35 protein-coding genes (1 of these 35 cut by a window edge) are annotated in these 40,785 nt (G+C 62.4%); 21 read left to right on the forward strand and 14 right to left on the reverse strand.

Annotated elements, in window-relative coordinates:
• The 3 genes from X771_RS138700 to X771_RS138690 form a co-directional block, all read left to right on the forward strand.
• Positions 1–493 carry the 3' portion of an alpha/beta hydrolase gene (locus X771_RS138700; protein WP_023683957.1) on the forward strand. It extends 140 nt beyond the left edge of the window, so the window shows 493 of its 633 coding nt (coding positions 141–633); its start codon lies off the left edge, out of view; it ends in the stop codon at positions 491–493.
• Complete coding sequence (locus X771_RS138695; protein ID WP_023683956.1) at positions 486–785, forward strand: GNAT family N-acetyltransferase; 300 nt, start codon at positions 486–488, stop codon at positions 783–785. The genes X771_RS138700 and X771_RS138695 overlap by 8 nt, the downstream gene beginning before the upstream one ends.
• A 250-nt stretch (positions 786–1,035) precedes the next feature.
• Complete coding sequence (locus tag X771_RS138690) at positions 1,036–2,094, forward strand: dipeptidase (RefSeq protein ID WP_023690114.1); 1,059 nt, start codon at positions 1,036–1,038, stop codon at positions 2,092–2,094.
• Positions 2,095–2,097: 3 nt separating this feature from the next.
• On the opposite strand, the gene X771_RS138685 is transcribed toward X771_RS138690, so the two are convergent.
• The 4 genes from X771_RS138685 to X771_RS138670 all read right to left on the reverse strand — a co-directional run bounded on the left by X771_RS138685 (position 2,098) and on the right by X771_RS138670 (position 6,750).
• Complete coding sequence (locus tag X771_RS138685; protein WP_023690115.1) at positions 2,098–2,343, reverse strand: hypothetical protein; 246 nt, start codon at positions 2,341–2,343, stop codon at positions 2,098–2,100.
• Between the two features lie 2 nt (positions 2,344–2,345).
• Positions 2,346–3,572, reverse strand: coding sequence for an aminomethyltransferase family protein (locus X771_RS138680; protein ID WP_023690116.1), 1,227 nt, complete (start codon positions 3,570–3,572; stop codon positions 2,346–2,348).
• 51 nt (positions 3,573–3,623) lie between these two features.
• The gene (locus X771_RS138675; RefSeq protein WP_023690117.1) at positions 3,624–5,144 is read right to left on the reverse strand and encodes an NAD(P)/FAD-dependent oxidoreductase; all 1,521 of its coding nucleotides are present in this window, start codon (positions 5,142–5,144) and stop codon (positions 3,624–3,626) included.
• Positions 5,131–6,750 (reverse strand): NAD(P)/FAD-dependent oxidoreductase, encoded by a 1,620-nt coding sequence (locus X771_RS138670; protein WP_023690118.1) that lies wholly within the window; start codon positions 6,748–6,750, stop codon positions 5,131–5,133. Before X771_RS138670 ends, X771_RS138675 begins: the two co-directional genes overlap by 14 nt.
• Before the next feature lie 202 nt (positions 6,751–6,952).
• Between X771_RS138670 and X771_RS138665 the strand changes: the two genes are divergently transcribed.
• The 5 genes from X771_RS138665 (at position 6,953) to X771_RS138645 (ending at position 12,086) form a co-directional block, all read left to right on the forward strand.
• Positions 6,953–7,753, forward strand: a complete 801-nt coding sequence (locus X771_RS138665) for a class I SAM-dependent methyltransferase (protein ID WP_023690119.1) — start codon at positions 6,953–6,955, stop codon at positions 7,751–7,753.
• Between the two features lie 27 nt (positions 7,754–7,780).
• A complete protein-coding gene (betI, locus tag X771_RS138660; RefSeq protein WP_023690120.1) occupies positions 7,781–8,461 on the forward strand; it encodes a transcriptional regulator BetI in 681 nt (226 codons plus the stop codon).
• Positions 8,462–8,519: 58 nt separating this feature from the next.
• Positions 8,520–9,602, forward strand: a complete 1,083-nt coding sequence (locus X771_RS138655; protein ID WP_023690121.1) for an ABC transporter substrate-binding protein — start codon at positions 8,520–8,522, stop codon at positions 9,600–9,602.
• Positions 9,603–9,717: 115 nt separating this feature from the next.
• On the forward strand, positions 9,718–10,794 hold the full coding sequence (locus X771_RS138650; RefSeq protein WP_023690122.1) for an extracellular solute-binding protein: 1,077 nt from the start codon (positions 9,718–9,720) through the stop codon (positions 10,792–10,794).
• Positions 10,791–12,086: a flavin monoamine oxidase family protein gene (locus X771_RS138645; RefSeq protein ID WP_023690123.1), complete on the forward strand. Its 1,296-nt coding sequence runs from the start codon at positions 10,791–10,793 to the stop codon at positions 12,084–12,086. The genes X771_RS138650 and X771_RS138645 overlap by 4 nt, the downstream gene beginning before the upstream one ends.
• Positions 12,087–12,126: 40 nt before the next feature.
• On the opposite strand, the gene X771_RS138640 is transcribed toward X771_RS138645, so the two are convergent.
• The 3 genes from X771_RS138640 to X771_RS138630 all read right to left on the reverse strand — a co-directional run bounded on the left by X771_RS138640 (position 12,127) and on the right by X771_RS138630 (position 15,030).
• A complete protein-coding gene (locus X771_RS138640; RefSeq protein WP_023690124.1) occupies positions 12,127–13,200 on the reverse strand; it encodes an ABC transporter ATP-binding protein in 1,074 nt (357 codons plus the stop codon).
• Between the two features lie 91 nt (positions 13,201–13,291).
• Positions 13,292–14,116 carry an ABC transporter permease gene (locus X771_RS138635; RefSeq protein WP_023690125.1) on the reverse strand — a complete coding sequence of 275 codons (825 nt, stop codon included), beginning with the start codon at positions 14,114–14,116 and terminating at the stop codon, positions 13,292–13,294.
• Positions 14,113–15,030 carry an ABC transporter permease gene (locus tag X771_RS138630; protein ID WP_023690126.1) on the reverse strand — a complete coding sequence of 306 codons (918 nt, stop codon included), beginning with the start codon at positions 15,028–15,030 and terminating at the stop codon, positions 14,113–14,115. The genes X771_RS138635 and X771_RS138630 overlap by 4 nt, the downstream gene beginning before the upstream one ends.
• A 284-nt stretch (positions 15,031–15,314) precedes the next feature.
• Between X771_RS138630 and X771_RS138625 the strand changes: the two genes are divergently transcribed.
• A complete protein-coding gene (locus tag X771_RS138625; RefSeq protein ID WP_023690127.1) occupies positions 15,315–16,727 on the forward strand; it encodes an aminotransferase in 1,413 nt (470 codons plus the stop codon).
• A gap of 15 nt (positions 16,728–16,742) precedes the next feature.
• Here the strand turns inward: X771_RS138625 and X771_RS138620 are convergent, their stop codons facing one another.
• Positions 16,743–17,945: an aromatic ring-hydroxylating dioxygenase subunit alpha gene (locus X771_RS138620; RefSeq protein ID WP_023690128.1), complete on the reverse strand. Its 1,203-nt coding sequence runs from the start codon at positions 17,943–17,945 to the stop codon at positions 16,743–16,745.
• A 500-nt stretch (positions 17,946–18,445) separates the two neighbouring features.
• Here X771_RS138620 and X771_RS138615 point away from each other — a divergent pair, with 500 nt between their 5' ends.
• Complete coding sequence (locus tag X771_RS138615) at positions 18,446–18,826, forward strand: hypothetical protein (protein ID WP_023690129.1); 381 nt, start codon at positions 18,446–18,448, stop codon at positions 18,824–18,826.
• A gap of 234 nt (positions 18,827–19,060) precedes the next feature.
• Here X771_RS138615 and X771_RS138610 read toward each other — a convergent pair whose 3' ends face one another.
• Together X771_RS138610 and X771_RS138605 are read right to left on the reverse strand one after the other, a co-directional pair.
• Positions 19,061–21,151, reverse strand: a complete 2,091-nt coding sequence (locus X771_RS138610) for a hybrid sensor histidine kinase/response regulator (RefSeq protein WP_023670065.1) — start codon at positions 21,149–21,151, stop codon at positions 19,061–19,063.
• A 221-nt stretch (positions 21,152–21,372) separates the two neighbouring features.
• A complete protein-coding gene (locus X771_RS138605) occupies positions 21,373–22,101 on the reverse strand; it encodes a response regulator transcription factor (RefSeq protein ID WP_023690130.1) in 729 nt (242 codons plus the stop codon).
• Between the two features lie 94 nt (positions 22,102–22,195).
• Between X771_RS138605 and X771_RS138600 the strand changes: the two genes are divergently transcribed.
• The gene (locus tag X771_RS138600; protein WP_023670063.1) at positions 22,196–22,900 is read left to right on the forward strand and encodes a response regulator transcription factor; all 705 of its coding nucleotides are present in this window, start codon (positions 22,196–22,198) and stop codon (positions 22,898–22,900) included.
• Between the two features lie 71 nt (positions 22,901–22,971).
• Here X771_RS138600 and X771_RS1000000167450 read toward each other — a convergent pair whose 3' ends face one another.
• Together X771_RS1000000167450 and X771_RS1000000167455 are read right to left on the reverse strand one after the other, a co-directional pair.
• Positions 22,972–23,142 carry a hypothetical protein gene (locus X771_RS1000000167450; RefSeq protein ID WP_023670062.1) on the reverse strand — a complete coding sequence of 57 codons (171 nt, stop codon included), beginning with the start codon at positions 23,140–23,142 and terminating at the stop codon, positions 22,972–22,974.
• Between the two features lie 33 nt (positions 23,143–23,175).
• On the reverse strand, positions 23,176–23,508 hold the full coding sequence (locus tag X771_RS1000000167455; protein WP_023713277.1) for a hypothetical protein: 333 nt from the start codon (positions 23,506–23,508) through the stop codon (positions 23,176–23,178).
• Between the two features lie 333 nt (positions 23,509–23,841).
• On the opposite strand from X771_RS1000000167455, the gene X771_RS138590 reads away from it, so the two are divergent.
• Positions 23,842–24,303, forward strand: a complete 462-nt coding sequence (locus tag X771_RS138590) for a L,D-transpeptidase (protein ID WP_023690132.1) — start codon at positions 23,842–23,844, stop codon at positions 24,301–24,303.
• Positions 24,304–24,467: 164 nt separating this feature from the next.
• Here the strand turns inward: X771_RS138590 and X771_RS138585 are convergent, their stop codons facing one another.
• Positions 24,468–27,551: an efflux RND transporter permease subunit gene (locus X771_RS138585; RefSeq protein ID WP_023690133.1), complete on the reverse strand. Its 3,084-nt coding sequence runs from the start codon at positions 27,549–27,551 to the stop codon at positions 24,468–24,470.
• Entirely contained in the window at positions 27,548–28,852 is a 1,305-nt protein-coding gene (locus tag X771_RS138580) for an efflux RND transporter periplasmic adaptor subunit (RefSeq protein ID WP_023670058.1), read from the reverse strand. The genes X771_RS138585 and X771_RS138580 overlap by 4 nt, the downstream gene beginning before the upstream one ends.
• 148 nt (positions 28,853–29,000) lie before the next feature.
• Here X771_RS138580 and X771_RS138575 point away from each other — a divergent pair, with 148 nt between their 5' ends.
• The 9 genes from X771_RS138575 to X771_RS0135070 form a co-directional block, all read left to right on the forward strand.
• Entirely contained in the window at positions 29,001–29,537 is a 537-nt protein-coding gene (locus X771_RS138575) for a TetR/AcrR family transcriptional regulator (protein WP_023670057.1), read from the forward strand.
• A gap of 348 nt (positions 29,538–29,885) precedes the next feature.
• Positions 29,886–30,674, forward strand: coding sequence for a 3-hydroxybutyrate dehydrogenase (locus X771_RS138570; RefSeq protein WP_023670056.1), 789 nt, complete (start codon positions 29,886–29,888; stop codon positions 30,672–30,674).
• Between the two features lie 140 nt (positions 30,675–30,814).
• Positions 30,815–31,633: a sulfurtransferase/chromate resistance protein gene (locus X771_RS138565; protein WP_023670055.1), complete on the forward strand. Its 819-nt coding sequence runs from the start codon at positions 30,815–30,817 to the stop codon at positions 31,631–31,633.
• Positions 31,630–33,021 carry a chromate efflux transporter gene (gene chrA / locus X771_RS138560; protein WP_023690134.1) on the forward strand — a complete coding sequence of 464 codons (1,392 nt, stop codon included), beginning with the start codon at positions 31,630–31,632 and terminating at the stop codon, positions 33,019–33,021. Before X771_RS138565 ends, chrA begins: the two co-directional genes overlap by 4 nt.
• A 951-nt stretch (positions 33,022–33,972) precedes the next feature.
• Positions 33,973–35,046 carry a trypsin-like peptidase domain-containing protein gene (locus X771_RS138555; RefSeq protein ID WP_023690135.1) on the forward strand — a complete coding sequence of 358 codons (1,074 nt, stop codon included), beginning with the start codon at positions 33,973–33,975 and terminating at the stop codon, positions 35,044–35,046.
• Between the two features lie 15 nt (positions 35,047–35,061).
• Positions 35,062–36,153: a hypothetical protein gene (locus X771_RS138550; RefSeq protein WP_023690136.1), complete on the forward strand. Its 1,092-nt coding sequence runs from the start codon at positions 35,062–35,064 to the stop codon at positions 36,151–36,153.
• Positions 36,150–39,017 (forward strand): ATP-binding protein, encoded by a 2,868-nt coding sequence (locus tag X771_RS138545; protein ID WP_023690137.1) that lies wholly within the window; start codon positions 36,150–36,152, stop codon positions 39,015–39,017. The genes X771_RS138550 and X771_RS138545 overlap by 4 nt, the downstream gene beginning before the upstream one ends.
• 171 nt (positions 39,018–39,188) lie before the next feature.
• Positions 39,189–40,175, forward strand: coding sequence for a methyltransferase (locus tag X771_RS138540; protein WP_023690138.1), 987 nt, complete (start codon positions 39,189–39,191; stop codon positions 40,173–40,175).
• A gap of 342 nt (positions 40,176–40,517) precedes the next feature.
• A partial coding sequence (locus tag X771_RS0135070) for a pilus assembly protein TadG-related protein (RefSeq protein ID WP_245262762.1) occupies positions 40,518–40,785 on the forward strand: 268 nt, incomplete at its 3' end.

Genomic DNA, 40,785 nt, shown 5'->3' on the forward strand with positions numbered 1-40,785 from the left:
ATCGCCGCGCGGCGATGTTTCCGAGCATGGTGCGGCGCGTTTCTTCCGCCGCACCGGCGAGGGCGTCTACGACATGGACGACCTCGCGCGGGCGACCGCCAAGATGGCCGGTTTCATCAAGGCGCAGGTGGCAGCGGCAAGGCCATCTTCGGTCTTGGGTCTCGGCTATTCCAACGGCGCCAACATCCTGGCGTCCGTAATGTTCGCCGCGCCCGAGCTGTTCGATGCGGCGGTGCTGATGCACCCGCTGATCCCGTTCGAACCGCAGGTGCAGGGCAGCCTTGCCGGACGCCGCATCCTGGTCACCGCCGGCAAGCGCGACCCGATCTGCCCGCCCAACCTGACATCCCGGCTGGAGGCCTATTTGCGCGCCAATGGCGCCGATGTCACAGTGGAGTGGCACGATGGCGGCCACGAAATTCGACCAAACGAGATCGAAGCGGCGAGGCGGCTTTTTGCCGATGCGCCGGTTGAAGGAGCAAGCGATGCCTGACGAATTGCCTGAGATCGAACTCGAGGACCGCGGCTCGAAGGGACGTTATGTGCTGCGCGGACCCGGCGGCGCCGAGGCGGAAATGACCTTCACCAAGGTCGGCGAGCACCAGATCATCATCGATCACACCGAAGTGCCGGACGTGTTTCGCGGCCAGGGCGCCGGCCTTCGGCTTGTCACACGCGCCGTCGAGGACGCGCGGGCAGTGGGCAAGAAGATCATCCCGCTCTGCCCCTTCGCCAACGCCCAGTTCCGCCGCCATCCGGAATGGGCGGATGTGCTGAAGCAATAGACCTTTTTCCCTTCTCCCCTTGTGGGGTGAGCAGCCGGTTCGCCGCAGGCGAATTCATCGTGCCAGTGGCATGATGAAAGGCCGGCGAACGCCGGGACGCTGCGAAGCAGCGGGGACCCGGCAGGTGGTCGGAGTCGCTCAGCCACAAGAGCGAACGCCTCTCTGGCATTTGCGCAGTTCGGCCTTCTTGCCTAAGTACACAGTTCGCCGCGGTTCGTCCGCTCCTGCCAATTGACCGAATGGCTTCCTAATGACCGAACCCGATCTCGTCCCCGTCTTCGACGGCCACAACGACACGCTGCTGCGACTGTACCAGTCGAAAGACACAGACGTCGAAAAGCTGTTCATCGAGGGGACGCAGGGCGGTCATATAGACCTGCCGCGCGCCAAGAAGGGCGGCTTTGCCGGCGGCATGTTCGCGATCTTTCCACCGCCGGTCGAGAAGAGCAAACGTGCTGCGGTGCCGCCGGCGCCGAGCGACAATGAGCCATTGCCGCCGGAACTGCCGCGCGCTGATGCGCTCAATTCCACCATCGGCATGGCCTCGATCCTGTTTCGGCTGGAGCGCGCGGGCGCGCTGACAGTCTGCCGCAGTGCCGGTGACATTCGCGAGGCGATGGCGAAAGGTTCGATCGCGGCGGTGTTTCATATTGAAGGCGTCGAGGCGATCGATCCCGAACTTACCTTGCTCGACGTGCTCTACGAAGCCGGCCTGCGCTCGCTCGGCATTGTCTGGAGCCGCCCCAACGCCTTCGGCCATGGCGTCCCGTTCCGCTTCCCGTCGTCGCCCGATACCGGACCGGGGCTGACCGATGCCGGCAAGGCGCTGGTCAAGGCCTGCAATCAGCTCAAGATCATGATCGACCTGTCGCATCTCAACGAAAAGGGCTTTCGCGATGTCGCCGCACTCAGCGATGCGCCGCTGGTCGCCACTCATTCCAACGTGCATGCGCTGTGCACCCATTCGCGCAACCTGACGGACTGGCAGCTCGGCGCTATCCGCGAGACCGGCGGCATGGTCGGGCTCAACTTCGCCACCGGCTTCCTGCGTGAAGACGGACGGATGAATTCGGACACTAGCCTCGACATCATGGTGCGCCATGTCGACTCGCTGCTGCAGGCGCTGGGCGAGGACGGCGTCGGTCTCGGCTCCGATTTCGACGGGGCGATGATTCCGGCCGTCATCGGCGACGTTGCCGGTCTGCCGAAGCTGATAGATGCGCTGGCCGCGCGCGGTTTCGGACGCGCGTTGATCGAGAAGATAGCCTATCGCAACTGGCTGAGCGTTCTCGAAAGAACCATAGGCTGAGGCTTAAGCGCCCATGCGCTTCAGCCAATCCTGGCCGCCGCGATCCCTGATCATCGGCAGCGGGTTCTCCCAGTCCAGCCGCGCGCAGATGCGGTAGACTTCCAGCGTCTCGGCGCTCATTTCGCCGCGCTTGTAGAAGTACATGGCGGCGGCATAGCGGGTACGACCCGACCATTTTTCGCCGAGCGGCGTGTTGACCAGCTGCCACTGTTCGGCGGCTTCCGTCTCATCATCCGGTTCGTCGGCCATGATCAGAAATCCGCCGGCGGATTGGCGGTGCGGCGGTCGAGCTTGATGAAAGGACGGGCCACCACCTTGGCCCGCTTCATCAGCTTCTGGTACTGCAACTCGCGCATGGCGTAGATCTCGACCCAGAGGTCTTCCACCATCGTATCACCATAGGGACGCGTCAGCGAGGCGATGGCAATGTTGCGCTTGGCCATCGGCGACCACATGGCGGCGCTGACCAGGCCGACCTCCTGATGCTTCTTGTGATAGACGATGGCGTGTTCGGCCGGGATGTTGCCTTCGATCTCCAACCCGACCAGCACGTAAAGCAGCTTGCGTTTGGCACGGGCTTCGAGGATGGCGCGGCGGCCATTGAAATGGCCTTTTCCCAGGGCGACCATAAAGCCGAGACCGATCTCGTCCGGCATGCGCAGACGGTCGGCGCGAATGGCATGGTCTGCGGTGGTGAAGTCGGCATTGGCGACGATGAGGCCGGCTTCCAGCCGGGCGCGGTTGAGGGCGGCGTAGCCGATGGCGCGGATGCCGCGCAGTTCGCCTGCCGTCATCAGGCGGTCCCAGAGGCTGAGCGCTTTTTCGGCCGGCACGAACAGTTCGTAGCCGAGATCGCCGGTGAAGCCGGTGCGCGAGATGGTGATAGTGCCGCCATCGTGCGGGAACTCGGCGAGATCGAACACTTTGAGTTTTTCAACGCCGGCAAAGCCGGCCTCGCGCAGCACGGCGAAGGAGGTTGGGCCTTGCAGAGCGAGACCAGCGACGCTTTCAGTCTCTTCTTCGACGGTCACTTCGAAACCGATGGCGCTGTCGAGCAGCCAGGGCAGGTGCCGCTCCTGCGAACACAGGCGGAAGCGGGTCGGCGACAGCCGGAACAGCGTGCCGTCATCGAGGACAAAACCTTCGTCGTCGCACCATGCGGTGTAGTGGACGCGGCCGGGTTTCAGCTTGGTGACATCGCGCAGCGTGACGCGATCGAGGAAGGCTTCGGCATCCGGCCCCTCGATGCGGTATTTGGTCATCGGCGAGATGTCGAACAAAGCCGCCTGGCTGCGGATGGCGAAATATTCGAGTTCCTCGTCCCACAGCGAATGCGGCGCGCGATAGCCGGCCCAATTGTACCAGTCCTGAGTTTTGGCCACCGCATCGATGCGCGGCTGGAACGGCGTGCCGAGACGCAAGGTGCGGAAATGGCCCTGCGCTGTGGTGCGGGCGGCGTTGTTGATCGGACTCGTCATGACGACATTCCTTCGCCGTAGAGTGCGGCGTTGACTGGCTGAAACATCCGGTCATCCCTTCGTCGCTATGATGCGCCGCGCCGCATTAAAACCGGGAGCACCCGAAACGCCGCCGCCTGGATGCGAACCGGCGCCGGCCAGGAACAGCCCCTCGATCGGCGTGTCGTAGCCCGACCAGCCGGAGACCGGCCGCGACATCAACATCTGGTCGGCCTGCAATTCGCCGTGGTGCCAATGGCCGCCCGGCATGCGGTAGTTGGCTTCGATATCGGCTGGCGTCAAAAGCTCGGCATGCAGCACGGACTTGCTGATACCGGGGGCGTAGGCTTCGAGCTGCGCCATGACAGCGCTGAGGAATTTCGGCTTGCCAGCGTCCCAGCCCTCTTTCAGCGCATAAGGCGCGTATTGCACGATCGCCGACAGCACGCAGGCGCCGCTTGGCGCGAGCGACGGGTCGGAGAGCGAGGGCAGTGTGATCTCCATCACCGGTTCGGCTGAGAACTCGCCATATTTTGACGGGTTGAAGGCGCGCTCGACATGGTCGGGCGAGGGCGCGATGACCAGACGGCCCTTGTGATTATCGGCGCCGACGCCGGAAAATTGCGGTTGCCGTTCGAGCGCCAGATGGAGCTTCGCCGCGTCGCCCCTCATGCGGATGTTCTTTACCTTGCGCACGAAACCCGTGTCGAGCTCGCGCGGGCCGACGAGATCGAGCATGGTCGTCGCCGGGTTGATGGCGGAGACGATCGTTCTGGCGTGCAGCACCTCGCCGCCGTCGAGGGTCACGCCGAGGGCGCGCCCTTTCTCGACGACTATTCTGGCCACGGGCGCTGCCGTGCGGATGGTGACGCCGGCTTTCTCCGCCGCCGCGCGAATGGCGGCAACGACCGCACCCATACCACCTTTCGGCAGCATCTGTGCCCCGGCCGCACCGTCAGTCTCGCCGGCCAGCCGGTAATAGAGGCCAAGCAGCGAGGTCGGCGAACGCGGGCCGAGGTGGCTGCCAAGCGTGGCGTCGAAGGCAAGCAGGCCCTTCAGCCTGAGATCGGCAAGCTGTTCGTCGAGCAGGTCGGCGACGTTCAACAGGAGCACCCGCAGGAAATCGCGCATGTCTTCCTTGCCGAGCTTTTTCAGCGCCACGGCCGTCTGGCCGAGCGCTGCGGTTTCAAGCAGGGACATGCCACCGAGATCGGGCGGGCGCCGCGACAGGAACGGTTTCAGGATGCCGGCATAGCGCATGAGTTGCGCGCGCAATTCCTTCCAGGCGGACNGCAGGACAAGCGGCGGGCCGTCCCTCGCCAAGGCGACCGACGGAATGAAGTCTGCGCGGGTGACCTGCAGCCCGTGTTTCTCCAGCTCCAATATCTTCACCACGTCGGGGTGCAGGCGGTTCAGCACATGCGCGATCGAGGAGACCCGAAAACCTGGCGCAAACTCTTCGGTGCGCGCCGCGCCGCCGACATCGCCGGCCGCTTCCAGCACCAGCACCTTGCGGCCGGCTTTCGCCAGAGTGGCGGCAGCGACAAGGCCGTTATGGCCGCCGCCTATGATGATGGCATCAAATGACGTCATGGGCCGGGCTCATATGGGAGGTCGATTTGGCGAGGTCGCGCAGGATCTCGGCTGCCGCATTGCGGCCGGGTGCGCCCATGACGCCGCCGCCGGGATGTGTCGAGGAGCCGCACATATAGAGCCCGCCGACCGGCGAGCGGTATTGTGCGTAGCCCGGCACCGGGCGGTTGAACAGCAGCTGGTCGAAGGTCAGCTCGCCCTGGAAAATGTTGCCTTCGGTGAGGCCGACCTCGGCTTCGATCTCGCGCGGCGTGCGCACCTCCATATGGACGATGCGGTCGCGGAAGCCTGGCGAGTATTCGGCGATCTGCGCAACTACGCTTTCGGCGAAACCGTCGCGGTCGGCATCGGTCCAGTCCTGGCCCTTGACCTTGGGCGGTGCGTACTGCACGAAGCAGCTCATGAAATGCTTGCCCGGCGGCGCCATGGTCGGGTCGAGCGTCGTTGGGATGACCATGTCGAGGAATGGGTCGGCCGACCAGCGACCGGCCTTCCAGTCGTCATAGGCGCGCTCCATGCGCTCCATGGAATCGGTGAAATGCATGTCGCCGCGATAAACGGGTGAATCCTTCGGCAGTGCCGGGAATTCCGGCAGAGAATCCAGCGCGATGTTGACCTTGCCGGAGGAGCCGCGGATCTTGAAGTTCCTGACCCGCCGCAGGAAAATGTCGGGCAGTTCCTTCTCCTCGACCAGTTTCAGGAATGTGCGTTTGACGTCGGCGTTGGAGACGACGAGCTTGCCGTAGACCTCCTCGCCGCCGGCCAGCACCACGCCCTTGGCCTTGCCTCGGCTCACCAGCACATGGTCGACCTCGGCGCCGGTGCGGATAGCGCCGCCGGACGCCTTGAATGAAGCGGCGAGCGCCTTGGTGACGGCGCCCATGCCGCCGCGCGCATAGCCCCAGGCGCCGACCGAGCCGTCGACCTCACCCATATAATGGTGCAGCAGCACGTAGGCTGTGCCGGGCGACATCGGCCCGAGCGCGGTACCGATAATGCCGGACAAAGCGAAGTTCGCCTTGATGACATCGGTCTCAAAATATTCGTCGAGGAATTCCGAGATCGACATGGTCCAGAAGCGCAGCGTCAGCGCCATTTCTTCTGATGACAGGCCGACGAATTTCTTGCCGAGATAGAGAAGCTCTCCGAGGTCGCGCGGCTTGAGACTGGCCGGGTCCGGTGCGGTGCGCATCAGCAGCGGCTGGATGAAACGGCACTGCCGCGTCACGTCGCGCGAATAGCGGTCATAGGCCTCCGCGTCGCGCCTGGAGAAGCGGGCGAATTCGCGCCGGTGCGCATCGTGGTCACGGTAGTTGGCGAGGTAGTCGCCGTCGCGGGTGAACACGGCGCCGCCTTCATAGGAAATAACCTGCAAGCCGAAACGCGGCAGTTCGAGGTCGCGCATGATCTCGGGGCGAAACAGCGAGCAGACATAGGAGCAGTTGGAGTAGAGGAAGCCCGGCGTCAGCTCGCGGCTGGTGGCGGCGCCGCCGACCCAGTCGTTCTTTTCCACCACCAGCACGTCGAGCCCGGCGCGTTGCAAATAGCTGGCGTTGACCAGGCCGTTGTGTCCGCCGCCGATGACGATCGCATCCCAAGCTTTCATTCGCGCCCAGCCTTCATGGTGCTCGACCCTTCATTTTTCGCGTGATTTGTCGCCGAATGCGCGGAATTTGGCACGGCAGCGGCTATTCTGTCCAGCCGTTCTGAATGAATGTTCAACAAATGATATTGCGTTTTCCTGTTAATACGCTACGCTTTGCCGGCATTCGAACCTGCGCAATTCGGATGACGGGACTTAAGGTCTGATGATCGAAACGGCAGATGGCGAGCCGGAATATGACGACGCCGCGATCCGCTTCCTCGAGGCGCTGTGGGGCGAGGGCTATCTGTCGCCGGGCGGACCAGACGAGGTCGACCGGGTGGTCGAAGGGCTGTCGCTCAGGGGCAAGACGATCCTCGACATCGGCTGCGGCTCCGGCGGCATCGCGCTGCATCTGGTGGAGCGCCACGGTGCTGCTCATGCCACCGGCTTCGACATCGAGCGGCCGGTGATCGAGGCGGCCAGAAAGCATGCCGCTGCACGAGGGCTTTCAGACCGCGCCAGCTTCGTCCAGGCGCCGCCGGGGCCGCTGCCTTTTGCCGACGCTTCGTTCGATGTCGTCTTCTCCAAGGATGCGCTGGTGCACGTGTCCGACAAGGACGCGCTGTTTGCGGAAATCTTCCGCGTGCTGAAGCCGGGCGGCGTCCTTGCCGCCTCCGACTGGCTGATCGGCCATGACGGCGAGCCGTCATCTGAGATGAAGGCCTATGTCGCGGCCGAAGGCCTGTCCTTCGCCATGGCCTCGCCGGCACGCTATGCGCAAGCGATGCGCAGCGCCGGCTTTGCCGATGTCACTGTGAAGGACCGCAATTCTTGGTACCGCGAGGTCGCACGCGGCGAGCTGGAAAGGCTGAAAGGCCCGCTCTACGAGACGGCGGCAGTCGCGGTCGGAGCGGCCTATGTCGACAAGAACATCAAGACCTGGGAAGCCATGCAGAAGGTGCTTGACAGTGGCGAGCACCGTCCCACTCATCTTCGCGGGTGGAAGCCGGCTGTGGTGGGATAGCCGGCAATGTGGAGCATGACGGCACCGATGAAAGCTGCAGCGCGCGAAGAGCGATCCTCCGACACGTCTGGAAAAACCGAGCCGGAAAAACGCGGCCGCAAGGCGTCGAAGGAGGTCAGGCAACAGCAGCTGATCGAAGCGACCATCGATTCGCTGGCCAAGCGCGGTTATTCGGAAACGACGATGGCCGATGTCGCTGACGGCGCCGGCCTGTCGCGCGGCATCGTCAACTTCCATTTCGAGAGCAAGGAGAAGCTGCTCGTCGCCACGCTGGCCTATATGGCCGACGAATATGCGGCGCATTGGCGCGTCGCGCTGACCAAGGCCGGCGAGGATCCAGCCCGGCAGCTGCGGGCGCTGGTCGCCGCCGATTTCGACCGTTCGATCTGCAACAAGCGCAAGCTCGCGGCGTGGTGCGCGTTCTGGGGCGAGGCCAAGTCGCGGCCGACCTACCAGGCGCTGTGCGGCGCGCGCGACGCGGCCTACCAGAAGATCTTCATCGACCTCTGTGCCACGCTCAAGCAGGGCGGTGGTTATGGCTATGAGCCGCAGGTCATGGCGCTGGCGCTCAGCGCCATGCTGGAGGGCTTGTGGCTGCGGCTGATGATGGGGACCGAGGACGTCACCCGTGAGAGCGCGCTACAGGCGGCAAACGAATTCCTGTCGGCCGCCTTTCCGAAGCACTACCCGCCGGACAGCGGACGTTGACAACAACCGGCGGATCCAAGCCGGAGCGAACAATCAGAAACAAAGAGGATGGAACAGCATGAAAAGAATAGCCCGACGCCTGACACTGACATTGGCGCTGACGGCGACGCTGGCTGGTTCGGCCGCGGCGATTGCGGTCCCCGCCGACAAGGACCTGATCGTGTTCGACTGGTCCGGCTATGAGGACCCGAGCTTCCACCCCAAATATGTCGAGAAGAACGGCGACTCGCCGACCTTCGCCTTCTTCGGCGACGAGGACGAAGCCTTCGAAAAAGTGCGCTCCGGCTTCAAGGCCGATCTTGGTCATCCCTGCTCGCAGAGCGTGACAAAGTGGCGCGAGGCGGGGCTGCTGCAGCCGCTCGACACCTCGAAGATCACCGGCTGGAAGGATCTCAATCCCGGCATCATGGCGATGAAGGATCTGGCCACCACTTCGGACGGCAAGGCCTGGTTCATGCCGTGGGACTGGGGCAACACCCAGCTCACCTACAACTCCGACAAGATCGACGCGAAGGATGTGCAGTCGCTGAAGGCCTTCGCCGATCCCAAGTTCAAGGGGCGGGTCTCGATCGGCGACAATGTCGACGACGCCTATGCGCTGGCCAGCCTTGCCATGGGGCTCAAGGACTGGACCAAGATGACGGACGACCAGTTCAAGCAGGCGTCCGACTTCCTGCGCCAGGTGCACAAGAATGTCCGCTCCTACTGGACCGATACCACGGACGTCGTCCAGTTGCTGAGCGGCGGCGAGGTCGATCTCGCCTGGGCATGGAACGATGCCACGGTACAATCCGTCGCTGCCGGTGTGCCGATCAAGTCCAAGAAGGATACGGACGAAGGCATCTCGACCTGGGTCTGCGGCTACGTGCTGTTCAAGGACGCACCCGGCAATGTCGACAAGGCCTATGACTACCTCAACGCGATCAACGATCCCGAGACCGCCAAGGTGCTGGTCAAGGACTGGGGTTATGGCCAGGCCAACGCCAAGGGCATGGCCGGCGTCGACCCGGCGATCCTGAAAGAAAAGGGCTATGACGATGTGCAGAGATTCGTCGACAAGACCCTGTTCCAATCGCCCGTGCCGTCGTCGCTCAAGCTCAAGATGATCGCCGAATTCGAGAAGATCAAGGCGGGGTACTAAGCTCTGTCCGGCTTCCTCCGTCTGCCTGTCAGTGCGCCGGGCAGACGGTCTCGCCAAGGCCGCTGAAATTCCGTAACGTCGCCCGGCCGCTTTTCGCGATGAGGAGTTTCGCGCCATGAATTCCATGCTTCGCCGCCTTGCTCTTGCTGCCGCCCTTACGGTCGGCGCAGGCGCCGTGCTTGCTTATGCCGAAGGCGGCGGAGACCTCGTCGTGTTCGACTGGTCGGGTTATGAAGATCCGTTGCTGCACCCCGACTACACCGCCAAATACGGCGCCGAGCCGACCTTTGCTTTCTTCGGCGACGAGGAGGAAGCGTTCCAGAAGATGCGCGCCGGCTTCAAGGCCGACATCGCCCACCCCTGCTCGCAAAGCGTGACCAAGTGGCGCGCGGCCGGCATTCTGCAGCCGCTCGACACCTCCCGGATCGCCGGCTGGCAGGATCTCAATCCCGGCATCATGGCGATGAAGGATCTCGCCGTCACCGCCGACGGCAAGGCCTGGTTCATGCCGTTCGACTGGGGCAACACTTCGCTGCTCTACCGCACCGACAAGGTCACGGCGGAGGAAGCGCAGTCGCTGAAGATTTTCGCCGATCCCAAATTCAAGGGCCGCGTCACCATCGGCGACAATGTCGATGACGCCTATGCGCTGGCCAGCCTGGTCATCGGCCTCAAGGACTGGACCAAGATGACCGACGCGCAGTTCCAGGAGGCGTCCGCCTTCCTGCGTGACGTCCACAAGAACGTCCGCTTTTACTGGACCGACGACACCGACCTCAACCAGGCCTTTACCGGCAATGAGGTCGACCTCGTCTGGGGCTGGAATGAGACCTTCGTGACGCTCAAGGGCCAAGGCATGCCGATCGCCATGAACCGCGACACGAGGGAAGGCATATCCACCTGGGTGTGCGGCTATGTGCTGATGAAGGATGCGCCGGGCAAGCTCGATCAGGCCTATGATTTCCTCAGTGCGGTCAACGCGCATGCCGTGTCCGATTACTTGGTCAAGACCTTCGGCTACGGCCACGGCAACAGCGCCGGGATGGCCGCGATCGACCATCAGGTGCTGAGCGACCGTGGCTTCGACAATCTCGACAAGTTCTTGGACAAGACGCTGTTCCAGCAGCCGGTGCCGCCTGAGCTCAAGCAGCGCATGGTCACGGAATTCGAGAAGATCAAGGCCGGCTATTGAGCGACAGGACTGAAAGAACCGATGTCGTCATCGTCGGCGCCGGTTTCACGGGCCTGTCGGCTGCGCTTGAGCTGAGAAAGGCCGGCATCGATGTCGTGCTGCTCGAAGCACGCGACCGCGTCGGCGGCAGGGTCGAGGCTATTCGCAACGGGCTTGGCGAGCGCATCGACAGCGGCGGCCAGTTTTTCTGCGAAGACATGCCGGAGGTGACGGCGCTGGCCGCGTCCCGTGGCAAGGCCTTCGTCGAAACCTATGTGAATGGCGATTTCATCACCCATCCATCGCTGTCGGTCGAAGAGGCCGAACGGACCTATCATGGCGCGATGGCAATCCGCGAGCGGATGAATGCGATCGAGCCGGACGATCCCTCGATCGCCGGCATGAGCGCTGCCGCCTGGCTCGAACGCCAGCATGATCCCACTGACGCCAAGACGGCTTTCCGCTCGATGACCGAAGGCCTGTGGTGCCTGGCGATGGACAAGGTGCCGCTGTGGTACCTCATCGACAATGACCGCCGCATCACCAACGAGGTGCCTGAGCTGCAATATTCGCTGCTCGAAACCATGCAGTCGCTGGCCGAGGATATGGCCGGAGATCTCGGCGACAGGGTTTGGCTGAACGAGCCGGTTACGCGCATCGAGCACGGCCCGCAAGGGGTTCGTGCCGTCTCGGCAGGCAGCTCCATCGAAGCGCGAAAAGTGCTGGTCGCGCTGCCGCCGGCGACGGCCGCGAAGCTGGATTTCGCGCCCGCTCTGCCGCCGGCTCTCGCAAAGGCGCTCGGCGTCTGGGAAAGCGGTGCGGTGATCAAGATCCTGGTGCGCTATCCCACGCCGTTCTGGCGCGAGCGCAACCTGTGCGGCATGGTGATGTGGCGCGACCTGCCGGGCCTGTTCGCCTGTGACGCCAGCAAGGATGCGCAACATGCCGCGCTGGTCGTCTTCGTCGGCGGACCACTGGCGTTGCGTTGGCGTCCGCTCGCGGACGCGGCGCTGCGTGCGGAGGTCACGGCAAGGCTCGTTGATGCCCTTGGCCCGGAGGCGGCCGGCATTATCGATTTCAGCCAGCGCGACTGGATCGATGACCGCTGGAGCGGCGGCGCCTACAGCGACCTAATTGTCGATGTGACGGCACGGGATGCCGAGCGCACGATCCGTGCCGGCGCTGCCCCGGTTCATTTAGCATCGTCGGAACTGTCGCCGTCATTCCCGGGCTATGTCGAAGGCGCCATCGTGATGGGGCGGATCGCAGCCAAACAGATCGCGACGGAACTTAAAATTCTTAGTGGAGCATGATCTTATTCCGAAAATCGGTTCCCACTTTTCGGGATCATGCTCAGTCCGCCATCGCCACCAGGGCCTCGGGATCGTAGCCGAGGCGGACCGACGTGCCGACGGGGATATCGTCGGCGCCGAAGTCGTTGGTCTCGGTGACCGACAGTGGCTTTTCCAATCCGGGTATCTCGACGATCAGGTGGGTGATCTCGCCAAAATAGTGGCGTTCGACCACCTTGCCGGCCACTTCGAATTTCGCCGTCGCATTGTCCCACAGCACGCGCAATCGCTCCGGCCTGATGCCCAGAGTGGCGCCGCCGCCATTGCGCATGAAGGCCTTCGGCTTGTCGGTCCTGACGCGGCCGAAGCCCAGCGTGTCGACGACCAGCGAGGCGGCATTCTCCTCTATGATCTGCGCTTTTACGAAATTCATGCCGCCGAGGAAATCGGCGACCTGGCGGTTGACCGGCCGCTGGTAGATTTCCTTGGGCGAGGCGACCTGGGCGATCTTGCCGCCGAACATTACGGCGATGCGGTCGGACATAGCGAGCGCTTCATACTGGTCATGGGTGACCAGCACGAAGGTGATGCCGACCGCCTGCTGCAGGCGGCGCAGTTCGACCTGCATCTGCTCGCGCAATTTCTTGTCGAGAGCCGACAGCGGCTCGTCGAGCAGCAGCACCTTGGGCCGCATCACCAAGGCGCGGGCGAGCGCCACGCGCTGGCGCTGGCCGCCGGAAAGCTCGGTGGCGAGGCGTTTGCCGAGGCCGGTGAGCGACACCTGCGCCAGCGCTTCCTCGACGCGGCGCTTTTCTTCCGTTCCTCCCAGCCTGAGCCGTTTCAGCCCATAGGCGACATTCTGCTCGACATTGAGATGCGGGAAGATGGCATAACTCTGGAATACCATGTTGGTCGGCCGGCGGTTGGCGGGGATGCCTTCCATCGACTGGCCGCCGACCGAGATCGAGCCGCTGGTCGGGTTGTCGAAACCGGCAATCATGCGCAGCAGCGTGGTCTTGCCGCAGCCGGAAGGGCCGAGCAGCGAAAAGAACTCGCCCTCCTTGATGGTCAGCGAGGCGTCGTCGAGCGCCTTGAACGCCCCATAGCTGCGGGTAACGCTGCGGATTTCGATCATTGCTCGGTCGGTTTGGGGTCGATCAGATTGGGCCCGCTCGGACTTATCTTGCTTGGATGGCTCATCCTGAGGCCGTTCGGCCCGGGACTGCTCAGGCATAGAGGCCTCCCTCGCTCTGGGTGCGTCTGGCCGCATGGCGGCGCAGGATCTCGGCAACAGTCATCAAAACGAAAGAGGCAACCAGCAGCAGCGTGCCCAGCGCCAACACACCCGGCAGCTTGGCGGCAAAGCGCAACTGGCCCCAGATATAGATCGGCAGCGTCGTCTCGGTGCCGGTCAGGAAGAAAGCGATGACGAACTCGTCGAGCGAGATGGTGAAGCAGACCAGGAGGCTGGAAATGATCGCCGGCGCCACCATCGGCAGCGTCACCCGCCGGAAGGTGCCGAAGGCACTCTCGCCGAGATCGGCGGAGGCTTCTTCGAGGCTGCGGTCGAAGCCCTCGAAACCGGCGGTCAGCACCGTCATCGAATAGGGAATGCAGATCAGGACATGGCCGAGCACGACGGTGAACAGCGACAGGCTCAGGCCTAACTGCAGCATGACCAGCAGCATGGAGATGGCGAGGATGATTTCCGGCAGCACCAGCGGCGCCATGATCAGGCCATTGATTGTGCGGCGGCCGGGATAGCGGTAGCGGGTGATCGAGCGGGCGGCGAGGATGCCGAGCAGCGTCGACAGCACCGATGCCGAGATACCGACGATCAGGCTGTTCCAGGCGGCGTCAAGCAGCGCCGGCGTCTTCGGCAGGTCTTGGTACCATTTCAGCGTATAGCCGGTGAGTGGAAATTTTGGCGTCGGCGCGGTGTTGATCGAGAAGATCGGCAGGAAGATCACCGGCAGATAGAGAAAGACGACGTAGAGGAGGGCGTAGGCGGACAGCCAGCCGCCGGGGAAAAGGCGCCGCCTCGCCGTCATCGCGCCAGCCTCTGCAGCGCGCGGATGATGAGCATGGTGGCACCCGCCATCAGCGTCACGACCAGCATGGTGGTCACGGACAGTGCCGCGCCGAGTGGCCAGTTGGAGGCCTTGTGAAACTGCGACTCGATGGCATTGGCGATCATCACGCCATCCTTGCCGCCGACCAGCCTTGGGGTGACGTAGTCGCCGACGGTGGGGATCATGACGATGAGAGCGGCCGAGATGACGCCCGGCGCCGACAGCGGCAGCGTCACGCGCAGGAAGGAGCGCAGCGGGCCGTCGCCAAGATCGGTGGCAGCCTCGACCAAGGTGCGGTCGACCTTCTCGAGCGAAACGAAGATCGGCAGGATGGCGAAGGCCGCCCAGGCGTGTGTGAGCGTGATGATGACGGCGCTGGAATTGTAGAGTAGCGCGGTCGATGGTTCGTCGATGATGCCGAGGCCCATCAGGCCGGAATTCAGCACGCCATTATAGCCGAGGATGACTTTCCATGACATCACGCGCAAGAGATAGCTGGTCCAGAACGGGATGGTAATCAGGAACAGCCACAGGCTCTTGTGGCGACCGCCATGGAACGAGATGAAATAGGCGATCGGATAGGCGAGGATGACGGTTAAAAAGCTCACCGTCAGCGAAATGTAGAGCGAGCGCCAGAGCAGATCGCGGTAGATCGGCTCGGTCAGCGCGATGCGATAATTCTCCAGCGTGAATGTATGGTCGATGGTGAGGTAGTTCTGCGTCCAGAAGGAGTGGGCGAAGACCACCAGGATCGGCACCAGCAGCAGGATCAAAGCGTAGACCAAGGTCGGGCTGATCAGGGCAAGGCCCTGGACGGACTCGGACTGCAGAAGGGCGTTTCGCCTTGCTCGCGTCATGCGCCGCGTGGGCACCCCTTCGGCAGCTACCGTCATTGCAGCGACCCGGGCGTGATCTCGGTTGCTGGCTCGAACTGTTCCGCCATGATGCTCCCTTCGACCGGGCCGGCTGCCTGTTCCCAATTTTTGCGGAGCGCGCTTTGCTGGCCGAGCTCCAAGCTTGCCGGCTTTCTTTCATCATGAGCGCATCCGTGCATTGAAATCAAGCGCTATTTCTGTAATATTGATTGAACGGACATTCAAAATGGAGTGAAGAAAGCCGCCCTTGGCGCTTCATGTTCTGTCCGGTGAAAATTACGCTCAGACGATGCGAGGCAATGATGGCGGCTGCAAGAGACCTAAGAGCGATGGAAATGGCTGACGGTGACGATGCGGTCGAGCTGGCCAAGCGTCATCTCGTTCAGCCCTGGCCTTATGCCGGCTCGGTCGGCAATGAAGCGCGTGCGCTGATCGGCGAGGGCGATGGCATCTACATCACCGATGTAACAGGCAAGCGACTGATCGACGGGCCGGCCGGCATGTGGTGCATCAATGTCGGCCACCGCCGCGAGGAGCTGGCCAGGGTGATGTACGACCAGGCGATGATGCTGTCCTACAACACGCCCTGGTATACGATGAATGCGCCGTCGGCCGAGCTCGCCAAGCGCCTCGCCGATCATGCGCCGGGCGGTCTCAGCCATACCTTCTTCACCACCGGCGGATCGTCGGCTGTCGAGACGGCGCTGCGCTTCATGCAGTTCTACAACAATGTGCGCGGGCGGCCGGAAAAGAAGCTGATCCTCAGCCGCGGTGGCGCCTATCACGGCTCGACCTATCTGTCGGCCTCGCTCAACGGCCGGCCGCGCGACCGCGACTGGATGGACGGCGCCGACGATCTGGTCATCAAACTGTCCTCGCCAGACCCGTTCCGGCGGCCGAAAGGCATTGACATCGCCGCCTTCTGCGATTTCCTGGTCGATCAGTTTCGCGTTACGGTCGCTCGCGTCGGCGCAGAGAAGATCGGTGCTTTCGTTGGCGAACCGGTGCAGGCGTCAGGCGGCGTCGTCGTGCCGCCGGATGGCTATCTCAAGCGCATTCGCGAAATCTGCAGGGACAACGACATCCTCTATATCTCCGATGAGGTGGTGACCGGCTTCGGGCGGCTCGGCCATGTCTTTGCCTCTGGCGATGGCTTCGGCATCGACCCCGACATGATCACCTTCGCCAAGGGCGTCACATCAGGCTATTTCCCGCTTGGCGGCGTCATCATCTCGGAGCGGCTGCTTCAGGAAATGCGCCGTTCCAACCATCCCGACGCTATGTTCGGCCATGGCCTGACCTATACCAGTCATCCCATCGGCTGCGCGGTGGCGCTGAAGAACCTCGATATCCTGGAAGACAGCGTGCTGGCCCACACGCGCGATGTCGCGCCCTATTTCCAGGCGCAGTTGAAGACGCTGGAGGAACTGCCGCTGGTTGGCGAAGTCCGCGGCATAGGCCTGATGGGCTGCGTCGAGTGCGTAGCCGACCGCGAAAGCAAGGATCCGCTTCAGCTCGACAAGGATGTCGGCAAGCGCATCGACGCGCATTGCCACGAACTCGGCCTCCTGGTTCGGCCGCTGATCAACATGTGCGTGATGTCGCCGCCGCTGATCATCACGCGAGAGCAGATCGACGACATGGTGGCGATCCTGCGCGAAGGCATTTCGCGGACCATGGATGATCTGCGCAAAGAGGGCGTGTGGCAGGGGTGACTGGCAGTTCCGCCCCTACACCTGCGAGCGCATAGCCTCATTGAGGTTCCACATGTCCTTCTCCTCCGGCGCCGTCTCCAAGCCCAGCACCGGGATCTGCTTGCGCAGATGGTCGTGGTGGGTGCGCACACCGTATTCGAGGTCGGAGAGATAAAAACCCTTGAAGGCCTCCGAGATCATGGACTCGTTTGACCAGACGGAAAGCTGCACGTCCTCGTTCATGGTATCGCGGTCGATGCGGTAGGCGAGATAGCGGGCGGCCGCCTGTTCCCTGGTTTCGTCGGGGTAGCGGTAGATGGCGCCGCGCAGCAGCGTCTCGCCGGTCGACAGCGGGAACTCCTGATAGAACTGCACCGATTCCGGCATGATCGACAGCGCGTTGTTGGGGAAGATGCCGTAATAGATCCAGGCCCTGCGCAGATGCTCCGGCAGGTGTGAGGCATCGGGCGTGAGCTTGATGTATTCGCGCACGCTCCAGCGCCGGCCGGCATGCGGACTGTAGGTGGCAAACGAGCGCGACACGCCGTCGATGAACGGCTCGTCGAAATAGGTTGAGCCGTAGAGATCCTGCAGCGCCGGATGCGCCATGGCAACGTGGTAGCCTTCATTGTCGACGTCGCGCACCGACTTCCAGTTGACCGGCGTCTTCTGTGTCCAGATGCCCCAGGACGGCACCATCTCGGCCACATTGTAGTGTGCCATCTCGGCCTCGATCGGCTTCAACAGTTCGGCCACCGAAGGCTGCGGGCCGCCCTTGCGAAAGCGGACAAAGATGAAGCCCATCCATATCTCGAGGTCGAGCGGCATCAGGCCGAATTCGGTCTTGTCGAGCTCGGGGAAGGAGCGCGGCCGGGCGGCGCCGCGCAGCGTGCCGTCGAGATTGTAGACCCAGCCATGGAACGGGCAGACCAGCGCGTTCTTGCAGGTGCCCTGGCTGTCGGCGACGACGCGGCTGCCGCGATGCCGGCACATGTTGTTGAAGGCGCGCACGATGCCGTCCTTGCCGCGCACGATGAGCGCCCGCTCGCCGACCACGTCCATAGTCAGATAGTCGCCGGCATTCGGCACGTCGCAGACATGGCCGGCGATCTGCCAATGGTTGCGGAAGACGTATTCCTTCTCAAGTTCGAGAAGCGCGTCGGAGTGATAACTCCAGCCCGGCAGACCCCGCCGGTCCCAATCATTGGGGATCGCCACGTCACGGAGATGCGGGTTCATAAAAAAGCTCTTCTTTTATTGAATACTCATTCAATAAAACCATATTTTGCATTGAAATGCAATGGCTTGTAGAAATCTCAACTTTTCAAGTCGGTACAAAAGGGCCGCCTGAAAGCCAGAAAATCCCGGAATATCCGGGCGTTAACGGGGTCGTGAAATAGCTGTCCGGCATGCGGATTTCGCCGTGCCGCTTGCAAAAACGTCCCGCTCCAAGGCGAAAATACCTGCCGTCCGCAAATTCGACCGCAGTGTGAGCTTGTTCATAGTGCGGCGGACAGGAAGCGGGCTTGGTGCGTTCGCGGCCCGCCTGTCGTCAACATTTGATTGCGCGCATGAAACAGCTTCGCAAATGCATCTTGCCGTCGGCACATGACCGGATCTGTCCGGATATGCCCGAATTTCTTGTTTCAAACCTGTTACGCGGGCAAGCCAAGCGCATCATTCGCCCGTTACCAGGCGCGCTTAGGTTCGTTTCATAAGAAAAACGAAGGGGAGCAGAAATGCATACGAAAGTCGAGATCACCAGCAACGAACGGCGCGCCAAACTGGCACTGCGTCAGCGCGCCAGCGACCATCCGGTTGCGATGTTCTCCATGCTGGGCGCCTGCGCTCTGGCCGTCATGTTCCTGACGCCGGCTTCCGGTCCGGCTTTTGCTTCGCTCAACCCGCCGGCCAATGTCGTCCAGGGCGCGCCGACCACCATCAAGACCACCCGGCTGCCGGAGCCGGAAATCGATTTTGCCTGCCAGGGTCAGGCCTGGGGCGCCGAGAGCGCGGAGTGCCTGCGCGTCATCGCCGCCCAGTCCGGCGTGCACAAGGCGCGTTCCGTCCGCATGATCGCCAACGCAGCGCCGCTGACCACGACACCCAACGTTTTCTGAACCTCCCGAGCGCTTCCTCCCGCGCTCGTTCTTGGCTCCCGCCGCTTCCCTCGGTCGGGAGCCTCTTTTTTAGGGCCTATCGATATTCGGGTGAGGCCGGCCTGCGCATGGAGGTTCCCTGCGCTTCCGGTGCTCGCGTACTTCAAGTACGCTCCGCTCCGGTTCTCGGGAACCACCATTCTCGACTCCGCCTGACCCGAATCTCGATAGACCCTACGTGGGTGCTTCGGAAAATTAGCCGGCGGCGGCGACCTGGTCGGCTATTGCCGAGAGTACGCCGCGGACGTCCAGCGTCGAGAACGGCTTTTCCAGGATTTGCGGGCGCTGCGGCGCCGGCAAGGCTTCGATCTCGGCCTTGGCGCCGATCAGGTCGCCGGTTACCAACACGAAGCGTTTGGCCAGCGCCAGGTTGTCGGCGAGCAATTCGCGGTAGATGGCAATGCCGCTGGTGCCGGGCATGCGCAAGTCGGAAAAGACGATGTCTGGTGGCATGTGGCCGGTCAAGGTCGCCGCCGCCGACGTCCAGGCCGGCACGACCCGCGACTTGATACCCATCAGTTCCAGGATGTCGGAGAGGGAGCCGGCGACGTCGGGTTCGTCGTCGATGATCAGCGCATGGCGCAAGCCGCTGGAACGAGCCGGGCTGTCGCCGGCTGCTGCCGCGCCGCCGGTGATCACCGGCAGCTGGACGACGAAGCGCGCGCCACGCGGCAGCACCTCCTCGAACCAGATATTGCCGTTGTGGCGCTCGACGATCGATTTCGAGATCGACAGGCCGATGCCGGTGCCGACGCCGACCGGCTTGGTGGTGAAATAGGATTCGAAGATGCGGCTGCGGATCGCCTCGGGAATGCCCGGTCCGTTGTCCTCGACCGAAAACCCGGGGTTGCCGCGATCGCTGCGGAATGTCCGCACCTTGATCAGGCGGTCGCCGCCGATACCGGCCAGAGCGTGTTGGCTGTTGATCAGGAAATTGGCGGCCACCTGCGTGACGTGGTCGGCATCGGCCATCGCCAGCAGCGGGCCGGGCGCGAAATCGGTGTCGATGATGATGCCGCTCGAGCGTGCGCCATAGGCGGTCACTTCGAGTGCGGCGCGGATCACCTGGTTGAGATCGGTCTCGGCCTGCGCCGCCGGATGCAGGCGCACCATCGACAGGAAGCTTTTGACGATGCGGCCGCAGCGCTCGGCGGCGGCGCGCACTTTCTCGGCGCGAACCTTGGTCTGCGGGTCGGTGGCGAATTCATGCAGCAGCGTCGACTGGGCAACGACAACGGCGAGCGGGTTGTTGAGCTCGTGCGAAACACCGGCCAGCAGCGAACCCATCGCCGCCATCTTCTCGTTCTGGTGCAGTTTTTCGCGCTGGCGATTGATCTCTTCTTCGGCGCGCAGCTTATCGCGCAGATCGCGGATCGAACCGAAGATGAGCTGACGGTCGGCCACCCGCATCTCGGTCGCCGTCAATTCGATGGGAAACACCTCGCCGGCCGCATTCTGTGTCACGGTCTCAAGCCGCTGGCCAACCATCGGCGCGCCGCGGCCAGACATGTATTCGGCGCCCGAGACATAGCCCTTGCGGTAATATTCCGGCACCACGGTATCGAGCAGGTCCTTGCCGAGGATGTCGCTGCGCTGATAGCCGAACATCTTTTCGGCGGCCGGATTGAATTCGATGATCGAGCCGGTCTCGTCGATGACGATGATGGCGTCGAGCGACGCCTGCAGCATGGTGCGGCGGATGACTTCGCTGGCATGGGCGTCGGACGGCGAGTGCTCGATGGCGTCGCCGATGGCGAGCGCGATGATGTGCATCGTCGCCTCTTCCTCTTCGGTCCATTCGCGCTCGTTTAGGCAGTCATTGACCGCGAACGTGCCCCACAGATGACCGTGCGCGAACACCGATACCGACAGGAACGACTTGATGTGCTGCTTTTCGAAATCGGCCCTGAGGAACCCGTCGAGATCGCGCGTATGGCCGGCGAAGATTTTGCCTTGCCGCTCGTCCTCTCCAATCCGCTCCAGCAGCGGATCGGTATCGACGATCGACTGCATGATCACCGTCGGCGAAGCCAGTTCGCCGCCGAAGCGAGGATCGATCCAGTAGGCGGCGACCGATTGGGCGAAGCCCTGGCCGGGCAATTCGCGCAGCCTGAACAGGATGCCGCGCTGGCAATTCATGGCGCTGCAGAGCGTTTCGAGGATGGTTTCCATCTCGCGCTGCCAGTCGCCGGCATCGCGCAACCGGCGGACGACGCGCACAGCCGCCATCGCGGCGCTCTGGCGAGCGCCTTGCGGGTCCATACGTGGTGCTGGTTCAGCGGTCATGTCAGCCATCAGTAAAGGGCCGTCGAATTAGGCAGCTATGGAGCATTTCACGAAAAAGGTGAAACGCTCCATGTTTCAATGCAATCCCGAACGGAAAATCGCTACGCACTGTTCCTGGAATTGCTAAAGCGCTTCACCGTTTCACGGAAACGGAGAAGCCTCTATCTCTTTGTTTTCACACAATTCCGGGCGGAAACCGCGTACACTTTCCTGTAATTGCTCTAGTGCCCGTCACCGGTCGGCAGCGAGAAGATATAGCCTTCGCCGCGCACTGTGCGCAAAAATTTCGGATTGGCCGGATCGGTTTCGATCTTCTTGCGCAGCCGCATGATGCGAATGTCGACGGCGCGCGACGATTCAGGATCCTCGACAAAACCAATCGCCTCGGAGATCGCCGATCGCGTCAACAGCCGGTTGGCGCGGGTCAGGAAAACCTCCAGCACATCGAACTCGCTCTTGGCCATGTCGATGACGGCGCCGTTGGCGCCGGTGACAAGCCTGCCGTCGAGGTCGGCCTGGAACGGGCCGAAGGTCAGGCGGCGGCCGCCATCGGCTTGTGTCTTCGCCGCCTGGGGCGGGCTCGGCTGCGGAACGCGGCGCAGCACGCTGCGCACACGAGCCAGCACCTCACGCAACTCGTAGGGCTTGACGATGTAGTCGTCGGCGCCAAGCTCCAGCCCGACAATGCGGTCGAGTGCGGTGCCGGCGGCCGTGGCATAGATGATGCCGACCGGTATTTGCGAGCGCAGCCAGCGGCCGAGCGACAGTCCGTCCTCGCCCGGCATGGCGATGTCGAGAATGGCCAAATGAAACGATTCCGTCTCCAGCAAGGCGCGCGCCTCGGCCGCGCTTCCGGCCTGGGTCACATCGTAGCCGTTGGCGCCGAGATACTCGGCGACCGCGTCCCGGAGATCGGGCTCGTCCTCGACGATGACAATCCGTGCCCGCACTATGGCCTCGCTCCCGCTTTCAGCGGAAAGTAGATTGGGTATAAACATGATGTCCAGCACTCATATCCGGTTGCGGGGGAACGGGAAGAAAAACATGGCTGCACGATCCGTCATCGCGCTGGTTTCCGTCGCCGATGTGGTGGCCGGCGATCTTGCCGATCATCTCGACCGGCGCGGCCATGACGTCCGCGAGGCGCGGCAGCCCTGGGAAGCTGAATCCCTGCTTTCGGCCGGAGGCATCGATATCGTCATCGTCGGCGACAGCCTCAGCCAGGCGGAGGGGCGGGACCTGCTCAGGCGTTATGGCGGCGGCCAGAGCGCGGACGGGAAGGCGGGGCCGGATTTCATCCTGATCTGCCGGCCGGCCGATCTGGTCGACAAGGTGCTGGCGCTCGAGCTTGGCGCCGCAGATGTCGTCGAAAGTCCGCTCAATGTCAGGGAGCTTGCCGCGCGCATCGGCGGCCTGCTGACGCGGCGCGGCAGGTCCGCCCAGGAACTGATCGTGCTGGAAAATGCCACCGTCGATTTGCGGTCGGCCATCGTCATGCACCGTTCGGGTACGGAAGAACAGCTGTCGCCGGGCCAGGTGGCGCTGCTCAGGCTGTTTCTGGCCAGCCCGCGCAAGGTGCTGACGCGCGACGACATCATTGCGGCGGCGCCCGCCGAAAATGCCGATGCCTTCGACCGCTCGATCGATTCGCGCATCGTGCGGCTGCGCCGCAAGCTCGACACCGAAACCATCACAACTATACGCGGCGCAGGCTACCGGTTCGACCCGCCGACGCAGCGCGCCGACTGAGGGTCGGGAGGCTGGATTGTTCCTCGGCTCGCCCAAAAAAGCTGCGCAATCTCGGGCGCCATGCATAGGCGTCAGCGCACCACCAGAAGCGATGGTCCCGACGGCAATTCGCTGGCGACTACGATTTCGCTGGCGGCATGCGCGCGGTCCTTCAGAAGAACCGTGGCGAGACCGGCAAAGCCGAGCAGGCCTTGTGCATAGAGCAGTACCGAAAGCACGGAGGCTGCAGATTTCGTCTTCATCGGTTGTCCCCAAAAATCAGAACCGCGGGTGCTTCAGGATAAACCCGAAGTGCCCGCGTCGCCCACGGAGCCCCCCGTTGCGACGCGGGCCTTCGGTCCTCTCGGCAGCAAGTTGCCGGAGGGGCCGCGCATCCACTTCAACCCGAGGCCGACCCGCCAGAGGGCCCTGAGACGGTTGATGCGCAGACTGGAGACAATCCAGACCAAGGCTATGAACAGCGCGGCATGCAGCGTCGAAATCTCACCCGAATTCATCACCGCCAGTTTCGTCATCGGGGTGCCGGCTACTGTGCCGATGCCGCCGACGACAAATGCGGCGATGCTTATCCTGAAGTACCAGGACAGGGTGGTCGATTTGATGCTCATTTTCGTTGGCGCCGGCTGTTCTCGTTGGGATGACTGTGCCGCGAGCCTGTAACCAGATCATGCCGCCCAGGCCGCGCTTTGTTGCAAGTCGGTTTCGAGCGAAGCCAATCTTCTTTCATATAAGGACATCAGCACTTTCGTTTGTGGGCGCGGTGGGTGATCGGGAGTGCGCAGCGAAGACGGGAGCACGCTCCTTGTTGTCCACCTTGCTTGTTAATCCGAGGAAACAGATTCGAAACACAAACGAGCGTCAACCGAAATCAGCTTGAAACATGACGCAGGGATAAACGGCCATCGAATTGACGCCGGCCGGGCCGGCAAAGGGGAGCCATCATGTACAAAGCCATTTCCGCCAAACTCATCAGCGTCACCGCCGCCGCTGCCGGCGCCGCGCTTCTGCTTGGCGCCGCCAACAGCACCGCCCATGCCGCGGCAAACCAGATCGTCGCGCGTGTTTCGCTGTCGCAGCAGACCATGGAAGTGCTGGTCGATGGCCGGCCGACTTTCGCCTGGAAGGTCTCGACCGGCGACAGTGCGCATGTCACGCCGACCGGCTCGTTCAGGCCGACCCGCATGCACGAGATGTGGCATTCGAAGAAATACGACAACGCGCCGATGCCGCACTCGGTCTTCTTCAGCGGCGGCTACGCCGTGCATGCGACCAACGCCATCAAGCGGCTGGGACGGCCGGCGTCGCATGGCTGCGTGCGGCTGCATCCCGACAATGCCGCCGACTTCTACCAGTTGGTCGAAACCTTCGGCCCGACCAACACCAGCATCGTCATCGTCAAGTAGCAGACTGCGTTTGGAGCGATGGTGCAGCGCAGCCGGCCAGGTCATGCCGCACCGCAAGTTCCCGCCTGAAGCTCCATCAGAGCTTCGCGGTAAATCAATCCAGTCAAAAAAGAGGCCGGAAATTTCCGGCCTCTTTTCGTTTGTTCGCTAACGCCGTTCGCAGCTCAGTCCGCGTGCACCGGCATCAGCTTCGGGTCTGGCTTTTCGGCGTGGTGCGGCAGGTCCTTGCTGGCGATGAAGGTGTAGAACATCGGCACCACGAACAGGGTGAACATGGTTCCGACCAGGATGCCGGTGAAGATCACGAGGCCCATCGAATAGCGCGCCGCCGCACCAGCACCACTGGACACGATCAGCGGCACGACGCCGAGCGCCATCGCCGCTGTCGTCATCAGGATCGGCCGCAAGCGCACCTTGGCCGAGGCGACGATCGCATCGCGCCGCCTCATGCCATGCAGCTCGCGCTGCTGGTTGGCGAACTCGACCAGAAGAATGCCATGCTTGGTGATCAGACCTATCAGTGTGATCAGGCCGACCTGCGTGTAGATATTGAGCGTTCCAAGCCCCAGATTGAGCGGCACGATGGCGCCAAAGATCGACAGTGGCACCGCCATCATGATGATCAGCGGGTCGCGGAAGCTTTCGAACTGCGCCGCCAGCACCAGATAGATGACGATTACGGCGGCTGCGAACGCGATAAGGATCGTGTTGCCCTGCTCCTTCTCCTGCCGGGACTGGCCGGAATAATCGATGAAGAAGGTATCGGGCAGGCTCTCCTTGGCAAGGTTCTCCAGGGTCTGCAGCCCGTCGCCCGTGGTGACGCCGGGAAGCGGCAGCGCTGATATCGTCGCCGAGTTCAGCTGGTTGAACTGCTCGATCGCGGCCGGCGCGGCGTTGGTCGAAATCTTCACTACCGCTGAAAGCGGCACCATTTCGCCGGTCACGCTACGCACGAAATATTCGCCGAGCTTCTCGGGATTGTCGCGGAATTCCTTCGGCACCTGCGGGATGATGTCGTAGCTGTTGGAGTCGCGGTCGAACTGAGCCACTTCGGCGCCGCCGACCAGCAGCGTCAGCGTCTGGCCGATGTCGGCGATCGGCAGGTTGAGAGCCGCCGCGCGGTCGCGGTCGATGGTCACCGTCACCTGCGGAGCGTCAAAGGACATCGAGTTTTGCACGACGATGAAGCGGCCGGAGGCCTGCGCCTTGTTCTTAATCTGCTCGGCCGCCTCGTAGACCTCGGCGGAACCACCGGTCGAGCGCACCACCATGGAGATCGGCAGGCCGCCGCCGGAGCCCGGCAGCGTCGGCGGCGCGAAGACGAAGGCCTCGACGCCGGCCACCTTGCCGAGGCGTCCCTGGATATCGGCTTGAAGCTCCTTTGAGTTGCGCTGGCGCTCGGCCCAATCCTTGAAGGCGAAGCCGACAAAGGCGCCGTTGGTGGCGCCGCCAAAGGCAACGGCAGAGAATTGCGCCCTGGTTTCGGGAATGTCCTTCACCAGGCCGAGGATCTGGTTGACGTAGGTCTCGGTGTAGTCCGAGGTCGCGTAGCGCGGTGCCGTCACGATAGACAACAGGAAGCCCTGGTCCTCTTCCGGCGCCAGTTCGCTCGAGGTCTTGGTGAACATGAAGCCGGTGAGCGCAACCAGCGCCACGACCATCAGCAGTGTCACCGGTCGATTTCTCAAGGAGGCGGTGACCGCCCGCTCATAGACATGCTCGACACGGCTGAAGGTTCCGTCGACGACGCGCTGGAAGCGACTGTGCGATCCCGCCTTGAGCAGACGCGCCGCCATCATCGGCGTGATGGTGACGGCTATGAGGCCGGACAGCACCACCGAACCGGCGAGCGTCACCGCGAACTCGCGGAACAGCGCGCCGGTCAGGCCGCCGGTGAAGGCCAGCGGCGCGAACACGGCGGCGAGCGTGATGGTCATGGCCACGATGGCGGAGAAAATCTCGCGCATGCCGTTGAAGGCCGCCTGCATCGGCGACATGTGGTCCTCCTCCATGTGGCGATGAATGTTCTCCACCACCACGATAGCGTCGTCGACGACAAGGCCGATGGCCAGCACCATGGCCAGCAGCGACAGAAGGTTGATCGAATAGCCGACCGCAAACAAAAGAAAGCAGACGCCGACCAGCGACAGCGGGATGGTCACGATCGGCATCATCACCGAGCGGAATGAGCCGAGGAACAACAGGATGACCACGACGACGATGGCGACGGCTTCGGCGATGGTCTTGAACACTTCATCGATCGAGGCGCTGATCTGTTCGGTGGAATCGTAGACGATTTCGATGGTCATGCCTTTCGGCAGCGTCTCTTGAATCAAAGGCACGATCTTGTGGATCGCCTCCGCCGTTGTCAGCGGGTTGGCGGCCGGCGTCGGGAAGATGGCGAGGAAGGTGCCGGGCTTGCCATTGAAGCTCACCCTCGTGTCGGTGCTCTCGGCGGCAAGCTCGACTCGCGCCACGTCGCGCAAGCGCACCACCTGGCCGTCCGTCGAGCGCAGCGGAAGCTCGGCAAAGGCCTCAGGCGTCTGCAGCGTCGAGCGAACCGTGATCGAGGAGACGACATATTCGTTCTCGGTGTTGCCGGGCGCCGACAGGAAGTTGGAGTTGTTGATCGCCGCCAGCACTTCGGCGGCGGTGACGCCACGCGCAGCAAGCTTGACCGGGTCGATCCAGACCCGCATCGAATATTCCTCGGCGCCGAAGATCTGCACGTCGGCGACACCTTCGACCGTCGACATGCGGGGCCGCACGACGCGCTCGATATATTCGGTGAGCTGCTCCTTGCTCATGTTCGGATTCTGCATCGAGATGTACATCATCGCGAACTCTTGGCCGGTGCCCTTGACGATGACCGGGTCCTTGGATGCATCCGGCAAGGTGCCGCGTACGCCCTGCACCTTCGACAGGACCTCGGTGAGCGCGACATCCGGATTGGAGCCGAGCTTCATCTGGACGACCACAGTGCTCGAAGACGGCCGGCTGGACGAGGTGACGTAGTCGATGTTCTCGGTCGAGGCGACGGCCCGCGCGATCGGGGCGGAGATAAAGCCCTGGATCAGGTCGGCGCTGGCGCCGGGATAGGCGGTGGTGATGGTGATCGCCGTCTCGTCAACCTTGGGATACTGCCGGATCGACAGGTTGAAGATGCCCTGGAAACCCAGGAGCAGGATCATGCAGGCGAGGACGGTGGAGAGGACCGGCCGGCGAATGAAGACGTCGGAAAAGTTCATTGCTGAGCCTGCTGGTTAGCCGACTTGCTGGGGTCAATGGTGTTGTCGACAGCGACGGACATGCCGTTGAAGAGACGGTTCTGACCGGCGGTGACGACCTCGTCACCGGCCTTGATGCCCTCGATGATCTCGACCATGCCGTCGTTGCGGCGGCCGGGCTTCACGAACACCTGCGACAGCACGAGCGCCGGCTTTTCCGGTTCTGCCGCGGGCTTCGCGGGGTCGACAGCCGGCTTGTCCGCGGGCTTCGCCGCGGCGTCTTCGGCAGCCGGTTTCGCGTCTGCCGGCTTTGCATCTGCCGCCGGCTTTGCTGCGTCGGCCCCCGCGGCAGGCTTTTCCTCGGGTTTCGCGGCTGGGGCGCCTTCCGCCGGCTTCGCCGGAACGACGACGAAGACGAAGTCGCCATAGAGGCTCGACGTCAATGCCGTCTGCGGCAAGGACAGAATGTTTTTCTCCTGCGGCAGCTCGACGCGAACCTGGACGAACTGGCCGGGCGTCAGCTTGCCGTCAGGGTTGGCGACCTCGCCGCGGACGGACACCAGGCGGCTTGAAGCGTCGATCTTGGGATCGATGCCGCGAATGGAGCCGGCAAACGGCATGTCGGCGCCGCCGCCGGTGCCGCCGAGGCCGAGCCGCACCGCCTGGCCTATCTTGAGCAGCGGCAGCTGCTGTTCGGGTACCGAGAAATCGACCCGCATGGTGTCCAGATCCTGCAAGGTCACCACTGCGTTGCCGGGCGAGAGATATTGGCCGAGGTCGATCTTGGGGATGCCCACGGTGCCGGCGAACGGCGCCGTCAGCTGCTTCTGATCGAGCACGGCCTGCAGCTTGTTGACCTGCGCGGCGGAGGCCGATGCAGCGGCTTGAGCGGTGTCGAGCGTGGCATCCGTTCCGACGCCGCGCCGCTGCAGCTCCAGCGCGCGTTCGAGCGCCGTCTTGTCGGACACGGACTGCGCCTTGGCCGCGACCAGATCCGCGCGTTCGACGGCATCGTCGAGCTGCAGCAGGACCGAATCGACCGGCACCTTCTGGTTGGCATGGAAAAGGATGTCCTTGACGATGCCGCTGGTCTCGACGGTAAGGTCGACACCGCGCACGGCGCGTACCGTGCCGATCGCCTCGACGCCCGGCGTCCAGTCGGAAGGCTTGACGACAACCGTCGATACGGTCGTCGCCGGCGGCTTCATGGTGGCGAAATACTGTTTGATAGCGTTGTCGCGGAACAGGTTGAAGCCGACAACGCCGACGCACACCAGAGCGAGCAGAAGCAGAATTGCGGTGATAGAGATGAAGCGCTTCACGAACTGTCCCCTCGGCCGGTGTCCGGCAAAATAGCCGAATGCGGGACACTTATCGACGCCAGGTCCCGATTACAAATGACGGCGAACTTACTGTACCGTCTGGACGGTCTTGTCAATTCCGCCTAGGCTGGTGCGGGGGAAGGGATCGATGAAGACCCAAAGGGCAAATTCGCGCGACAAGATACTCGCCGCCGCCGCCGATGTCGCACGCGAGACCGGTCCCGGCAGCCTGTCGCTTGACGCCGTCGCCAGCCGCGCCGGCGTGTCGAAAGGCGGCCTGTTATATAACTTTCCGACCAAGGCCAAACTGATGCAGGGCCTGGTGGAGAATTACCTGCGCGCGTTCGAGCTGGCGCTGGAATCGGGCCGTGTCGCCGGCGCCAGCGGCGAGAGCCTGCTCGCCACCTATATCCGGCTCTCGGCGGATGATTGTGAGGAGCCGAAGCCGACGGCTTCGTGGATATTCTCGGCGATCGCCGAGGATCCGGATTTCCTGACGCCGATAAAAGCCTTCAAGTCACAGCTGCTGCAGCGGCTGAAGAGCGAGACGCCGGACCTCAAGACGCTGCTGGTCTGCTTTCTGGCCATCGAAGGGCTGCGCAGCATGAACCTCTTCGATTCCGACGTGCTGTCCGCCGACGAACGCCACTTGCTGGTATCGGCCCTACTGGAGATTGCGGGATAGCTTAGGGCGTCGCGGTCGAAGAAGCGATACGGGCCGGGCGGAAAGGACGGTTAGTGAGCGGCATGGCATAGGCACGCATCACGACATCGGCGATTTCAAGCTACAGCCCCCCTGATTCGTTGGATCGATGCTTCAGGAATGACTGCGCGAATGCGCGGCCGACTATGTTGCGCCGCACCATAACACTGCCGTGCCAGCCTTGACGTGTCAGCCTTGAGACGGCGCTCGGCGAGGCCGGCAAAGCGCGTTTTAGGGCTGTGATGGCGCCGGCATATGGTTATGGCATTGTCATGTTGCGGCGCACAAACTATGTGCCTTTGTAGTCCTCCTAACAGTCGCGAGATCTCCATGGGTTCCCTTTCTTCGAAGAATGCGCTCGTCACCGGATCGACCAGCGGCATTGGCCTGGCCATTGCCCGCGCCCTTGCCGCCGAGGGCTCCAACGTCACGATCAACGGCCTTGGCGAAGCCGCGGCGATCGAACAGGAGCGCGCCGGCATCGAGAAGGATTTCGGCGTCCAGTGCCGCTACTCCGGCGCCAACATGATGGACGGCGCAGCGGTGACCGCCATGGTGCGCGAAGCCGAGCAGGCCTTAGGCAGCCTCGACATTCTGGTCAACAATGCCGGGATACAGCATGTCGCGCCAATCGAGGAGTTTCCCGACGACAAGTGGGAAGCCATCATCCGCATCAATCTGCTTGCCGCCTTTTACGCGATCAAGGCCGTGGTGCCCGGCATGAAGGCGCGCAAATGGGGCCGCATCATCAACACCGCGTCGGCGCATGCACTGGTCGCCTCGCCGTTCAAGTCGGCTTACGTCTCGGCCAAGCACGGCATAGCGGGTCTGACCAAGACGGTAGCGCTGGAAGTCGCGCAGGACGGCATCACCGTCAACGCCATCGCGCCCGGCTATGTCTGGACGTCACTGGTCGAAAGGCAGATCCCCGACACGATGAAGGCGCGCGGCATGACCGAGGAACAGGTCAAGCGCGACGTGCTCCTGGCGGCACAGCCGACGAAGCAATTCGTCACCGTGGAGGAGCTCGCCGCGCTGACGCTGTTTCTGTGCTCGGACTCGGCCAGGCAGATTACCGGCACGACTTTGCCGATGGATGGCGGCTGGACGGCGCAGTAGGCGCGGTCCCCCGGCGCCGCTCTTTCCTTGACAAAGACGAAGGATCAATCCAGCATTGTGGCAAGGGGTTCCTTCGCGACGACCCCGTGAGGCGTCAGCCCAATGATCGCGTCCAAACTCTCACTCTGGAGGTGGACGCCATGCCGTCAACAACCGCAATCACCGTAGCGCAGCTTTCCCGCCTTGTCGGTCTGTCCGACGCGCCTGTTCTTGTCGATGTCCGCATCGACGAAGACTACGACGCCGATCCGCGGCTGCTTCCGGCCTCGTGCCGGCGCGACTTCAAGTCTGTTTCGAGCTGGGCGGCCGAGTTCACGGGGGCTCATGCTGTCGTCATCTGCCAGAAGGGGCTGAAGCTCTCGCAAGGCGTTGCCGCATGGCTGCGCCATGAGGGCATTGCTGCCGAATCCCTTGAAGGCGGCTTCGAGGCGTGGCAGGCGGCCAAGGGACTTCTGGTCAAGGCCGACAAGATACCGCCCCGCGACGACAAGGGCCGCACGGTCTGGGTGACGCGTGCCCGCCCCAAGGTCGACCGCATCGCCTGTCCCTGGCTGATCCGCCGCTTCGTCGATCCCTCGGCGGTGTTCCTGTTTGTCGAGCCGTCTGAAGTGCTGGCGGCCGCCGATCGGTTTGGGGCGGTTGCCTTCGACATCGACGACGTGTTCTGGAGCCATCGCGGCGAGCGCTGCACCTTCGACACGATGATCGAAGAGTTCGGGTTGCGGTCCGAAGCGCTCGATCGCCTTGCGCTGATCGTGCGTGCAGCCGATACGGCGCGCCTCGATCTCGTACCGCAGGCGGCCGGGTTCCTCGCTGCATCGCTCGGGCTGTCGCGCATGTTCCGCGACGATCTCGAACAGCTTGATGCCGGCATGCTGCTCTACGATGCGTTCTTCAGATGGTGCCGCGATGCCACTGACGAAACCCACAATTGGCCCAGCGCGGGCAAAGCGCCATGAGCGCCCTCGCCGCGGACGACGATGCACAGGCTACCGAGGCTCCGGTCGTCCCGACCTTCCGCCAAGCCGCGAAACTGTGGGCAAGGATCGGCCTGCTCTCCTTCGGCGGGCCGGCCGGACAGATCGCGCTGATGCACAAGGAATTGGTCGAGGATCGCCGCTGGATCGGCGAGCAGCGGTTCCTGCATGCGCTCAACTACTGCATGCTTCTGCCAGGCCCCGAGGCACAGCAGCTCGCCATCTATATCGGCTGGCTGCTGCACCGGACCGCCGGCGGCCTCGTCGCCGGCATCCTGTTCGTGCTGCCCGGTGCGTTTGTCATGCTGGGCCTCAGCATCTTCTACGTGCTTTACAATGATGCGCCTGTCATCGAGGCGCTGTTTTTCGGCATCAAGGCGGCGGTGCTGGCCGTCGTCGTCGAGGCGGTCCTCCGCATCGGCAAACGGGCGCTCAAGAACCGGGTGATGGTGGCGATCGCGGTGGCCGCGTTCCTTGCCATTTATGTCATCAGGCTGCCGTTTCCGCTGATCATCCTGGTTGCAGGGCTGACCGGCTGGATCGGCAACCGCTTGGCACCGGCGCGTTTTTCCGGAGCCGCACGCGGCAAGGACAATTTGCCCGATGTCAGGGGCGCCGTCGACGTCATGTTCGAACGCGGCGACCTCGCTCACACCAAGCCGACGAAATGGCACGCGCCGCGCACCATCGCGATCTGGCTGCCGATCTGGCTCGGGCCGGTCGTACTGATCCTGGCGCTGACCGGCCCTGCCAGTGTTTGGGCACAGCTTGGCGGCTTCTTCAGCCTGATGGCGGTGGTCACATTCGGCGGCGCCTACGCTGCGCTCTCCTATGTCGCGCAGGCAGCGGTGACCTCGTTCGGCTGGCTGGCGCCGGGTGAAATGGTCGATGGGCTTGGTCTGGCCGAGACGACGCCGGGACCATTGATCCTGGTGCTGCAGTTCGTCGGCTTCGTCGCCGCCTATCGTCACGCCGGTGCGATGGGACCGCTTGTGGCCGGATCGCTCGGCGCATTGCTGACGCTCTGGGTGACGTTCGTGCCGTGCTTCTTCTGGATCTTTCTCGGTGCCCCCTACATCGAGGCGCTGCGCGGCAACAAGGCGCTGTCGGCGGCGCTGAGTGCGATCACGGCGGCTGTGGTCGGCGTGGTGATGAACCTTGCGCTGTGGTTCGCACTGCATGTCGTCTTCGGCGCGTTGCACCGTTTTGGTCTTGGGATGGAGCTACCGGTGCTGTCGTCGCTGGATTGGCGCGCCGCGCTGCTGGCGGCGGCCGCCATGGTCGCCATGCTGAAACTGAGGATCGGCATGCTGCCGACATTGGCCGGCTCGGCGCTGGCCGGACTGGCGCTGCTGGCCTTGCCTGCGTAGCGTCCGACGCAAGCAAAGCTTAGCAGCTGAAGCGCCAAAGACCAGCACATGGCGGCGAAAAGGATCTTGCGCATGGGTAACCTCAAATGGATGAAATGAGCACCGGCCAAACCAGCACCGGACGGTGAGCGTTTTTTCGTATCGCTGCAGGATAAAACTGTTGTGACAGGACGATGGACAGCAAGAGCAGGGTGTTGGCGAGCTCATTGAATCATTAGTCTGGATATCGCGACATGCCGGGTCGTCATAGCGCGGGCAGCATGCTCTCAACGTGCCATTCGGGTGAACTAGACTGCTGTCGTTTAGTAGTCTTCATTCAAGGTTCGTTATTCTTGTATGTATGGGAGGAGTGCGGCGATTTCGACGGCAGATAATGGAGAGTTGTATTTGGCGTCATACGGAGTAGGACTTTTAGCACAAGTCATCTGGACGTCGCCTTTAATCTGGTCCAAATTGTAAGGACGCAGACCGCGAAAGATTGACGGGCGCTGCGGTGATGAATTTTAGCGCGCCGGGAGCAGAGCTGGTTTTTGGCGACTGCTGTTCTTGCCGTCACGAATACTAGGAAGAGCCTTTTTTGGGGAGAGGCGCGTGTTCGTTATTAATTATCATTCGAATGTGAGGACTCGGCCACAACCTCGCACCACCATGACAAGTCCTGGTGGACCGGCAGTTCGCTATTGGCTTGGAGGTTTGGCGCGGACTTTCTGGCAAGAGACGCTGCCTTGTGGTTCGGAGTGCGGCCTGTCGATCACAGTTTGCCATTGTTGGGGCGATGCAAGGGGGGCCGAGGCGGAAGTGGGATGGGTCACTGACGCCCGAGGTCAATCGTGCACCACTATAGCGCTCGGCAACTTCCTATTCCGCGCCGCGACCGCTGAAGGCGGGATGGGTAGAGGAAAGCCGGCGGTTGCGCGGATGCGATCGTCGAGATCGGGGTGAGGAAAAGCCATGAGCGATGTCGTGGACTGGGATGCAATCAAGGGAGCGCAGTTCAAACTGCTCTGGCAGGCCTTGATCGAAGATTTCGATATGATCACCTTAAATCAAGCGTTAGTTGTTGACCTCGAGCGCCAGCCCTTGGCCAATTATTCATCACCTTTGCATGACTACCCCACCCAAGCGTTCAACCTTCTTCAGAAGGCCAAGATGCAAGGTTGGACACGAAAACTGATTGATGGCTTGATCGACGCCAATCCGGACGGGCCGCGTCTGCGCCGCTTCCAGGAAACCGTCGGGCTGACTGCGGATATCACTAAGCCCGCACCGCAGGGTTGGAAACTAGAAGACCTGTTGCGCCCCGATGCCGACTTTCTCAAGCCGGATGGCTGGATGACGAAGCTCGCCGCACTGCGGCGGCGTGTCTGTCGGATCGAGCATTCCAGCCGGCCGGCCGACACACCAGGTTTCGGCACCGGCTGGCTGGTGGGGCGCGACCTACTACTTACCAACCACCACGTGATCCAATCGTTCAAACCCGCGGCCAAGAATGGACTTGACGCGTCCGAAATCACCTGTCGCTTTGATGTTCCCGAGCCGCCCTCGGGCCAAAAGGGGCGGGAATGCAAGTTTGCTGCCGACTGGCTGGTCGATGACAGCTTGCCCGGCGCAGCCGAGCGCCAGGAGGGGGGTGCTTTGCCGACGGAAGCGGAACTCGATTATGCGCTCATCCGTCTGGCCGAACCGGTGGGCGACGACCAGGTGGAGCAGGGGCAGGTTCGTGGACGTGTGGATTTGGCGGCGCGCGGCGCCTCGCCGAAGCAAAGCGACGTGCTGCTGATCGTGCAGCACCCGGAAGGTCTGCCGCAGCGTTTCGCGTTCGGCAATGCCGTCAACACTCCCAAGCCTGACGAACGCCGCTTGCTACACGACGCCAACACCCTCAAAGGTTCATCTGGCTCGCCGGTGGTCAACATCAAGCTCGATATCGTGGCGTTGCATCATGCCGGAGGCCAGGCGAATCAGGCGGTGCCTATCGAACTGGTGGCGGCCCGGCTCGCCGAACGTGGTGTGGCATTGGGCTGAAGGGGCACGATTGAAATGCTGGCACCTCAGGACATCAAGCCGCTCGTCGAGAAGATTTGCGAATCGTTCGACGAAGGGCTCTTCGATAACTTTCTTATGACCGATTTCGATGGCTTGCAGTTGAATGATTACGCACCTTCCGGACTAGCTTGGCCGATTCGGGCGGTGGGGTTCATAAAGCAGCTGATTACTCGGCAGCGCGATGCCGCCTTTCTCGAAGTGCTGGCCAAGCACAGCGGACCGACAGACCTGTTTCCCGGGCCGAAGACGGAGTTGCGCGAATTCGCAGCCGTATTGTTGGCCGCAGCCTTGCCGCCACCTGCGAACCGCAGGCCTTGTTTTGTGGGCGGACGGCCCTTCATCAATCGCGACTCGCTGTGGAAGGAGGTTGGGGCCTTTTCGAACAACCAAGGTGCTCAACGTATCCTGCTGGTGGATGGCGAGCCCGGTTCAGGCAAGAGCTATTCCGCACTGCTTGTCAGCCAGATGTGCAGGACCCAGGCACGCTACATCCGAATAGACTTGGGAAGAAGCACCGTCGGCGAGGCCGGGATCGGGGAGTTCGTACTTCCGATCGCCACTCGCCTCGAACTTACATTGAAACAGAAGTTTGACGATCTGGCGCAAGAAGCTCGGGATGTTTTGCGCGCCGGCGAACTGATCGTTGCTGGCCTGCAGCAGTTAGAACACCAATCTATAGGCGGCCCGGCAGAACCCTGGTGGATTTTGGTGGATGGCCTAAACCTGCCGCGGGTCGGTGCGGCGATTGTTGACCTGGTCTTGCGTCTTGCACAAGCGATCGATCAAGGCGAATGCAACAATATCTGGCTCGTCCTGATCGGACTGAAGCCCGAGCGGCTGACGGGAGCGTTGCCGCAGCTAGTGAGGATTGACCACAGTACACTGCCTGCCCCGGACCATCTCAAAGAGTGGATCCAGCGGCTGGGCCTGGAACACGATAAGGAGCTTGAGGACCAGCAATTGGCGCAGGCGCTCGGAATCCTGATGCCGCTTATGAATGTGCCTAACCCGCAGGCCCGACTTTTTTGGCCGCCGGTGCTTACCGCGCTTGCCGATGCTAGGACTCAGTTGGGACTGATCCCATGATGACCGAGCCCGTCATTCCACCGTTCAAGGCCGCGGCGGCGGTGCTCACCAATTTTGATCCGGCTGCCTTACAGCCAGCCGGAGATGTCGAAGATCGAGACATGGCGCTTGCCGATCTACTGCTTGAGTGCGAACCGGTGGCCGACTTCGACAAATCCAGACGTTGGCAGCTCGAAGATGCTCCCCGGCGTGAAGCATTGTACCAACTCGGTCGGCGGCCGGATGGACTTCGCATGGCTCTTGCGGCCAATGCCGAGCACCCTCAAGACGCCGTGCAGCAGGCGATGGTGGAATTGATCGAGGGTGGCAACGAGAAAATACCTCTTGAGGAACGATCACTAGAGGATTTGCTGGCTCTGGCACGAGCAAGCGATTGGCTTGCCGGCGCAGTCGAAAAGGCGCCCTCGCGAGAGGTCTTGCTAGACCAGGTCGAAAAGAGGCGCCTGCTCAAGCCCTTTGTCCGACTGCTTGAGCGTGGTTTTGTCGGGCGCGGTGTCGAGCTTGCGGAATTGCACGACTTCCTGCTCCATTACAGACCAAGCATTCTCTCCCTGCATGGGCCCGGGGGCATCGGCAAATCCACGTTGCTCGCTCGTTTCGTCATGGATGTAGTGTCTCCCACCAGATTTCGCGAGGTCGAGCGCCCATTCACATTCGTCTATCTCGACGTTGACAGGACTGCGATAGATCCGAAAGACCCTGTAAGTTTTGCCAAGGAGGCAGTGAGGCAACTCGCCGCGCAAAACCGTAGCGTGCAGCCGCTCGCCGAGAGAGTGCAACGCAGCCTTGTCGCCGTGTCGGGTCGCGAGGAAAGCGTGCAATTGGAAAGTGTCAGCCCTGATGTGTCTGACGCATGGGTGCTGATGCTGCAGTTGACTGAGTTGTTGTTTAAGCAGCGAGGTCTGCCAACTCTGTTCATTGTCGACACTTGGGAGGAAATCCAGGCGGCGGGTACGGGGAGCGAAGATGGGGTCTTACAATTCCTGTCGCAGTTGGCCACGAGCCAATCGATCAGGATCATCTGTGCCGGACGCGCACGGTTGCGCACCGCCGCTTCGCCCAGCCTTGAAAATGTGCCAGGGTCGACGCGTTTCGGATTTATCGAATTCAGGCAAATTGCGATCGACTCGTTCGACGAGCCAACAGCCAAAGTTTATCTCGAAGGTATCGCTCATATGCCGAAGCGAGCGATCGAGTCCATCATCAAGGCGGTGGGCACCGCGCCGCTGAGTTTGGCTTTGGCCGCGCGTGTAATTGAGCGCGAAGGCATCGGTGCTGCCTCCGACCTTGCCATGATTGTTGCCAAGGTCAAATCCGAGCAAATTCAAGGACAATTATTCACAAGACTACTCGGTCACATCCATGATCCGGAGCTGCAGAGACTGGCTCAGCCCGGATTGGTCGTTCGGCGCATAACGCCAGATGTCATCCAACATGTGCTTGCTAGCCCCTGCGAGGTCATCGTGCCGGACGAGGCCACGGCGGACACCCTGTTCATGAAGCTTGTCGATGAAACGGGCCTGGTCGAAATCGATGAAGACGATGATCCGATTGATGTGGCCGGGCAGAAGATTTGGCCGCTGCACTACCGGAGCGACTTGCGGCAACTGGCCCTTTTAGACTTGAAACGCATAATGCCCGACCAAGTCGAGGCAATCCATGCCGGTGCGATCGCGTGGTACAGTAGTCAACAAGGGCTGCGGGCGAAGGCCGAGGAGATTTACCATCGGTTGGCCAGAGGCGATCTGCCTCCTGTTGATCTGTGGAGGCCCGACATGGCGCTATGGTTGCGCGCCAGCAGTATGCCGGAACTCCCTGCCCGCGGCCGCGCTTGGCTATTGCAGCGGCTCGATCAAGCGCTCGATGATGAAACAAGAGCTGCCGCCGATTTTGAAATATGGGAACGCGATACGACAGAACAGGCGCGCGCATTCCTGGGTCGGCGCAACTGGCGTCAAGCTCTTAGGTTGATACGCCAACGGTCTGGACGAGGCCCTACTAGTCCACTTTGGCTGCTTGAAGCCCAGGCATTGGTGCAAAGCGGAGCTTTCTCCGAGGCGGAGGAATTTCTTTCGACAGCCGCGACGACATCTACTGAGCAAGGCGAGCCGGGCCAAAGTTTTACGTTTCTCCTGCTCCTTGCGAACGTTCAGATAAGGCAGGCGAGATTCGAGACTGCCCTGGAAACATTGCAACGTGCCGGACAGTTCAGCTCAAATGCGGATGAAATCGAGGAACTGCAGCGCCTCCTGATGCAGTTGCGGGTCTGGCGCAAATTGGGACAAGTCGGTTCTGCTGAAGAGAAGAGAGCAAAGACCGCCGCCTTGGAAAGGTTGGCCCGACCCATGGTGCGGAAGCAGTTGGAGCGCCGTCCCGCCCTTTTGCGCGAGACAGTTGCCGAACTCGGCGCCGAGCGTCCAGATGTCCTCGTTCAAGCGGTCCGAATCCTCGGCATCGGGCGGGTCCGGCTGCCATTATCTTGGGCTCCGATAAAATTACCGGCTTGGCTGGTGGGATTGCTTGCCCGCGCGGCGGTAGCCCTCGAAAGATTTTTGCTGAGGCGGCCGGGTAGCCTCGAAAGATTTTTGAGATTTTTGCTGAAGCGGCCGGGTAGCAGCTACAACTTGCTTGCGATTGACATCCTGCGAACGGCTATTGCCGCCGGTGCTTCAGTCGGAGGCGTGAGCCTCGTTCTGACGGACTTTGCTGTAGATTTGGCAGCAAGCCTTCAGCGCCAGAAAACACCTTCGATCGTGAGTTGGTGTGTCAACGTTTATCGGACCGAGGTAGACGCTATCGGTGTGGCGTTAGAGGCGTCAGGCGAACCGAAAGAGCTCGAATCAGATCTAGAAAGCCAAGTCTGATCTATGCGTAGGCACTCGATTACCACGCTGCACCATACCCGCATTGGCGAACCCGATACCGCCAAGCTGAACCTGTTCGACGCGGAGAGCGGGGGAGCGCTGGTAAACTGATTTGACGAGGTTGGCCAAGCTGCTTCAAAGTCGATCCTGGATCGCACAACGGGATGTGACATGGTGGATTCCGATCGGATCGACAAGCTGATCGCAGGGGTGCCCCCTGCCTTGGCGCTTCGTGCCGGGCTGGACCTTGGCATCTTCACCCGGCTCGGCGGCGATGCTGCGACTGCCGACAGCCTTGGGGCAGCGCTCAAAGTCGAGCCCGCTCGTCTGTCGCGGCTCCTCTACGCGCTCGCCAGCATCGGTCTCCTCGAGGTCGAGGATGGTCAGTTTCGCAACGGAGCCGAAGCGTCGGAGTTTCTTGACGCGTCCAAGCCGACCTATCGCGGCGGCGATCATGTGCTGCTGCGCGAACTCTGGGGAGCCGACCTTTTGACCGCAGAGTCGCTGCGGCAGAATCGGCCGGCCGCGCTGCACGACTTTTCCGAAGCGGGGCCAGAATCCGCAGCGGCCTTCAGCCGCATGCTCGCACCGGGAGGGGTGATTTTCGGCCGAAATCTCGCCCGTGAACTGGACTTCTCGGCGGTCAGTTCGGTGATCGACATCGGCGGCGGCGCCGGGACCATTCTGGTCGGTCTTCGCGAGCGATGGCCGCATATTGCGGCGACTTTGATGGAACTCCCGACGGTCGCGGCGGTCGCACCAGCGATCCTGTCGGAATACGGTGCCGGCGATGTGGTTGTCGAAGAAGGCGACATAACGGTCGCGCCATCGACCGGCCGGCATGACTTGGCAATCCTGAAGGCTGTCGTCCAGGTCCTGCCGCCGGACCAGGCGCGCAGTTCGATCCTGAACGCGGCGCGTTGCCTCACCCAAGGAGGCGAGATCGCAATTGCGGGGTGGGGTGTCGTCGATGACGACCGTCTCGGCCCGCCTGAGGGTGTCTTTCTCAATCTCACCTTCCTGAACCTTTACCGCGCAGGCGAATCGTACACGGAAGGTCAGTATCGCGCGTGGATGACCGAGGCTGGGTTCCGGGATATTTCCAGGTCGCAGCTGACCGACGGCACCACGTTCTTTCGTGAGCGCCTCACGGACTGAACGTGGCTGGAGTGGTTGGTTTCGGGCGTGTGTGGCCCTCAGAGCCAGCCCCGGACGGATTGCACAAAGTTCCTGAGGCGGCGTGAGCCGATCTTTCCCCTTACCGGCAGCGCGGTGTCCCCGTCTTCTCGATAGCTTCTTCGCAGAGGGGGCATTTAAATGTCACTTGGTCGACAACAAAGTTCGCGATAGCGGCATATTTCGCATTCGTCGATTGGGGCGGAACCTCCGACAGGATGTTGCGCGGTCGCTGCAACTTGCGCCTAGCTAGCCCGTTCGACTACGTCGAATCGGAATGGAGTTTTTAGACATTCGTTTATCTATTCGTGGTTTCTAATACATATGGCATCCAACGCGTTCACCCGGATTTGGTTTGCTTTGAGCCGCCTAAGGCGCGCCACGAACGGTAACGTTGCCGTCATCGTTGCCTTCACCTTGCCGGTCGTGGTTGGCGGCGCCGGCCTCGGTGTGGAGACATCCTTTTGGTATTACAGCAGCCTCAAGCTGCAGGCCGTTGCCGATGCCGCGGCCTATGCCGGCGCGCTCGAGAAAGTCGCGGGTTCCGATAACCCGACCATCATCGCCGCCGCCACGCAGTCCGCGACCTCGA

Source organism: Mesorhizobium sp. LSJC269B00 (assembly GCF_000502815.1).
Lineage (GTDB): Bacteria > Pseudomonadota > Alphaproteobacteria > Rhizobiales > Rhizobiaceae > Mesorhizobium.

Coding starts and splice junctions, on each gene's coding strand:
- X771_RS138695 (WP_023683956.1), top strand. CDS start 486: ATGCCTGACGAATTGCCTGAGATCGAACTCGAGGACCGCGGCTCGAAG.
- X771_RS138690 (WP_023690114.1), top strand. CDS start 1,036: ATGACCGAACCCGATCTCGTCCCCGTCTTCGACGGCCACAACGACACG.
- X771_RS138685 (WP_023690115.1), bottom strand. CDS start 2,343: ATGGCCGACGAACCGGATGATGAGACGGAAGCCGCCGAACAGTGGCAG.
- X771_RS138680 (WP_023690116.1), bottom strand. CDS start 3,572: ATGACGAGTCCGATCAACAACGCCGCCCGCACCACAGCGCAGGGCCAT.
- X771_RS138670 (WP_023690118.1), bottom strand. CDS start 6,750: ATGAAAGCTTGGGATGCGATCGTCATCGGCGGCGGACACAACGGCCTG.
- X771_RS138665 (WP_023690119.1), top strand. CDS start 6,953: ATGATCGAAACGGCAGATGGCGAGCCGGAATATGACGACGCCGCGATC.
- betI (WP_023690120.1), top strand. CDS start 7,781: ATGAAAGCTGCAGCGCGCGAAGAGCGATCCTCCGACACGTCTGGAAAA.
- X771_RS138655 (WP_023690121.1), top strand. CDS start 8,520: ATGAAAAGAATAGCCCGACGCCTGACACTGACATTGGCGCTGACGGCG.
- X771_RS138650 (WP_023690122.1), top strand. CDS start 9,718: ATGAATTCCATGCTTCGCCGCCTTGCTCTTGCTGCCGCCCTTACGGTC.
- X771_RS138640 (WP_023690124.1), bottom strand. CDS start 13,200: ATGATCGAAATCCGCAGCGTTACCCGCAGCTATGGGGCGTTCAAGGCG.
- X771_RS138635 (WP_023690125.1), bottom strand. CDS start 14,116: ATGACGGCGAGGCGGCGCCTTTTCCCCGGCGGCTGGCTGTCCGCCTAC.
- X771_RS138630 (WP_023690126.1), bottom strand. CDS start 15,030: ATGACGGTAGCTGCCGAAGGGGTGCCCACGCGGCGCATGACGCGAGCA.
- X771_RS138625 (WP_023690127.1), top strand. CDS start 15,315: ATGGCGGCTGCAAGAGACCTAAGAGCGATGGAAATGGCTGACGGTGAC.
- X771_RS138620 (WP_023690128.1), bottom strand. CDS start 17,945: ATGAACCCGCATCTCCGTGACGTGGCGATCCCCAATGATTGGGACCGG.
- X771_RS138615 (WP_023690129.1), top strand. CDS start 18,446: ATGCATACGAAAGTCGAGATCACCAGCAACGAACGGCGCGCCAAACTG.
- X771_RS138610 (WP_023670065.1), bottom strand. CDS start 21,151: ATGACCGCTGAACCAGCACCACGTATGGACCCGCAAGGCGCTCGCCAG.
- X771_RS138600 (WP_023670063.1), top strand. CDS start 22,196: ATGGCTGCACGATCCGTCATCGCGCTGGTTTCCGTCGCCGATGTGGTG.
- X771_RS1000000167450 (WP_023670062.1), bottom strand. CDS start 23,142: ATGAAGACGAAATCTGCAGCCTCCGTGCTTTCGGTACTGCTCTATGCA.
- X771_RS1000000167455 (WP_023713277.1), bottom strand. CDS start 23,508: ATGAGCATCAAATCGACCACCCTGTCCTGGTACTTCAGGATAAGCATC.
- X771_RS138590 (WP_023690132.1), top strand. CDS start 23,842: ATGTACAAAGCCATTTCCGCCAAACTCATCAGCGTCACCGCCGCCGCT.
- X771_RS138585 (WP_023690133.1), bottom strand. CDS start 27,551: ATGAACTTTTCCGACGTCTTCATTCGCCGGCCGGTCCTCTCCACCGTC.
- X771_RS138575 (WP_023670057.1), top strand. CDS start 29,001: ATGAAGACCCAAAGGGCAAATTCGCGCGACAAGATACTCGCCGCCGCC.
- X771_RS138570 (WP_023670056.1), top strand. CDS start 29,886: ATGGGTTCCCTTTCTTCGAAGAATGCGCTCGTCACCGGATCGACCAGC.
- X771_RS138565 (WP_023670055.1), top strand. CDS start 30,815: ATGCCGTCAACAACCGCAATCACCGTAGCGCAGCTTTCCCGCCTTGTC.
- chrA (WP_023690134.1), top strand. CDS start 31,630: ATGAGCGCCCTCGCCGCGGACGACGATGCACAGGCTACCGAGGCTCCG.
- X771_RS138555 (WP_023690135.1), top strand. CDS start 33,973: ATGAGCGATGTCGTGGACTGGGATGCAATCAAGGGAGCGCAGTTCAAA.
- X771_RS138550 (WP_023690136.1), top strand. CDS start 35,062: ATGCTGGCACCTCAGGACATCAAGCCGCTCGTCGAGAAGATTTGCGAA.
- X771_RS138545 (WP_023690137.1), top strand. CDS start 36,150: ATGATGACCGAGCCCGTCATTCCACCGTTCAAGGCCGCGGCGGCGGTG.
- X771_RS138540 (WP_023690138.1), top strand. CDS start 39,189: ATGGTGGATTCCGATCGGATCGACAAGCTGATCGCAGGGGTGCCCCCT.